We start from the raw sequence: 57,671 nt of genomic DNA, 5'->3' as shown, positions 1-57,671 counted from the left end.
GGCAATGAACGCCCTCAACCGCGAGACCAAGGAGGCGCTGCGGGACGCGCTGGAGGCAGCCGCCGCCGACACCTCCGTGCGCGCCGTGCTGCTCACCGGCACCGGGCGCGCCTTCTGCGTCGGCCAGGACCTCAAGGAGCACATCGAGGCGCTGCGGGAGCACGGGGGCGAGGCGCTCACCACGGTCGACGACCACTACAACCCGATCACCCGGGCGATCGCCACCATGCCCAAGCCGGTGCTGGCCGCGGTCAACGGCGTCGCCGCCGGAGCCGGGTTCGGATTCGCCCTCGCCGCCGACTACCGGATCGCCGCCGACACCGCTGCCTTCAACACCTCCTTCGCCGGGATCGCGCTCACCGCGGACTCGGGCATGTCGTGGACGCTCCCCCGGCTGGTCGGGCCCGCCCGGGCCGCGGATCTGCTGCTCTTCCCCCGCTCGGTGAAGGCGGACGAGGCGCTGGAGCTGGGCCTGGTGCAGCGCGTGGTGACCGCCGAGGAGCTGCCGGACGCGGCCCTGGAGCTGGCACGCCGACTGGCGCAGGGGCCGACGGCCTCGTACGCGGCGCTGAAGGAGTCGCTCGCGTTCGGCGCCGAGCACACGCTCGCGGAGACCCTGGCCAAGGAGGCGGAGCTGCAGGTGCGCGCCGGCTCCTCCGAGGATCACCGCATCGCGGTGGAGGCGTTCGTGAAGAAGGAGAAGCCGCGCTTCCTGGGGCGCTGAACGCGGTTCGCACCCCGCGCCGGCGGCACCCCGCGCTGCAGCGCCACGCGGGGCGCGAACGGCGCGGGCCCCGGCTCTACGGCCGGGGGTTGCGGAAGGCGCAGTCGGCCAGGTGGTCGTTGACCAGGCCGCACGCCTGCATCGCCGCGTACGCCGTCGTCGGCCCGACGAACCGCAGCCCGCGGCGTTTGAGCTCCTTGGCCAGTGCGCCGGAGGCGGCCGTGCTGGCCGGAACGTCGCCGAGTGCGGCCGGCGGGGAGCCGGCCGTGGGCGCGAACGACCAGATGAGCGCGTCGAGTTCGCCCTGCTGCCAGCCGGCGAGCACGCGTGCGTTGGAGAGCGTGGCGTCGATCTTGGCGCGGTTGCGGATGATGCCCGCGTCCTGGAGCAGCCGCTCCCGGTCGGTGTCGGTGAACCCGGCGACCACCGCGATGTCGAACCCCGCGAAGGCCGTACGGAACCCCTCTCTGCGCCGCAGGATCGTCAGCCAGGAGAGTCCGGACTGGAACGCCTCCAGCGACAGCCGCTCGAAGAGCGCGTTGTCGCCGTGGACGGGTCGGCCCCACTCCTGGTCGTGGTACGCGCTGTAGTCCTCGGGGCCCGCGCCCCAGGGGCAGCGCGGCAGCCCGTCGGCGCCCTGCACGGTGTCGCCCTGCCCGCTCACCGGTTCTCCCGACCGCCGCCACTGCCGCGGGGAGTCGCACCGGGCGCGTCCCCGACGTCATCCGCGGCGCCGGCGTCCCGTGCGTCGCGAATCGTGCACGGACCGCTCGGCGGCTCGGCGTCGTGAACGTCGTGCTCGTCCGCCTCGGCGTCGAGGCCCGTACGGGAACGGTGCAGGCTCGCGGTGGCGCGCGGGAAGCCGTCCTGCGGCTCCGGCTCCGCCCCGGACGGCGGCACTTCACCGGTGCGGCGCGGTTCGTCCAGAAGCTCGCCGGCCACCGCGTCCGCCTGGGCACCGGCGAGCGCCGCCTCCAGTTCGGCGATCCGCGCGTCCCGCTCGGAGAGCTCCGCGCCGAGCCGGTCCAGGGCGTCGTCGACCTCCTCCATGCGGTATCCGCGCAGGGCCAGCGGCAGTCGCAGCGAGTCGATGTCCGTGCGCGCCACCGGACGGTCGGGCGGCAGATCGCCGGCGAGCCGCTCCGGTACGGGGTCGGCGAGTCCGCCGACCACACGATCGCCACCCCTGCCGACACCGCTGCCGCTCACCGCGAGCGTGACCGCGCCGATCACCAGGAGCAGCCCCAAGAGCAGAAACCAGAACACGACCGTCGCTCCCCGCCGTACCGTCCGCCGCACAGCCGCGGCTCCCCCGATCCTGCCATGCGCACGGCGGCCGGCGACGCCCCCGGGGCTGCCGGCGCGCAAGCGGCGCCACCGGCCCGGTCCCCGGCCGGCGCACCCGAACGCGGTTGTCAGCGGCCGGGGTTAGGGTCACGACGAACGCTTCACTCCGCTCCCCCACTCAGGAAGGACGCCTCATGCTGCGGCTGGGACAGCGGGAGTTCGGTGCACACGAGCCCGTGATCATGGCGATCGTGAACCGCACCCCCGACTCCTTCTACGACCGGGGCGCCACCTTTCGCGACGAGCCGGCTTTGGACCGCGTCGAGCAGGCGGTCGCCGAGGGTGCCGCGATCGTCGACATCGGCGGGGTGAAGGCGGGCCCGGGCGACGAGGTCACCGCCGAGGAGGAGATCCGCCGTACGGTCGGCTTCGTCGCCGAGGTACGCAGACGCTACCCCGACGTGGTGATCAGCGTGGACACCTGGCGGCACGAAGTGGGCGAGGCCGTCTGCGAGGTGGGCGCGGACGTGCTCAACGACGCCTGGGGCGGCGTCGATCCCCGGCTCGCGGAGGTGGCGGCCAGACACGGCGCCGGACTGGTGTGCACCCACGCGGGCGGCGCCGAGCCCCGCACCCGACCCCATCGGGTGACGTACCCGGACGTGATGGCGGACATCCTGAGCGTGACGACCGGGCTCGCGGACCGCGCCGCGGAGCTCGGCGTGAGACGGGACGCGATCATGATCGACCCCGGCCACGACTTCGGGAAGAACACCCGCCACTCGCTGGAGGCGACCCGCAGGCTGGAGGAGATGACCGCCACCGGCTGGCCGGTGCTGGTCTCGCTCTCCAACAAGGACTTCGTCGGCGAGACCCTCGACCGGCCCGTCAAGGAGCGGCTGATCGGCACGCTGGCGACGACGGCGGTCTCCGCCTGGCTGGGCGCCCAGGTCTACCGGGTCCACGAAGTCGCCGAGACACGGCAGGTGTTGGAGATGGTGGCCTCGATCGCCGGCCACCGCCCACCGGCCGTCGCCCGACGCGGACTCGCCTAGCCGAGGGGCGGCTGCGGTGCGCGGCCGCGTACGCCGGTCGGTCGGACGGGCCGGTGTCCGGCCGACGGCGCGGGCCGACGGCCGGGGCCGGTCTACTTCGTGAGCAGGGAGACTGCCTCGTCGACGTCGTCGGTCAGCTCCAGCAGGTCCAGATCACCCGGAGCGATCTTGCCCTCCTTGGCCACGGTGTTCCGGAGCCAGCCGAGCAGGCCCTCCCAGTACTCCGTTCCGTAGAGGACGATCGGGAAGCGGGTGACCTTGCGGGTCTGCACCAGCGTCAGCGCCTCGAACAGCTCGTCCAGGGTGCCGAGCCCGCCCGGCAGGACGACGAAGCCCTGCGAGTACTTGACGAAGCAGGTCTTCCGCACGAAGAAGTAGCGGAAGTTCACCCCGAGATCGACGTAGCTGTTCAGACCCTGCTCGAAGGGCAGCTCGATGCCCAGGCCCACCGAGACACCGCCGGCCTCGGAGGCACCGCGGTTCGCCGCCTCCATCGCGCCCGGCCCGCCGCCGGTGAGGACCGCGTAGCCGGCCTCGGCCAGGGCCCGGCCGAGCTCCACGCCGGCCGCGTACTCCGGGGTGCCCTCGCGGGTCCGCGCCGAGCCGAACACGCTGATGGCGGGCCCGACTTCGGCCAGCGCGCCGAAGCCCTCGACGAACTCGGACTGGATGCGCATGACCCGCCAGGGGTCCTGGTGGACAAAGTCGGACGGCCCGCTCGAATCCAGCAGTCGCTGGTCGGCGGTGCCCGGCTGCATCTGTCCCCTGCGGCGTACGACCGGACCCAACCGCTGTTCCTTGAGCTCCCGCTCGTCTGCGCTGCTCATCTCGCGCTCCCTCCGCCTCGATCTTCGGCCAAGGGTACGCAGCGCCGGCCGACCCGAGGGACAACTCCCCGGGTACGGAACCTGTACGGGGCATCCCGGCACCGCGTACGCCTCAGTCGGTGAGCCAGCTCCGCAGCCGCTCCTCGCAGTGCAGGATCTTCGCGGTGTCGACACGCTCGTCGACGCGGTGCGCCAGACTCGGCTCTCCCGGGCCGTAGTTGACGGCCGGGACCCCGAGAGCGCTGAAGCGCGAGACGTCCGTCCAGCCGAACTTGGGCTGCGGGGTGCCGCCGACGGCCGCCATGAACGCCGCCGCGGCGGGGTGACCGAGGCCCGGCAGCGCCGCCCCGCTGTGGTCGTCGACCACCATCTCCTTCACGCCGCAGTCCGCGAACACCTCCCGCACATGGGCGAGCGCCTGCTCCTCGCCGAGGTCGGGCGCGTACCGGTAGTTGACGGTGACGACACACTCGTCCGGGATGACGTTCCCGGCGACACCGCCGCCGATGCGGACCGCGTTCAGGCCCTCTCGGTACTCCAGGCCGTCGATCACCACCCGGCGCGGCTGGTAGGCGGCGAGGCGGTTGAGGATGGGGGCGGCGGCGTGCACGGCGTTCTCCCCCATCCAGCTGCGGGCGGAGTGGGCCCGCTGACCGGCGGTGCGCAGAAGCACGCGCAGGGTGCCCTGGCAGCCGCCCTCCACCTCGCCGCCGGAGGGCTCCAGCAGAACCGCGAAGTCGCCCGCCATCCACTCGGGCAGGTCGCGGGCGATGTGGCCGAGCCCGTTGCGGTCGGCCTCGACCTCCTCGTTGTCGTAGAAGACGAAGGTCAGGTCGCGGTTGGGCTCGGTGACGGTGGCGGCGATCCGCAGCTGCACGGCGACACCGGACTTCATGTCGGAGGTCCCGCAGCCCCAGAGCGTCCCGTCCTCGTCGAGGCGGGAGGGCACGTTGTCGGCGATCGGCACGGTGTCGATGTGGCCGGCCAGTACCACCCGCTCCGGATGTCCCAGCCGCGTCCTGGCCAGGACGTTGTTGCCGTGCCTGAGGATCTCCAGGTGGTCCAGCTGCCGCAGTGCGGTCTCGATGGCGTCGGCGAGTGCCTTCTCGTCGCCGCTGACCGAGGGGAAATCGACGAGCTGCGCGGTGAGGCGGGCCGCGTCCTGGTGCAGATCAAGCGTCTTCGGGGCCATGGGCAGGACCCTACCGGTGCACCTATAGGCTGGTGGGATGGCCGAGCAGCGGGGACGTTTGGGCAGGTGGGCGCGGATCGTCGGCGCCTGTGCGGTGCTGTTCGCGCTCGGCGGGTACCTCCTGGTGCTGCAGAAGAGCAGCGAGGAGGGGCCCTTCCGCTGCGTCGTCGAGGGCGGCGAGAAGCAGGAGCCCTGGGAGATGGAGCCCCAGATGATCCGCAACGCCGCGACCATCGAGGCGGTGGCCGCCGCCCGCGGTCTGCCCGACCGGGCGGTGACGATAGCCCTGGCGACCGCCATGCAGGAGTCGATGCTGCGGAACATCGACTACGGCGACAAGGACTCCGTCGGCCTCTTCCAGCAGCGCCCGTCGCAGGGTTGGGGCACCGTCGAGCAGATCATGGACCCGGTGTACTCCGCGGAGATCTTCTACGCACGGCTGGTCGAGATCCCCGACTACGCCGAGTTGGAGCTCACCGACGCAGCCCAGCGGGTGCAGCGCAGCGCGTTCCCACAGGCGTACGCCAAGCACGAGTCGCGCGCCGCCCTGCTGACGACGGCGCTCAGCGGACGCGCGCAGGCCGGGATCAACTGCTCGGGAAAGCGCGAGGGCGAGCCGGTCGTCGGTGACGCGGCGAAGGTCCGCGCCAAGCTGGAGCGGGAGCACGGCAAGGGCCTGGTCGCCCCCTCCCCCGGCGCCGGCGAGAGCGGGAAGGGCGGCGCGGACCAGAGCGACGGCGGCCGGGACGGCGGCGGCTCCGGCGGCAACGACGAGCGCGAATCGACGCTGCGCATCCAGGTGCCGCGCGACGACGCCAAGGGCGGCTCCGACGGCACGGCCGAGGCCGAAGCCACCCGTCGGGGCTGGCAGTTGGCGCACTGGTCGCTGGCGAACGCCTCGCACCTGGGGGTCGGGCGCATCGCCTACGACGGTTACGTCTGGGACGCCGCCACCGCGGGCAGCGGCTGGCAGCGGGACAAGCGCGCCGACGGCGACGTACGGCTGACGCTGACTCGGTAGGCGGCGGCCGCCGCTGGACGGCAGCAGCGGCCACGCGTCGTGCGGCTGCGCCGAGTTGGACGGGCGGGCTGGCGGGCTGGCGGGCTGGCGGGCTGGCGGGCTGCGCTGGGACGACGTGCGGGCCGCGGAGAGTGCCCGGGGTCGCAGAGGCGCCGGGGCGCCGCGGGTGCGCGCAGCGAGAGTTCGCGGACGGTGCGCGCCGACTGCGGTTCGCGCGCTGCGAGTTCGGTCGGCACACGGCACCTCGTCCGGGCCGGCACCCGCCACCCAGCACCCGGAGACCAACCCTCAACACGGAACCCTGAGCGTCAACTTCGCTCCGGAACTCTCACTCCATCGAGCAACGCTCGATCCGTTCGCTCCGACTTTCACCCGACGGTGCCGTCGGCGTCGGAGACGCCTTGACGGGCGTCGCGCACGGACGCGTCCGACCCAGTCGCCGCAGGCTCCGGCCGTGTGGCGACGGCGAGTTGACCGGTCGCGATACGCCTCCCGACCCCTCTCTCCCTGCCCATATGATGCGACGCATTACCAATCCTTTACCGAGTCGGGCCGCAACTTCCGGGGCCGCGCAGGCGATAGGCACTGCGTCTGACCGGGCGCTGCCCGGAAGCCCGAACGCCACTCCGTCAAAGGAGCAACATGTCCTTCACCCGCCGGATCGCCAAGAGCGCACTGCTGACGGCTGCGGGCGCCGCGTCCGTCGTCGGTGCCGCCGCAGGCTCCGCCCAGGCCGTCGACCTGCCGAAGACGCCGGACCTCGGTGGCGTCAGCAACCTGGACGGCGCGACCCAGGGCGTCACGGATCTGGCCGGCGAGACCGGTGCCGACCTGGTCAACACCACGCTGCCCGCCGAGGCCGGTGCCCCCGTCGACAGCCTCACCAGGTCCGGCGCGCCCGCGGTCGAGGCGACCGACGTGCTCGACACCACGGTCAGCACCGTCACCGAAGGCATCGGCACCCGCGGCCTGGACAGCGCCCCGGCCGCCGCGCTCGACAGCCTCCCGCTGAGCAACGCCTCCATCGGCGGGCTGCCGGTCCAGGGCCTGCCCCTCGGCTGACGCGGAGTGCGCCGACACCGCCCGGCCGGCCCGAACGCGGTGTGCGACCCCGCCGAACGACAGCGCGGGCCCGGAGACTTCCGGGCCCGCGCTGTTTGTCGTCTCAGCCCTTCAGCCGACGCACGGCCTCCTCGACGCGCTCGTCGGTCGCGGTGAAGGCGATCCGTACGAAACGCTCGCCCGCCGGGCCGTAGAAGTCGCCCGGCGCGACCAGGATGCCCCGCTCGGCGAGTGCGCCCACCGTCTCCCAGCAGGGCTCGTCGCGGGTGGCCCACAGATAGAGCGACGCCTCGCTGTGCTCGGTCACCAGCCCGCACCCGGACAGCGCCCCGCGCAGCGCCTCGCGCCTGGCCGCGTAGCGGGCGCGCTGCTGCGCGACATGGTCATCGTCGCCGAGCGCCGCGATCATCGCGGCCTGCACCGGCGCGGGTGTCATCATCCCGCCGTGCTTGCGCACCAGGAGGAGCTCCTCGAGCACCTGCGCGTCACCGGCGGCGAAGGCCGCACGGTAGCCGGCCAGGTTGGAGCGCTTGGAGAGCGAGTGCACGGCCACCAGGCCCTCGAAGCTGCCGCCGCACACCTCGGGGTGGAGCACCGAGACCGGTTCGGCCTCCCAGCCGAGCTCCAGATAGCACTCGTCGCTGAAGACCAGCACCCCGTGCTCACGGGCCCAGTCGACGATCTCCCGCAGCTCCCCGAGCGAGAGCACCCTGCCGGTCGGGTTGGACGGGGAGTTCAGCCACAGCAGCTTCAGCCCGGTCGGATCGAGCTCCGTCGGCGAGTCGTAGACGACCGGTTCGGCGCCCGCGAGCCGCGCGCCCACCTCGTACGTCGGGTACGCCAGGCGCGGGTACGCGACCCGGTCGCCCGGGCCGAGCCCGAGCTGCACCGGCAGCCAGGCGACCAGTTCCTTGGAGCCGACCACCGGCAGCACGTTGCGATGGCCCACCCCCACGGCGCCCAGCCGTCGTTCGCACCAGCCGGCGACGGCGTCGCGCAGCTCGGGCGTCCCCCACACCGTGGGGTAGCCGGGCCGGTCGGTGGCGTCCGCCATCGCCCGCTGGACCAGCTGCGGCACCGGATCGACGGGCGTGCCGACCGAGAGGTCCACTATGCCGCCGGGATGCGCCGCGGCCGTCGCCTTGTAGGGCTCCAGGCGGTCCCAGGGGAAGACCGGCAGACGGGACGAGACTGATGGCACGCGCTGACTCACTTTCTCCACGCTCAACTTTTCACGGCACAACTCCGGACAGCCGGCACAGCGGGCACGGCGGGCACAGCGGGCACGGCGGCCACCGGCGACCCGGTCGGCGGCCCGCAGCCGAAAACACCGCGGTCCCGTACGAGGGGCGTTCGTACGGGACCGCGGTCGGCTTGCGGACCGCTCGGGTCGCGGCTGGCCGTACGGCTGGCAGCCGTGCCACGCCGTGGGCTTCTACTCGTCGTGCTCCTGCGGCGGAAGCGCAGCGATGACGGGGTGATCACGGTCGATCAGCCCAAGCTTGCTGGCCCCGCCGGGGGAACCGAGCTCGTCGAAGAACTCGACGTTCGCCTTGTAGAAGTCCTGCCACTCCTCGGGGGTGTCGTCCTCGTAGAAGATGGCTTCAACCGGGCAGACCGGCTCACAGGCCCCGCAGTCGACGCATTCGTCCGGGTGGATGTACAAGGACCTCTTGCCCTCGTAGATGCAGTCGACGGGGCACTCCTCGATGCACGCCTTGTCCTTCAGGTCGACACAAGGCTGCGCGATGACGTAGGTCACGCTGTCGTTCCTCCTCGATAGGGCTCATCTCGCGCGGGAGCGCGGCGTCGTCGATGCCCACACCTAGTATCGCCGCTCCTGGTAGAGAGACGAACAAGAGGGTCGAGGAGAAGAGCGGAGTTCACCGTGAGCGGACGGCTGGAAGTGCGGATCGAAGCCGATGACGTGGGAAAACGCGTGTCGGTACGGAGTTTGACCCGCGCGGGATCCGCTTCGGAAACCTTCACCGACACCGTCGGGGTGCTCACATCGTGGACAGACGGCGTGTTGTGGATCACGCGCAAGGACGGCCGCCAGGTGTCGCTGCCCGAGAGCGACCTGGTCGCCGGCAAGGTCGTACCGCGCACGCCGCCCCGGCGTCGAGGGCTCCCGGCGGCGGGCACGGTCGAGCTCGCCGCGGTCGCGGCCCGCGGCTGGCCGCCGGTGGAACAGGAGGACCTCGGCGGGTGGCGGCTGCGCGCGGCCGACGGATTCACCCGCCGCGCCAACTCGGTTCTGCCGCTCGGCGATCCGGGAGTGCCGACAGCCCGGGCGCTGGCGTACGTCCGGGACTGGTACGACGCCCGCGGGCTGCGTCCGTGCGTGCAGACCAGTACCGGGGGCGACGGTGACGGCGAGCGGCTCGGCGCCGAGCTGGCCGCACACGGCTGGAGCATCGACGTCAGCGCCGAGCTGTGGATCGCCGGCCTGGCCCGGGTCGCCGACACCGCTGCCGAACCGTCCGGGGCGGCCTCCGGGGACGGACTCGCAGACCCCGACGAGGTGCGACTGAGCCGGACCCTTCCGCCGGGCTGGCTCGACCGGTACCAGCGGGTGACCACCCGGAGCCCGGCGATGGCCGCGGTGCTGGAGGGCGGCCCCTCGGTCTGGCTGGCGAGCCTGCCGGTCTCCGGTGGCGAACCGCCCGCCGCGATCGGCCGGCTGGTGGTGGACGGACGCTGGGCCGGGTTCACCGCGGTGGAGACCGACCCCGCTCGCCGCCGTCGCGGGCTGGCGACCGCGATCATGTCGGCGCTCTCCCGGCAGGCGTTGGAGGAAGGCGCTTCGGCTGCCTATCTTCAGGTGGAGACGGACAATGAGGGTGCACGGCAGATGTACGAGCGGCTGGGGTTCGCCCGGCACCACAGCTACCACCACTGGCGTCCCGACCCCGGGTGACCGGCGGGCGCCGCCGACCGGGAGACGGACGGCGGCGCACGGCAGCCGGGCGCATCCGGAGCGCTGGGCGGTGGTGGGTACGGCGGGCGCGGACTCGGCGGTGGGCCACCGTCGGGCAGCACACGGTCGGGACGGCGGCAGTCGGGGCAGCAGCAGTCGGGGATTCGAGGAGGGCAGCATGAGCGAGCCGGACGGCGACGGGCCGCGCGAACCGCGCGAATGGTTCGCCGAAGCAGCACGCGCCGAGAAACCCGATCTGGCCCTGCTCTGTCTGCTGTTGGGCGCGGTGATCGGCGCCTGCCCGGACCCGGCCGACCCCGCGAGGGCCGAACGGACCGTCGACGAGGGGCAGATGGAGCTCGACCGGCTGAGCGGTCTGCTCCCATACTCCCGCGGACGCGCCCCCGAGCAGTGGGCGCGCACCCTGGCCGAAGTCCTCGGCGAGGGCTGCGGTTTCGGCGGTGCGGCCGGGGACTACCAGCGCCTGGAGTCCTCACTGCTGGGCGCGGTGCTGCGCCGCGGGCGCGGACTGCCCATTCTGCTTTCCGTCGTCTGGCTCGAAGTCGCCCGCAGAGCCGGAGCGCCGGTGCGCGGTGTGGCGCTGCCCGGGCACTACGTCGTCGGGTTCGGCGGCCGACCCGGCGAGTTGGTGCTCGCCGACCCGTTCGCGGGCGGACGGCTGCTCCCGGAGGCGGAGGCCCGTCTGCTGGTCAGCGGCACGACGGGTCGCCCACTGTCGCGGGCCATGCTGGAGGCCGCCGGACCGCTGGAGACGGTGCTACGGGTGCTGAGCAACATCCGGGAATGGGCGGTCCGCCGACCCGAGCGCACCGATGTCCGACTCGCCGCACTGGACCTGTCCCTGCTGCTCCCCCACCATCCGCTGCAGTTGCGCCACGAGCGGGCGAAGGTGCTCGTCGACCGCGGCGAGTTCGCCGCCGCCGCCAAGGAGCTTGAGGAGTACGCGGAGCTGATCTCCGCCGCCGAGCCGCAGGCGGCGGACGCCGTGCACCGCGAGGCCCGGATCGCCCGCGCCCGACTCAACTGACCGCCGCCGCAGGGGGCTCGGAGCCGAAGGACGGCGCGCCGCGCGAGCCGGTCGGACCCTGCCGCGCGTACGGACCGGCCCCACCCGTACGGACGGAAACACTCGGCCGGTGCGTACGGGAGGGCCCAGCACGTACGGGAAGGGGGCCCGGCCACCGAAGTGTCCGGGCCCCCTTCTCTCCCTCGTCAGCTCCCGCTGCGGGCGCCCTCCACCTCGGCGACCCGCTTGCCGGGCTCGGCCGGGGCCTTCTCCATCAGGGCCTTGGTGACGGCGGCCGCGGCGTGCTCGGCCGTCATCGGCACCGGGCCGGTGCCGGCGTCCACCACGACCCCCTCGAAGGCGCCGCCGTACTTCTGGGCCAACGCCTTGGCGTCCACGTGCGGTTGGAGACTCGTGCCGCCGGCTCGCAGCGTGAAGAAGTCGCTGATCGACTTCTCGCTGAAGGGCACCTCGACGCCGCCGGCCTTCAGCCACACCCAGCCGGACATCGCGGGCTCGCCGTACTGCTTGACGGCGCGCTGCATCTCCTGCTCGGTGATCTTCGGCTGCTGCTTGCTGACGGGCAGCGTGACGGGCGTGTCCTTCCCGCCCGCCGCACGCTCCTTGTACGCGGCTTCGAGCGCGTCGGCGGCCTTTGCCGAGTCGATCGCCATCGCTGCCCGGCCGGGCACCGGTACCGCCTCGCCGTTCTCGAACCTCACCATGCCCTCGGCGGACTTGCCCGAGCCGCCGAGTCCTTCGATGGCGGCGTTCAGCTTGTCCTCGTCGACGGTGTAGGTCGGCTCGACGTCCTGGCTGGTCCCGAGCAGCGAGCCGATGACCGAGATCGGGTTGTAGTCCCGGCCGGTGACGCCCCGCACCGTGGCGTCGGTGTCGATGCCGAGCCCGGCGACGCTCGGCTTGAGGGTCTGCTCCTCGCCCTCGACGTTGATCCTGAGGTCGGCGGTGTCACGGCCCCCGAGCGCGGAGTTGAGCTTGTCGACCGCTTCCTCGCGGGTGGAGCCACCGATGTCCACGCCCAGCACCGTGGTGCCGTTGGGCACGTCGGAGTGGTTGAGGAGCAGCCCGGCGCCGTAGGCGACGGCGAAGACCGCGGCGCCGGCGACGCCGAGCAGCACCAGCACGGAGCGGCCCTTGCGCTTGGGCGGCTTCGGGTCGCTGAAGGCGAACGGCTCGGCCTCGCCCTCCGAGCCGGCGGGCTCGCTCCTCGGGGCGGACTCCGACTCGGGACCGTTGGGCCCCGAGGTGGCTCCGGAGGAGGAGAACCCCGCGAACGGGTCGCCCACCTGCGGCTGTTCACCGGTCCGGTCGTCGTGGGTGGCCACCGGCGGCTTCATCATCTCGGTGATGCGCGGCGGCGGGGTGGGCCCGGGCCTCGCCGGCGGCTCCGCGCCCTGCGCCTGCTGGAACTGCGGCGGCAGCAGCGGCATTTCGCCATCGGCCGGGCCGCTGGTGGGGCCGGCGGGCGGTGACGGCCGGGAGCCTCCCGCGGGGTGCGGCGGGCCGCCGTCGAACGCGGACATGCCGTCGAACGCGGAGGGCTCGTCGCCCTGGCCCGCACGGCCGTAGGCAGGCGTGCCCGCGTGCGGGGTGTCCGTACGGAGCGGAGCGACCGGCGTGCCGTCGGGAGGAGTCCCGTGGGGACCCTGGTCGTCGGCGGGCGCGCCCGTCGGCTGCTTGCGCGGGGCGAACCAGTCGCTGCCGCTTCTGGAGCCCTCAGCGGGGTTCGGCGGCTGCGGGGCGGGCTGCTGCCCGGTTCTGGACTGCGCCTGGTCGTCCACGTCCGCGGAGTCGGATGCCTCCGCGGGGTCCACCGTCTTGCGTACCACGACCGGCGGAATCGGCCTGGAGCCCGGGATGTTGATGCGAATCCGGGTCGTCAGCGTCGTCTCGGTCTTGGGTTCGTCCGGCTCGTTTCCCTTCGGAAACGAACTGTCAGTTTCACGGCTCAAGGCAGGTTCTCCCGGTTGGATCTGCCGCACTCGTCGTCTCGCTGGAATTGCCAGTACGGCGCGCCGGCGGGGCCCACCTTACTGGGGGCGTCCGGCAGGGTCTCCAGGAAGGCCGAATCGTGACCGGGTGGAGGGCAGCAGGGTGGCGCAGATCACGACCGCGATGACGCCTCCGTAGAGGAAGAGAGCAGCCGTCAGATCCGTGGCGAGGAAGTCCCCTTCGGCTGTCGTCCAGAACGTCATCGGCAGGACGACCAGCGCCCAGCCGAGTCCGGGTGCGAGCGCGCCCGGGCGCCCGCCGGCCAGGTCGGCCCCCGCGACACAGGCGCCCACCAGAGCGGCGAGCGCGAGGAGCAGGCCGCCGGGGAACCAGCCCGCGTGCACCAGCAGACCCGTCGCGCCGACCAGCACTCCCAGCAGCACCAGCAGGGCGAGGCCGGCCGCGCGCAGGAAGCGGGCCCTGGCGGTGGGCGCGGTCGCGCCCGGCTCGGAACTCACAGCTCGACTCCCGCGAACAGATCGGTCAGCGGCTCGTGCGGCGGCAGGTCGCCGTCGGGGGACCGGTAGCACTCGGTCGTCTGGATCGGCTGCCCGAGCCAGTTGGAGAGCGTGAACCACTCGCCCCGCACCAGGACCTGGGTGACGTGCGCGGCCATCGCCGCCGTCTTGGCGCTCCGCTCGCGTGCGTCGCCCTCGATCCGGACGGCGACCGACTCCTCGTCGACCACCCCCGGCACGTCCTGCTCGGTCACGGCGGCCTCGAACGGGTTGTCCGCGAACACCGCGGACGTCAGCGCGCTGCGTGGTACACAGTTCCACCAGATCCGGGCGACCCGGTGCGGCTGCCCGAGCTCGGGCCCGAACGCCTCGTCCGCAGCCAACTCGACAGCCCGGGTGGCGACCCGGTGCGCCTGGATGTGGTCCGGGTGGCCGTAGCCGCCCCGGGGGTCGTAGGTGACCAGGACCTGCGGACGGGTCTCGCGGATCGTCTCGGCCAGCAGCGCCGCGGCCTCGTCCAGCGGCGCCTGCCAGAAGGCGTCGGGCCGGTCGTTCTGCGGGGCGCCGCTCATTCCGGAGTCGCGGTAGCGCCCCGGGCCGCCGAGGAAGCGGTGGTCGGTGACCCCCAGCTCCCGCATCGCGGCGGCCAACTCGCCCACGCGGTAGGGGCCGAGCGTGTCCTCGCGGTCGGGTGCGAGCCGGGCGAGGTCGGAGGGGATCACCTCGCCCTCCTCCCCGCGCGTACAGGTGACGAGGGTGACGGCGGCGCCCTCGGCGGCGTACCGGGCCATCGTCACACCGTTGCAGATCGACTCGTCGTCCGGATGTGCGTGGACGAGCAGCAGACGACGGCGGGGGTGCTCACTCATGGGGCCGAGCCTACGCGGCCCGGCCCTGGGTGTTTCGCTCACCACCGACCGTCCTGACGGCGATCGGTGGCGGTGACGAGCGTCAGAACTTCAGGTTGCTCACCATATTGGCCACACTCGTGGTCAGATCGCTGATGGTCGGGGCGATGGACGAGCTGGCGAGGTAGAAGCCGAAGAGCACACAGACCACGGCATGCATGGCCTTCAGTCCTGACTTCTTGATCAACAGGAAGACGATGATCGCCAGCAGCACCACCGCCGAAATCGAGAGTGCCACGGCGGCTCACCTCCAGGGACGTACGGTCGCTAAGGGCAGGGCGTATGCCATCGGGATACCAGGGACTACATACCCACGGTCCGACGGTGCGCAACTGATCATAACTTTCGGTGAGTCAGCACGCGCTGGAGCATTGGAGCAGACGGGGCGCATGTCTCTGTCTTCCGTCGAGCCGGTTCCGGTCAACCGCGCGATACCCCGGGCACGGGTCTGACGAAACCTCAGCCGAAGTCCGGAGGACGCCTGCCGGCCGCGAGCGCAGGCCCCGTACGCTCGGCACATGTCGACCGAGCCCGAGAGCTTCCCCCGCCAGCACGCCCGTACGCAGCGCTTCACGCTGGGCGCGCCTCGTTCCTTCACCGTGGCGCCCGACGGCGGGCGCGTGGTCTTTCTGCGCTCCGCCGCCCCGGAGCGACCGGCAGGCGCACTGTGGGTGCACGACCTCGCGGCGGACGCGGGTGATGCAGAACGTCTCGCAGCGGACCCCGCCGAGCTGCTCGGCGGCGCCGACGAGGAGCTGTCCCCCGAGGAGCGCGCCCGCAGGGAGCGCAGCCGCGAGGGCGGCGCGGGCATCGTCGGCTACGCGACGGACGCGGCCGTGGAGCTCGCGGCCTTCGCGCTCTCCGGCCGGCTCTTCGTGACCGGGCTCCTCGACGGCACCACCCGCGAGCTCCCGGTGCCCGCGCCGGTCGTCGATCCGCGCCCCTCCCCCGACGGCCGGTGGATCGCCTACGTCGCCGACCGGACGCTGCGGGTCGCCCGGACCGACGGCGGCACCGACACGGCCGTGGCCGTGCCGGAGAACGCCGAAGTGAGCCTGGGGCTCGCCGAGTTCATCGCCGCCGAGGAGATGCAGCGCCACCGCGGCTACTGGTGGTCCCCCGACAGCGACCGGCTGCTCGTCGCCAGGGTCGACAACTCGCCCGTCCGGCGCTGGTGGATCTCCGACCCCGCGAACCCGCAGTCCCCGCCTGCCGAGATCGCCTACCCGGCCGCCGGCACTCCCAACGCGGACGTGGGCCTGGAGGTGCGCAGCGTCGACGGCAGCAGCTGTGTGCAGGTGCGGTGGGACCGCGATACCCACCCGTACCTCGTCGCGGTGCACTGGTCGGCGGGCGGGCCGCCGCTGCTGCTGGTGCAGCAGCGCGACCAGCGCGAACAGCGGTATCTCACCGTCGACGTGGAGTCCGGCGAGACCACCACCGTGCACATCGAGCGGGACAATACTTGGCTGGAAATCACCGCCGGCGGCCTGGCCTGGAGCCCGGACGGCCGGCTGGTGCGCGTCTCGGACGCGAGCGGCGCCCGGGCCCTGGTGGTCGGCGAACGGACCCTGACCGGGCCCGAGTTGCACCTGCGCGCGGTGCTCGACGTGGGCCCCGAGGACGTACTGGTCAGCGCCGCCCCCGGGCGCGCCGCCACCACCGCGGCCGACGGCGCCGACGCGATCGGCGATGTGGCCGTCCACCGGATCCCGTACGCCGAGGGAGCCGCCACCGAGCGGATCTGCGGCCCGGCTCCGCTGGTCGCCTCCGCGGTGCGGGGCGGGGAGACGACCGTGCTGGTCACCGCCGCGCTGGACCGCTTCGGCGCACGGGCGCAGATCCTGCGCGCGGGCACCTCCCGCGAGATCCGGTCGCAGGCGGCGACACCTGTCCTCACCCCCGCGCCGCGGCTGCTGCGCGCCGGGGCGACGGACGGCGTCGGCATCCCCACCGCCGTACTGCTGCCCACCGGTCACTCCCCCGGCGACGGGCCGCTGCCGGTGCTGATGGACCCCTACGGCGGGCCGCACGGTCAGCGCGTGGTCGCGGCGCGCAACGCTTACCTCACCTCGCAGTGGTTCGCGGACCAGGGCTTCGCGGTGATCGTCGCGGACGGTCGCGGCGCACCCGGCGACTGCCCGTCCTGGGAGAAGGCGATCGCGGGGAACCTGGCCGCGCTCAACCTGGAGGACCAGATCACGGCGCTGCACGCGGTCGCCGCCGAAGTGCCGCTGGATCTGGAGAAGGTGGCGATCCGAGGCTGGTCGTACGGGGGCTACCTCTCCGCACTGGCCGTGCTCCGCCGCCCGGACGTCTTCCACGCGGGCGTGGTCGGCGCCCCCGTCACCGACCAGCGGCTCTACGACACCCACTACACCGAGCGCTACCTCGGCGATCCGAACACCTCTCCGCAGACCTACGCGGAGAACTCGGTGGTCACCGACGAGGGGCTGCGGAACGCGGCGGACCAGCACCGGCCGATGCTCATCGTGCACGGTCTCGCGGACGACAATGTGGTGGTCGCGCACAGCCTGCGGCTCTCCTCCGCGCTGCTGGCCGCGGGCCGGCCGCACGAGGTGCTGCCGCTGTCGGGGGTCACCCACATGACGCCGCAGGAGCAGGTCGCCGAGAACCTGCTTCTGCTCCAGGTCGACTTCCTGCGCCGCTCGTTGGGCCTGACCGCCACGCCCTGACGCTATGCACGGGCCCGGCTCTGTTGCCGGGCCCGTGCAGTACGCATCCGGTTCAGCTGAGCCGGATGCGCGGGTCGATCAGGGCGTACACGGCGTCGACCAGAACGTTGAACAGGATGATCGCCGCCGCGGCGAAGAGCATCACGCCCATCAGCATCGGCAGATCGGTCTGGATCACCGAGTTGACCGCGAGCCTGCCGAGCCCCGGCAGCGCGAAGGTGAACTCGGTGACCATCGCGCCGCCGAAGAGCGAGCCCATGTCGACGCCGAGGATCGTCACGATCGGGATCAGCGAACCGCGCCACGCGTGCCGGAAGAGCACCGTGCGCTCCGACATGCCCTTGGCCCGGGCGGTGCGCACATGGTCCTCCTGCATCTGCTCGATCAGCGTCGAGCGGGACATCCTGGTGTACGCGGCGGTGAAGATGATCGACATCACCAGCCACGGCACCAGCAGCCCCTGGAACCAGCCGAGCGGATCCTCCGTCAGCTCCACGTAGCGGGGCGAGGGCAGGATGTCGAGGTGGTAGACGAAGAGCGCCAGCACGAGCGGACCGACCAGGTAGATCTGCATCGAGCTCATCACCAGGGACAGCGAGCTGAGCCCCTTGTCGATCAGATTGCCCTGGTTGCGGGCGGCGATGACGCCCAGCGTGAGGCCGACCACCAGGAAGATGACGGTGCCGCCCACGGCGAGCGAGGCCGTGGTGGGCATTCGGTCCAGGATCGTCTGGAGCACCGGCGACTCGTCGCGGAAGGAGTATCCGAGGCAGGGCGCCGGACAGTGCCCGGTGGCGAAGTCGCGTCCGGTCACGATGCCGGACAGGTACTCCCAGAACTGCGCGGGAACGGGCTTGTCGATACCCAGGCTCGCCCGGATCATCGCCAGGGACTCGGGGTCGCAGGTCTTGCCGCAGGCGAGCCGCGCCGGGTCCCTGGGGATGCTGTAGAAGAGGAAGAACGTCACGGCGCTGATGATCAGCAGGATGACCACGGCGCCCGCCGCGCGGCGGAGCAGAAATCTGATCATGGTGAGTACGGCTTCCCTGGCGTGATGGCGGTGCCGGCCGAGTGCCGGTCGGCTGCGGCGTTGCGGGGGCGTGGTGGCCGCGGCACACGAACGAGTGGTGTTCCGCGGCAGGCGGTCCTCGGCGGGGCGCCGTTCCGGGTCCGCGGCGCGGTACCGCGGACCCGGCGGCCGGGCGCTACTTCTTCAGGAAGAGCTTGGTCGGATCGACGCCGCTGTGCTCGTTGTTGAAGACGACTCCGCCCACGTTGGACCCTGCGATCTGGAGCTGCTTGTAGGCGTAGAGCGGGACGGCGGGCGTGACGTCCTCGAGGATGTACTTGCTCAGCTCGAACCACTCGTCGGCGGCCTTCTCCGGGTCCGCGACCTTGGCGATCCGGTCGATCTCGGAGTTGATCCTCTTGTCGTCGACGTGGGCGTAGTTCGCGGCGCCGTCCTCGATCGCCCGGCCGTCGTACTGCGGCGGGATCACGGTGCTGGCGCTCGCCCAGTCGTGGCCCCAGTTGCTGCGGTAGATGTCCCAGCCGTTGTCGACCTTGCCGATGCGGTCGTAGTAGTTGTCGGTCGGGATCTCCTTGCGCTGGACGTCGAAGCCGGCCTTCTCCAGCGCACCGGCGACCGCCACCGAGCCCTTCTGGTCCTCGTCCGCGGTGCCGTGGGCGTACACCAGTTTGTAGTTCTCGGCGTCGGCCTCCTTGAGCAGCTTGCGTGCCGCCTCGACGTCGCCGTTGGGCTTGCTCACCTTGTTGAACGGGTCGTACCCGCGGTCCGCTCCGGGGAGCATCGGGTTGAAGTAGTTGCCCGTCAACTCCCCGCCGACACCCGGCCCGTAGGGAGCCAGCACACCGCGGTTGGGCATCGCGTAGGCGATGGCCCGGCGCACCCGGTGGTCCTTGACCCGGTCCATGTTGATCGCCATCTGCGCGACGTAGATCTGGTACCCGTCGACGGTGCGCTCCTTGGCGGCGTCGTCCTTGAGCACCCGCTGGGCGGTGTCGATGTCCACCGAACCGTTCCAGGTGACCGCGTTCGGGTCCGAGTCGGCCAGCAGCTCCCGTGCGCTCTTGGCGTACTCGTGGTTGAAGGTGACGTCGAAGGCGTCGACGTACTGGTGCCGGGAGGAGTCGGTCCTGGGGTCCCACTCCTTGTTCCTGACCAGCTTCATGGACCGGCCGCGCTTGAACTCCTCGATCTTGTACGGCCCCGAGGTCGCCGGTTTGCGGTCGTACTTCTCCTTGGTGTCACGCTCGGCGGAGACCGCTCCGTAGCCGGTCATGGAGAGCGCGTACGGGAGATCGTTGCGCGGCTGCTCGAACTTGAAGATCACCGTCTTCTCGTCGGGTGTCTCCAGCACGCTGTCCGGCAGGTGATCGCCCTTGTACGGCCCGTCGGGCAGGATCTCGCGCGCCTTGGCGCCGCTCTCGTTCGCCAGCCACTCCTGGACGAACTTCGGCCCCTCGGTGATGAAGGGCGCGTACAGCCGCTCGAAGGTGTGCCGGATGTCCTTGGAGGTGATCGGCGAACCGTCCTCGAAGCGGATGTCGTCCTTCAGCGTGTACTTCCAGGTCTTGCCGTCGTCCTCGGTGGTTCCGGAGTCGGTGGCCAGATCTCCGACGACGCTGTACTCGCCGTCGTTGTCGAGCTTGACGGTCGTCAGCCGGCGGTGGATCAGCGAGGCCATGGTGGTCTGCGAGGCGACGTACATCTGCGCCGGGTCGAGGTGTTCGTAGCTGTCGCGTTCCAGCACCGGAATGGTTCCGCCCCTGCGTGCGCCCTCGATCTTCTCCGCGGGGCCGGTGGACTCCTCCTTCCCCGCGAACTCGACCGGCGAGGCGGTCTCCGCCTCCTCGCCGTCGCCGCCGGTTCCGCCCCCGCCGCCCGCGCTGCACGCGGTGGCCGTGATCGCCGAGACGGTCAGCGCGACCAGTGCGGCTCGCAGCCTTCCGGGGGAAGCGCCGCCGCGCCGGTCGCCGGCTCTGCTCATCAGGGTCTTCCTCATCGCTGCCACACCTGCCTGTCCTCGCTCGCTCTGCCGCTTCCGGCCGATCACCGCTGGCCCTTGGGGTCGAAGGCGTCCCGCACCGAGTCGCCGAGCAGGTTGAACGCGACGATGAAGAGCACCATCGCCCCCGCGGGAAAGAACATGTAGGTCAGATCGCCCTGGTAGACCTCGGCGCCGCGGGCGAACATCCGTCCCCAGTCGGGGGTCGGTTCCATGATTCCGACGCCGAGGAAGGAGAGGGCGGCAGCGGTCGTCACGAAGTTCGGCAGCATGATCGTGGCCTGCACCAGGATCGGAGTGACGAGGTTGGGCAGAAGTTCCCGGGTGATGATGCGCCAGCGCGAGGCGCCGCTGACCTTCGCGGCCTCGACGAATTCACGTTCGCGCAGCCCCAGAGTCACTCCGCGCAGAATTCTGGCCAGCGTCATCCAACCCAGGAACCAGAGCACCAGCACCACCGAGACCACTCGGATGTAGGTCGGCGTCTCCTCCGAGGGATCGACGAACAACGCCGCGACGATCGGCATGAACGCCACGAAGAAGAGCTGGTTCGGAAAGGCCATCAGCAGGTCGATCAACCGGTTCAGGAAGTAGTCCGCCTTGCCGCCGAGATAACCCGCGGCGATTCCGATGAGAATCGCGGTGACGACGGCGAGCAGGGTGACCGCGACCGCGATTCCCAGGGACGTCCTGATGCCGAAGAGAAGCTGGGTGAAAACGTCCCGACCCTGCCCCGGTTCCAGGCCGAACCAGAACTCGCCGTCGATACCGCCGTTGGGTTTGATCGGATACTCGAACTCGTTGAGCAGACCCTCGCGCTCGTGCCCGTAACGGGTGTACGGATTCTTTCCGTAGAGCCAGGCGATCACCGGCGCGAAGAGCGCGACACCGAAGAAGAACAGCACCACGCAGGCCGATACGACGCCGGAGCGGTCACGTTTGAAGCGCCGCCACATGAGGCTGCCCGGCGAACGCCCCGAGACCTCTTCGGGCTCGGTCGGTTCGGCCGGTTCGACTGGTTTGGCGACGGTCGTGGTCAACGTCCCCCCGGTGCGCACAGAAGTGAGGTTCAGCGCGACCTTGCAACCAGCGGAACGGACGGTCAAGGCTATCCACCGCCACAACGCAATGAATCACCGGAATAGCCTGAAATCGGACCAGAACGATACGTCTTTCATCTTGACGCCGCCACGATCTGTGCAACCCGGGGCGCAACTGCCGGCTCAACTCGCCTGCCCCGCAGGGACGTTGGACGTCATGCGCCGGCAACTCGAGCGATCCGGGCCTGACACACGGCCCGGGCAGAATCGGTCGACTGCGACCGTGCGGGCGTCGCAGGGGCCGGCCCGGGCGGCAGCAGACCGCCCGGCCGGCCCGGCCGGGGCCGTGGACACTCCCCTGCCACCACAACGCAAAGACCGCCGGCCACCGCCCTGTTGGGGTCGGTGGCCGGCGGTCTGCGCGTACGACCGGCAGGCCGGTCAGTCGTGCTGGCTCTCCAGCGACTGCAGCGCCGGGTCCATGACGACGTCCTCGGAGGTCGCCTCGGTGGTGCCGTCCTCGGGGAAGTGGCAGGCCGTCAGGTGGCCGGCGGCGTTGCCCGAGATCTGCACCAGCGGCGGCTCCTCGCTCGCGCAGATGTCCTGCGCCTTCCAGCAGCGGGTGCGGAACCGGCAGCCGGAGGGCGGCGAGATCGGCGAGGGCACGTCGCCGGCGAGGCGGATGCGCTCCTTCTTGCTGTCCTCCGACGGACCTGTCGCCTCGGGCACGGCCGAGAGCAGGGCGTGGGTGTACGGGTGGCGGGGACGCAGGTAGATCGAGTCCCGGTCACCGACCTCCACGATCTTGCCCAGGTACATCACCGCGAGGCGCTGCGAGAAGTGCCGGACGATGGCGAGGTCGTGCGCGATGAAGACGAAGGCGATGCCCAGCTCGCGCTGCACCTTCTGCATCAGGTTGATGACCTGCGCCTGGATGGAGACGTCCAGCGCCGAGACCGGCTCGTCCGCGACGATCAGCTTCGGCTCCAGTGCCAGCGCCCGGGCCACTCCGATGCGCTGCCGCTGTCCGCCCGAGAACTCGTGCGGGAAGCGGTTGTAGTGCTCGGGGTTGAGGCCGACGATCTCCAGCAGCTCCCGCGCCCGCGCCTCTCGGCCGCCGGACGGGTTGATGTCGTTGACTTCCATCGGGCTGGTGATGATCCGGCCGACCGTCTGCCGCGGGTTCAGCGCGGAGTACGGGTCCTGGAAGATCATCTGGATCTCGGACCGGATCGGTGCCAGCTGCTTGCGGGTCGCCTTGGTGATGTCGGTCCCCTGGTACTTCAGGGTGCCGCCCGAGGGCTCCAGCAGACGCGTCAGCAGACGTCCGGTGGTGGACTTGCCACAGCCGGACTCGCCGACGAGACCGAAGCTCTCGCCCGGGTAGACGTCCAGGTCGACCTTGTCGACCGCCTGCACCGCACCGACCTTCCGCTTGAACGGAAAGCCCCCGTAGATGGGGAAGTGCATGGTCAGATCCCGTGCCGTCAGCAGGGGTTCACCGGAAGCCGGGACCGCGTCCGTCGGCTTGGTCAGGGTGAGTTCCTCACTCATGTGCGTTCTCCCTAGCCCAGCCGGGGCTTGATGTGCTCGACGAAAAAGGTCTGCTTCTGGTCGGCCGAGAGGTGGCACGCGGCGGCACGGCCCTCACCGAGATCGGGACGCACCTCCCGGCACTTGTTGCCGGCCACCTGGTCCGCGAAGTCGCAGCGCGGGTTGAAGGCGCAGCCCGGCGGCGGGTTCAGCAGCGAGGGCGGGGTGCCGCGGATGGCCCGCAGCTCCTCGTTGACGTCGCCGCTCAGCCTCGGCATCGAGGACAGCAGGCCCCAGGTGTAGGGGTGGTCGGGCTCGTACAGCACCTGGGAGACGCTGCCACGCTCGACCGCCCGACCGCCGTACATCACCATGATGTCGTCGGCCATGTTGGCGATGACACCGAGGTCGTGGGTGATGAAGATGATCGCCGACCCGAACTCCTGCTGCAGTTCCTTGAGCAGGTCGAGGATCTGGGCCTGGACGGTGACGTCCAGGGCGGTCGTCGGCTCGTCCGCGATGATCAGGTCCGGGTCGCAGACCAGGGCCATGGCGATCATCGCGCGCTGGCGCATACCGCCGGAGAACTGGTGCGGGTAGTCGTCCACGCGCCTGCTCGGCTGCGGGATCCCCACCTTCTCCAGCATCTCGATCGCCCGTGCGCGGGCCTCCTTCTTGCTGGCCCCGGTGTGCTTGCGGTACGGCTCCATGATCTGGCGGCCGATGGTGTAGAAGGGCGACAGCGCGGTCAGCGGATCCTGGAAGATCATCGCCATCTTGTTGCCGCGCAGGCTCTCCAGGCGCTTCTCCTGGACGGTGAGCAGATCCTCGCCCTCCATCAGGATCTCGCCCGTCACCTCGGTGGTCTTCGGGTTGTGCAGACCGAGGATGGACAGGTTGGTCACGGACTTGCCGGAACCGGACTCGCCCACGATGCCCAGGGTCTTGCCGCGCTCGAGGTCGAAGGAGAGACCGTCGACGGCCTTGACGATGCCGTCCTCGGTGGAGAACTGCACGCGCAGGTCGTTCACCGAGAGGAACTTGCCGTCGTACTCGGCCGGGGCGGAGGAGTCCGCAGTCTTGGTCAGTGTCACTGGTGCTCTCCTAGGACAGTCGCACGCGCGGGTCGATGAAGGCGTACGCGGCGTCCACGAGGATGTTGAACAGGAGGATGAACGTCGCGCCCACGAGCATGACACCCATGGTCAGCGGCAGGTCGATGTTGAGCACGGAGTCGACGGCAAGTCGGCCGATGCCCGCGAGACCGAAGGTCATCTCGGTCACCACCGCGCCACCGAGCATGCCGCCGAGGTCCATACCGAGAATGGTGACGATCGGGACCATCGCGCCGCGCCAGGCGTAGCGGAAGAAGACGTACTTGCTGCCCATGCCCTTGGCTCTGGCCGTCCGCACATGGTCTTCCTGCAGCTGCTCGATCATCATGGCGCGCGTCATACGTGTGTACTGCGCGGTGAAGATCAGCGACATGACCACCCAGGGGATCAACAGGCCGGCCGCCCAGGCCAGTGGCCCGTCGAAGAACTCGTTGTACTGGGGGGCGTCGAGCCAGCCGGTGCTGTAGACCACGGCACCGAGAACGACCGGGCCGATGAAGTAGATCTGCAGGGAGCTCAGGACCAGCGAGGTGGAGCTCGCCGCCTTGTCGACCATCGTGCCCTTCTTGGCGGCGGCCAGCAGGCCGGCGCCGATGCCCAGGGTCAGGAAGATGATCAGACCGCCCACGGTGAGCGAAACGGTGACCGGCAGACGGTCGATGATGGTGTCCCACACCATCGTGCGGTCGTTGAACGACACTCCGAGGCAGGGTGCGTCGCAGTGGCCGATCGCGAAGTCCCTGCCGGTGAAGATGCCCGAGAGGAACAGCCAGTACTGGTGGGGTATCGACTTGTCGAGACCGAGGTTCTCGCGAATGATCGCCAGCGCGTCGGGGGTGCAGTTCTTTCCACACGCCAGCATCGCGGGGTCACCGGGTGCGGCAAAGAAGAGGAAGAACGTGACAGCACTGATCAACAGGAGGATCACCGAGGCGCCTAGCACCCGGCGAACAAGAAAACGAAGCATGGCAGTCCGCTGCTCTCAAGGGCGGCGAGGGGTGGAGGGTGGAGTCGGGGCGAGCCCCGGGAATGTGCGCTTCGCCGCGCGCGCACTCCCGGGGACTCACTTGCGTCGTGCTGTTAGCTCTTGAGGTAGAGGCGGGTCAGGTCGATGTAGCTCTTGACCTGGCCGTACCGGGCGCCACCGACGTTGGAGCCGTACACCTGGAGCTGCTTGGTGTAGTACATCGGGGCGGCGGGGTTGATCTCCTCCACGACGTACTCGTGGATCTTCGTCCACGCCTTCTGGGCTTCCTCCGGGTCGGTGATCTCCAGGGCCTTGTCGATGTCCTCGTTGACCTTCTTGTCATTGATGTGCGAGTAGTTCGACTTGCCGTCGGCGATGTTGTCGCCGTGGTAGAGCACCGGCAGGACGGTGGTGGCGGACGGCCAGTCCTGGCCCCAGCCCGTCATGTAGATGTCGAGCTTGTTGTCGACCTTGCCGACCGTCTCGTAGTAGGCCGAGCCCTGGATGTCCTTCTTCTCGACCTTGAAGCCGACCTTCTCCAGCGCCTTCTCGACGATGACCGCCTGCGAGGTGCGGTGCGGCTCGTTGGCGTGGCCGTAGACGAGGGTCATGCCCTCCTTGCCGGCCTCCTTGAGCAGCTCCTTGGCCTTCTCGAGGTCGCCGTTCGGCTTCTTGAGCTTGTCGTAGGGGTCGAAGCTCTTGTCGTAGCCGGGCAGGGTCGGGGCGAGGAGGCCACCGGCCGGCTCACCGCCGTAGGCACCGCCGTCGGGGCGCAGGATGGCCTTCTGCGGAAGGGCGTAGGTGATCGCGTCACGGACCCGCTTGTCCTTGATGCGGTCCATGTTCATGTTCAGCTGCCAGACGTAGGGCTGGTAGCCCTGGATCGTCCGCTTGCTGATCTCCGGGTCCTCGACGACCTTCTTGACCTGCGGGGTGTCGACCGATCCGGACATCTGGATCGAGTCCTTGGCCTCGCCGCGGTCGGACATGATCCGCTTGGTCTGGTCGGCCCGGTTGTGGTTGTAGGTGATGTTCCACCCGTCCACGAACTGGTGCCGCATCGGGTCGGTCTTCTCGTCCCAGTGCTCGTTCTTCTCGAGCTGCATGCCCTTGCCGCGCTTGAACTCCTTGATCTTGTACGGGCCGAGCGCGACCGGTCCGTTGGTGTACTTCTCCTTGGTGTCCTTGGCCTCGGGCACCACGGCGTAACCCGGCATCGTCAGGGCCTGCGGCAGGTCCGGACGCGCGATCTTGAACTTGAAGATGATGGTCTTGTCGTCCGGCGTCTCCAGGACGCTGTCCGGCAGGTGCTTGCCCTCGTACGGACCGTCGGGCAGCGCCTTGCGGTAGCTGGTGCCCGAGCCGGAGAGCCATTCCTGGATGAAGGTCGGGCCCTCGGTCTGGAACTTGGCGTAGCGGCGCTCGATGGTGTGGCGCAGGTCCTTCGAGGTGATCTCGTCACCGTCGGAGTCCTTGATGCCGTCCTTGAGCGTGTACTTCCAGGTCTTGCCGTCGTCCTCGGTGGTGCCCGAGTCGGTGGCGAGGTCGCCGACGACGGTCAGGCCGCCCTCGTCGTCCTGCTTGTAGGTGGTCAGACCGCGGTGGATCAGCGAGGAGAGCTGACCGGCGTCCGAGACGTAGATCTGGCCCGGGTCGAGGTGGGTGAAGTCCGACTCCTGGTAGACCCGGATGGTGCCGCCCTTCTTGGCACCCTTGATCGGCTCGGCCGGGCCCTTGGAGGCCTCGGCGTCGCCGAACTCAACCGGCTTGGACTGCGCCGCGGCGTCGTCCTGAGTGCTCGACTTGTCCTCGCCGTCACCGCCGCCGTTGTTGCTGCCGCATGCGGTCAGTACGAGCGACCCGGCCGCGAGGGCGACCACGATGGCGCGAGCTTTGCGCGTAGATGAGAGCCTCATCTTGATGATGCACCTGCCTGTCGTTGTAGTTCGAAACGCTGCCTGACGGCTCCGGAAACCCGGTGCAGGGTGGCAGCCCTGGGGGTCAAGGGAGACGCGTCAGCGTCCGGCCTTGGGGTCAATGGCATCTCGGACGGAATCGCCGAAGAGGTTGAACGCCAGGATGAAGATCACCATCGCCACGCCCGGGAAGAGCATGTACATCGGGTTGTCTTCGTAGATGCGACCCGCGGTCGCGAACATTCGTCCCCAGTCGGGAGTCGGCTCCTGGAAGCCCACACCGACGAAGGAGGCGAACGCGATCGTGAGAATCGCGGAGGGGAGCATGTAGCTCGCCTGGATCAGGATCGTGGACTGCAGGTTCGGCAGCAGCTCCTTGCGCAGGATGCGCGCGCTGGAGGCACCCGAGACCCTCGCTGCGTCCACGTACTCGCGTTCTCGGAGGGAGAGGGTCTGGCTGCGCACCAGCCTCGCCATACCCATCCAACCGAGGAACCACAGGATGCCGACGATCGCGAAGAACCGGATGTGAACCGGCGTCTCCTTCTGCGGGTCGACGAAGATGGCGGTGATGACCGGGGTCATCGCGATGAGGAAGAGCTGGCTCGGGAAGGCCATCACGAAGTCGGTGAACCGGCTGAGCCAGTAGTCGACCTTGCCGCCCATGTAGCCGGCGGTGACTCCGATGATGACGCCGGTCAGCGCCGCGAGCACGGCCACGACCAGCGCGGTGTAGAGGGACGTCCGCATGCCGTACAGCAGCTGAGTGAAGATGTCCCGGCCCATGTCCGGCTCGATGCCGAACCAGAAGTCCCCGGAGATTCCGCCGGCGTTGCCGGTCGGGTACCCGTACTCGTCCAGGAGGGTGTAGTCCTCCTGGCTGTAGAGCGTGTACGGGTTCTTGCCGTACAGCTTGGCGATGACGGGCGCCAGCGCAGCGATCAGGAAGAAGAAAATCACTACGCAGCCGGCGATCACACCGGTACGGTCGCGCTTGAAGCGCGTCCACATCAGCTGGCCGGGTGAACGACCCACAAGATCGTCCGAGGAAGTCGGCTTCCTCTTCTTGGGAGGATCTGACTCCCCGTCAGTGGTGTCGTTCCCGGCTATGAGGTCAGCCTGGGATGGACTGGTCATCGCGTTGTGCCCCCGCGCTCTGTCTTTGGCGGAACCCGGTCATTCGGTGGCACAGGATGTGCCATGGGATGAGCGGACTCTTGCAACGAACACAGCAGGCCGTCAAGAGATTCCGGGTGGCCAGAATCCCAGGTGAAGCTTCTTGCGCAAAGATTATGCAGATCGGTGTTCGCACGTGCTTGACACGGATTGAACCAGATCGGCAATTCGGACATTGAGCGATAATTCACCTTGACCAGTCCGCAATAAAACTGACACTGCGCCGATATGCGGACGGTACATCCTGAAGTGCGTACGAACCCTCGGGAGTCCCTCCCGGCCCCGGGGCGCGTGCGACGGCGTCTGCGACGCGGCCCGGAGGCATCCGCGGAGCGGGGGTCGACGCGGCCTGCCGACCCCATCTTCCGCTGTCCGCCCGCCGGTTCACAAGCCGGTTCACAAGCCGGTTCGCCCGAGCGGGCCGCACGCCGTTGTGTGCCGCCTCCGCGAACCCCCGGGACAGGCCCCCGACGCGCCCCGTCTGGCCGTGCACGGGGAACGGCGCGGCACCCGGAAGCCGGGTACCGCGCCGTCACACCTCGGAGGGTGCCCGCGTCAGCGCTTGGAGCGGGAGAGCGTACGGGCGCGCTCGCGCTGGTCGAGGACGACCTTGCGGATGCGCACGGTCTCCGGGGTCACCTCGATGCACTCGTCCTCGCGGCAGAACTCCAGGGACTGCTCCAGCGAGAGCTTCCGCGGCGGCACCAGGTTCTCCGTGGTGTCGGCGCTGGCGGCGCGCATGTTGGTGAGCTTCTTCTCCTTGGTGATGTTGACGTCCATGTCGTCGGAGCGGGAGTTCTCGCCGACGAGCATGCCCTCGTACACCTCGGTGCCCGGCTCGATGAAGATCGTGCCGCGCTCCTGGAGGTTCATCATCGCGAACGGCGTCGCCACACCCGCGCGGTCGGCGACCAGCGAGCCGCTGTGCCTGGTGCGCAGCTCGCCGAACCACGGCTCGTGGCCCTCGGAGATCGAGTGCGCGATGCCGGTGCCCCGGGTCTCGGTCAGGAACTCGGTGCGGAAACCGATCAGTCCGCGCGAGGGCACGATGAACTCCATGCGCACCCAGCCCGAACCGTGGTTCGTCATGGTCTCCATACGGCCCTTGCGGCCGGCCATCAGCTGGGTGATGGCGCCCAGGTGCTCCTCGGGGGCGTCGATGGTCATCCGCTCGACCGGCTCGTGCAGCTTGCCGTCGATCTCCTGGGTGACGACCTGCGGCTTGCCGACCGTGAGCTCGAAGCCCTCGCGGCGCATCGTCTCGACCAGGATCGCCAGCGCCAGCTCGCCGCGGCCCTGAACCTCCCAGGTGTCCGGACGCTCGGTGGACAGCACGCGCAGCGAGACGTTGCCGATGAGCTCCTTGTCCAAGCGGTCCTTCACCAGGCGCGCGGTGACCTTGTGGCCCTTGCCGCCCTTACCGACCAGCGGCGAGTTGTTGGTGCCGATGGTCATGGAGATCGCCGGCTCGTCCACCTTGATGAGCGGCAGCGCGACCGGGTTCTCGGCGTCGGCGAGGGTCTCGCCGATCATGATGTCGGCCATGCCCGCGACGGCGCAGATGTCACCGGGCCCGGCCTCCTCGGCGGGCTTGCGGGTGAGCGCGTCGGTCATCAGCAGCTCGGTGACGCGCACGTTCTGGACGCTGCCGTCGCGCTTCATCCAGGCGACGGTCTGACCCTTCTTGAGGGTGCCGTTCTTGACGCGGCAGAGCGCGATCCGGCCGAGGAAGTTGTCCGCGTCCAGGTTGGTGACGTGCGCCTGAAGCGGAGCGCCCTCCTCGTAGGAGGGCGCGGGGACGGTCTGCAGCAGCGTGGTGAAGAACGGCTCCAGGCTGTCGCTGTCGGCCGGCACGGTGCCGTCCTCGGGCTTGGTCAGCGAGGCGACGCCGTCCCGGGCGCAGGCGTAGACGATCGGGAACTCGATCTGCTCCTCGTCGGCGTCCAAGTCCAGGAAGAGGTCGTAGGTGTCGTCCACGACCTCGGCGATGCGGGAGTCGGAACGGTCCGTCTTGTTGATGCACAGGATGACCGGCAGCTTCGCGTGGAGCGCCTTGCGCAGCACGAAACGGGTCTGCGGCAGCGGGCCCTCGGACGCGTCGACCAGCAGCACCACCGCGTCGACCATCGACAGTCCGCGCTCGACCTCGCCGCCGAAGTCGGCGTGGCCGGGGGTGTCGATGATGTTGATCGTGACGGGCGGGGTGCCGTCCTTGGGGTGGTACTTGACCGCGGTGTTCTTCGCGAGAATGGTGATGCCCTTCTCGCGCTCGAGGTCGTTGGAGTCCATCACCCGGTCGTCGACCTGCTGGTGCGCGGCGAAAGCGCCGGCCTGCTTGAGCATTGCGTCGACGAGGGTGGTCTTGCCGTGGTCGACGTGAGCGACGATGGCGACGTTTCGGATGTCGTTGCGCGTGGGCATGCTGGCGGACGCTTCTTCCGGTGTCGTGGTCGGCGTCGCGACCTTGACCGGCCGCGCGCCCGCCGCGCTGATCGTGTCGCCGCGGCCTGGATACCCACCCATGGTACGGCCCGGGACCTCACCTCTCGTCCCGGGCCGTGTCCGGCGGTCATCCGCCGTGCGGTGGCGGCTACTTCCGGTAGCCGATGTCCTGGTAGCGGGGGGTTTCGAAACCGAACGCGCCGGCGTTGACCAGCTTGCGGTCGACCGCGACCAGTTCGGGTCGCTGGTGCAGCGGGATCGACCCGGCCACGGCCCACACCCGGGCGTCGATCTGCTTGAGCACGTCCGCCCGTGCCGAGTCGTCGAGTTCGGTGACGGCCTGCTCGAAGAGGGAGTCGATCTGGTCCGTGCCGACCCGGGTGTAGTTCTGCTCGACCAGCAGCGAACCGTCCGGAGCCGGCACCGGCTTGGCGAACAGCGGACGTGCGTCGGTCACCGGATAGGCGCTCACCGGCCAGGAGTAGAGCGCGAGGTCGAAGTCTCCCGAGGCGATGTGGTCCTCGAAGTACGCCTCGTCCTGCACCTCGTGGAGTTCGGCGCGGATGCCGACCTCCTCCAGCATGTAGGCGATCCGCTTGGCGGTGGCACGCAGCTGCCCGGCGCCGGGACCGGCCGGCACCACCATCCGCAGCTGAAGCTTCTTGCCCTGTTTGGCCCGTACGAGCCCGCCCTCTGCGCTGAGCAGACCGCCCACCCAGCGGCCGAGCGCCCGGTCGGCCTGTTCGGCACGCTTCCCGGACGCCTTGGCACGCTCCGCCAGCCGCTCGGCAGCCTCGTCCTCGTCCTTCTCCGCCCGCTCGGCGAGGCGTGCGTCCAGCTGTGCGTTCTGGCGCAGCAGCCCGGCGTGCGTGGTCGCCGAGCCGTGCCGCAGCGCGGCGAGCAGCCCGCGGGGGGCCGGCTCGGCGTCGCGCGAGGTGGCGTCCTGCGGTTTGGCGTCCTCCTCGGCGGTCTCGTGGCTGCCGAGCGCCGGGCCGCCCTGCCAACCCGCGGCGGCGAGCTGGGCCGCGGCGGCCTCCCTGCCGCCGTCCCCCATCGCCGCGCTGTTGTCGCTGTATCCGTCCTGGTCGTAGCCGCGCAGATGGCTGCCGAGCGGCTCGGCGGGCAGGCCGACCGGCTTCAGTACGGATTCGGCGAGCTTCTCCCGGTCGAGCGCCCGACCGATGGCACGGCGCACCCGCTCGTCCTGGAGCGGACCGGAGGTGCCGTTGAGGGCGAGTTGGGTGTAGCCGGGCCCGAGTGCGCGGCGGACGGTGAGTGCGGCGAGGTTGCGCCGCTCCTCGGCGGCCTTCCGACGGGCGGCGGCAGCCTTCTCGGCCTCCTTGCGCGCCTTCTCGGCCGCCTTCCGCTCCTTCTTGGTCAGCTTCTCGTCCTTCTCGTCGGTGTCCTTGTCGTCCTTCTCGTCCTTGTCGTCCTTCTCGTCTTTGGCGCTCTTCTCGTCCTTGTCCTCGGCGTCCGCGCTGCCGCTCGGTTCGGCGCTCGCGCTCGGCTTCCGGGACGCCGCGGAGGCGTCGGACTTCGGGGACGGACTGGCGCTCGGGTCCGTCGAGGCGTCCGGTTTGTCGCTCTTTCCGGTCGCGCTCGACGACGGCGAGGAGGAAGAGGACCCGTCCGACCCGGTCCCGTTCGAGGCTGACGCCTCTTCGGAGGCGGCCGAGGCGGCGGACTCCTCCTCGGGCCGGGCCGCCGGGGGCTTGTTCGAGCTGTCCGGCCGTTCGAAGAGCCGCAGGTCCGTACGGTCGATCTCCGCGAGGTCGAGCCGGCCGGCGGCGAGCGCCTCGGCGCGCTGGGCGCGCGGTACCGGGGTGAGGACGATGGTGTCGAGCCTGGCGCGCTCGCCCCACCAGCGGGGGTTGCGCTCCAGGGTGACGGTCTTGTCCTTGCGCCCGACCTTGCCGCCCTTGAGCCTGAACGGCCCGCCGGAGACCGCGAGTCGGGTGCGCGCGCCGTCGTTGAAGGAGGAGGGGTCGCCCATCACCGAACGCGGGTAGAGCGGGCTGAAGAGCGACTTCCAGTCGCTGTACGGGCGGGCGAACGTGACCTTCACCTGCCGCGCGTCCTTGCCCCGAGTGACCTTGTGCACCCGTTCGTACCCCGAGTTGCGGGCGCTCCAGAACGCGCTCTCCCGGCCGCTGAGCGCCTTCCACTGGGCCTGGAAGTCGGCCGCGGTGACCGGCTTTCCGTCGCTCCAGCGCGCCTTGCGGCTCAGCGTGTAGACGACCGTCTGCTGCGGTTCGCGGCTGGTGACCTCGGCGGACTCCAGATAGTCCTCGTTGAGCCGCGGCCGGGCCCGGCTGTCGAGCGGGAAGAGCGTGGGCAGCACGGCTTCGGCGATCCGGTCGGTGCTCTCGTCGGCCTCCGCCTGGAAGGCGTTGAGCGTACGGGGCATCGCGTCCACCGCCCAGCGCAGACTGCCGCCCGCGGCCGTACGGTCGCGCTCGCCGGGAGCGATGTCCCGTGCGGCGCCGCTCTTCCCCTCGGCGGGCTCCTCGCCTCCGGTGCAGCCGGCCAGTACCGGAGGCAGGAGTGCGCCCGCGGCGAGTACGGCCACGCAGCGGCGCCGAACGGCGGAGTCGTTGAACGGCGAGGCTGGCATGGCTGTCTACCTCCGAGAAGCCGGCGCCGCCCGTGCCACCTCGGCGGGATCAGGCGGCTCATCACATGAATGGGCCTCCATGGAAGAGCGGGGTCCGTTGCGCTGCGGGCAGACACGGCGTTCGACGCCGCAGGCCCACCCGGTTGGCGGGGAGCCGCCGGGTGGGCCTGGGGAGGTGGACGGGCGGGGCTCGCCCGCCGGGCCGTCAGGACACGATGTCCTTGCGGCGGAAGCCTCGGAAGGCGAGGGCGAAGAGCACCGTCGCGTAGGAGACCGAGACCGCGGAGCCCTTGAGCATGCCGCCCCACTCCAGCTCCGGCTGGAGCGCGTCGATCCAGGCGAAGTGCCAGTGCGCGGGCAGGAATTCGCGCCAGTGCTCCAGCGCGGTGACCGCGTCCAGCACATTGCCGAGGATGACCAGCCCCACCGCACCGCCGACCGCGCCCAGCGGCGCGTCGGTGACGGTGGAGAGCCAGAACGCGAAGCCCGCGGTGACCAGTTGGGAGACGTAGACGAAGCAGACCGCGATGAGCATCCGCAGCAGCGCCTCCCCTGCCGGCAGCGAGCCGCCCGTGGGCAGCATCAGCGGACCCCAGCCGTACGCGGCCGTGCCGACGCCGAGCGCCACCAGGGGCAGGAGCAGCAGCGCCGCGGCGCTGAAGGCCAGCGCGACGACCAGCTTGCTCAGCAGCAGCCGGGTCCTGGGCACGGGGGCCGCCAGGAGGTAGCGCAGCGAGGACCAGCTCGCCTCCGAGGCGACCGTGTCGCCGCAGAACAGCGCGACCGGCACGACCAGCAGAAATCCCGCGGAGACGAAGAGCGAGACGGCGGCGAAGTTCAGCCCCGAGGCGGTCGCGGTGTCCATCAGGCTCACCCTGCGCCCCGGTTCGTCGTCCCCGACGGCGAACGCGACGACCAGCACGAGCGGGAGGACTGCCAGCATCCCGGCCATCACCAGGGTGCGACGGCGGCGCAGTTGCCGCATCGCCTCCACCCTCAGCGGCAGGGTGCGGCTCGCCCGGTAACCCGGTGCCTGTTCCAGGAGCTCGGTCATGCCGGCTGTCCTCCGATCATGGTGAGGAAGGCGTCCTCCAGCCGACGGTGCGGCCCGAAGCGCTCCACCGGGATGTCCAGGCGCAGCAGCTCGGGCAGCAGGTCCTGCGGACCGGCGCCCGAAAGCCGCACCAGCAGTCCGTCCTCGGTGCGCACCGCGCTGCCGACACCGGGCAGCGCGGCCACCTTGTCGGCCCAGGCGTCGAGTTGGGCGGCGGAGTGGTCGCCGTGGACTCCCACGATCAGGCTGTCCCCCTCGCCGGTGATCTCCGCGACCGGGCCCGAACGCACGAGCCTGCCGCGGTCCATCACGACCAGGTGGGTGCAGGACTGCTCCACCTCGGCCAGCAGATGGCTGGAGACGATGACCGTACGGCCGCCCTCCGCGTAGCGGATCATGACCTCGCGCATCTCCCGGATCTGGGGCGGGTCGAGGCCGTTGGTCGGCTCGTCGAGGATGAGCAGCTCCGGCAGGCCCAGCATCGCCTCGGCGATGGCCAGACGCTGCCGCATGCCCTGGGAGTACGTGCGCACGGCGCGGTCCAGGGCTTCGCCGAGATCGGCGATCTCCAGCGCCTCTTCGAGATGCGCGTCCTCCGCGGGACGGCCGGTGGCCTGCCAGTACAGCTCCAGATTGGCGCGACCGGTCAGGTGCGGGAGGAAGCCCGCGCCCTCGACGAAAGCTCCGACCCGCGAGAGGACCGGCGCTCCGGGCCGGACGGCCTGGCCGAAGAGGCGGATCTCGCCCTCGTCCGGCTTGATCAGTCCCATCAGCATGCGCAGCGTGGTGGTCTTGCCCGCGCCGTTGGGCCCCAGCAGCCCGAGCACCTGCCCGCGTTCGACCCGGAAGTCGAGGTCCCGCACGGCGTACCGGTCGACGGCGCCCGCGTAGCGCTTGGAGAGCCCGGTGATCCGGAGCGGCACCTGCGCCAGCTCGGGGTCGGGGGCGACGGGCCTGGTGCGGCGCCGTCCGGTGAGCAGCAGACCCACCGCCACCGCGAGACCGATCAGCGGAAGCCCCCAGACCCACCAGGGCAGGCCCATGCCCTCCGAGGCGACCCGGGGCGCGGTGGGCACTCGGAGCGCGGTGTCGTCCAGCGAGACGGTGTAGTCGGCGGCGCGCTCGGGCGAGGCGTAGCCGAGGTCGGTGGCGGCGAGCACCAGTTCCAGACGGTGGCCGGACTTGATCTCGCGGTCGATGGCCGGGAGCCGCAGGGTGACGTCACGGCCCTCGGCGGCGTCCTCGACCCGTACGGGGCTGACGAGTTGGGAGGGCAGCACCCGGCGGCCGTCGGGCCCGACGTCGTAGAGCTTGCCGAAGAGCACCGCGTCGCGGACCGGCCGCTCGTCGTCGTCGTTCTCCGCGCGCACCCGCAGTTCGACGGTGGGTGAGCCGGTCACCTGCATGCTCTCGTTCAGCGGGGCGGAGGTGAACCTGGCGTGCTGACCGGGGAAGTCGACGCTGATGCCCGAACCGACCGCCCCGAGCTGGCTGAGCCCGCTGCCGACTCCGGGCACCGCCGAGATGGAGGGCGGGCCGCCGCCGGGCGGGTTGCGGAAGGTCTGCTCCTGGCCGGTCAGCCGTACGGTGCGTTCACCGCTGGACAGGCCCGGGTAGGCGGGGCCGGTGGCGCCGCGCTGGGTGACGCCGCCGGAGGTGGAGTCCAGGCCGCCGCTGCGCGAGACGCGGAAGGCGGGGCCGGTGTCGGCGTCGTCCTGCTCGGCGAGGTGCTTGTCGAACCAGTCGGTGATCCGCTGCTGCACACGGTCGGTCTCCATGGCTCCGCCGTCGTGACCTCCTGCGATCCAGTCGACGGAGACGGGTGCGCCGTTGCCCTTGATGGTCCTGGCCATCGTGTCCGCGTGCTCCAGTGGGAAGAGCGAGTCCGTCTTCCCCTGGACGACGAGGGTGGGCACCTTGATGCGGTCGCCGACGGCGGAGGGGCTGCGCTCGCTCAGCAACTCGCGTGCTTCCGCGTCGGGTTGACCCGACTCGGCGACCCGCTCGTACATCCGGCACAGTTGCTCGACGAACCGTCCGCAGCCCTCCTGGCCCTGGCCGGGCGGCGGGGTGACGGCCGGGCCGTCGCCGGGCTCCTGTCCGCCGCCTTCGGGGACCTCCCCGCCGGGCTCCTCCTCGGGGCCCTGGCCGCCACTGTTCTCTTCGGCCCCTTCGGCCCCCTCGTCCTCGTTGCCCTGCGCCATCACCGAGCCGGTGGTGAAGAAGATGCCGGACCACAGCTTCTTGTAGACGCCGCCGGGGAACAGTGCGTCGGCGAGGTCCCAGTAGGTGATCACCGGGGCGATCGCGTCGACGCGCTTGTCGTGCCCGGCGGCGAGCAGCGCGGCGGCACCGCCGTAGGAGGCTCCGGCTACGCCGACCCGGGGGTCGCCGTCGGCGTCCTGTCGCACCTCGGGGCGTTCGGCGAGCCAGTCGATCAGCGCCGAGACGTCCTTGCCCTCGCGTGCCGGGTCGTTCAGCCCGATCCTGCCGGTGGATTCACCGAACCCCCGCGCGGACCAGGTGAGCACCGCGTACCCGGAACGGGCGAGCTTCTCGGCCTGTTCACGGGTGTCGTCCTTGCTGCCGCCGAAGCCGTGGCCGAGGAGCACGGCGGGCTTCGGGTCGTCGGCGGTGGTCGCGTCGGTGGTGAAGAACGAGGTGTCGATCTTCGCTCCCGGCATCGACATGGTGCGGTCGGCGCGGTTCACCGGGGTGTCGGAGTCGGCGGCGACGGCGGTCACCGCACCGCCGCCCGCCAGCAGCGCCAGCGCGGCACCGCCGGCGATCAGGCGGCCCCGCCGGCCCGTGAGTCGAAGTCCCATGCCAGGAAGCGTAAGCGGACGGCCGATCAGACCGCGTACGGGTCCCCCTCCGGCGGAATCCGGCCCTCCGCCGCGTCCGGGCCGGCGCACTCCTGCCGGCTGTGCGGCGGGAGCCGCGCGCTACAGCGAGGGGAAAGCGTCCAACAGCGCGTCCACGGAGGCCGAGGACGGGCCGGAGCTGCCCGAGGGCATCCCGAGCTCGAACCAGACCGCCTTGCCGTCCGGGGTGCGCCGGCTGCCCCAGCGCTGCGAGAGCAACTCGACCAGCTGGAGCCCGCGCCCGCCCTCGTCGGTGTCCATCGCACGACGGCGGCGCGGCTGCACCTGGCCGGTGTCCCACACCTCGCAGACCAGGGTGTGGTCCAGCAGCAGCCGGAGCCGGATGGTGCCCGAGCCGTGCCGCAGCGCGTTGGTGACGAGCTCGCTGACCAGCAGCTCGGTGGTGTCCGCCAGCGCGAGCAGATCCCACTCGGCCAGCTCCCGGCGGGCCAACTCCCGTGCGCGGGCGACCGACTGGGGCTCGGCGGACAGACGCCAGTCGCCGACGCTGGAGCCGGGCAGACCGTGCACCCGGGCCAGCAGCAGCGCCATGTCGTCCTCGCCGTCCAGCATGTCTATCCGGGCGAACACCCGGTCGCAGACGTCCTCCAGCGGTCGGTCGCAGTCGGCGACCGCGGTGCGGAAGGCGTTCAACCCGGCGTCGAGCGACTGATGCCGGGACTCCACCAGCCCGTCGGTGTACAGCGCCAGCAGCGCGCCGTCGGGCAGTTGCATGTCGATCTGCTCGAACGGCTCGCCGCCCACCCCGAGCGGAACGCCCTTGGGCACGTCCAGCAGCTCGGCGCGCTCCTGCGCCGAAGCGGGCAGCGCCGACCCGTCCGGGTCCGCCTCCACCAGCACCGGCGGCAGATGGCCCGCGTTGGCGATGGTGCAGCGGCGGGAGACCGGGTCGTAGACGGCGTACACACAGGTGGCGAGGTAGACCTCGGCGAGGGTGTCCTCGGAGGGCGGGCCGCCGCGCCGGTTGTAGCGGGAGTCGCCGAGGCCGCGGGCGATCTCGTCCAACCGCTCCAGCACCTCGGCCGGTTCGAGGTCCAGGAGCGCCAGGGTCCGTACGGCGGTGCGCAGTTCGCCCATGGCGACGGCGGCGCGCAGACCCCGGCCCATCACGTCACCGATGACCAGGGCCGTCCGGTGCCCGGGCAGCTCGATCACGTCGAACCAGTCTCCGCCGACCTCGGTGGCGGCGGTGCCGGGGTGGTAGCGGCAGGCGATGTCCAGGCCGGCCGCGGCGGGGTTGCCCGGTGGCAGCAGGCTGCGCTGGAGGATGAGAGCGCGCTCGTGCTCGCGGCGGTAGAGGCGCGCGTTGTCTATGCAGACGGCGGCTCTGGCGGCCAGCTCGGCGGCGAGCGCCGCGTCCCGCTCGCCGAAGCGCTCGCTGCCCTTGACCCGGGAGAACTGCACCAGGCCGAGCATCCGCTCACCGGCGATCATGGGCACGGCGAGGCTGGAGTGGACCAGCACGCCGAAGGCGGAGACCGCCTCGCCCTCGCTGTTGACCGGCTGGATGGCGCGGACTCTGGCGGTGCGCAGCGCCAGCGCGTGCGGCGACTCGAAGGCGTACCTGTGGGTCGAGCCCAGCGGCACGGTGTCCGGGTCGGAGCCGTCGCCGACGGCGCTGGCGAAGGCGACCCGGCGCAGCGGCGCGCTGCCCTCGCCGCTGCCGGGCTGCGGATCGTCGCCCGCGAGGACTTCCTCGTACAGGTCGACGGCTGCGAGATCGCAGAACTGCGGTACGGCGACGTCCAACAGCTCGCGCGCGGTCTTCTCGAGGTCGAGGGAGTTGCCCATGCGCGCTCCGGCGGCGTTCAGCAACGCGAGAGCCCGCCGTACGTCGTCCGGCTTGCCCGCCTCTGCTGGAATGTCGCTCAACGCAGCCCCTTCCCCGTCGTCCCGGCTCACGAGCCTTTTGCGCGCAGTCTCGCAGGAGTCCTGACGCGGCAACACCCGTATCCGCCAATGCCGTACGACAGTTGCTCAGTTGTACTACGGACAGCATCCGGTCACTCGCGCCCGGTCACGAACGCGTGCGATCGGTCACCGCCCTCCTCTTCTCTCATAACCAACCACACCGGGCCCGAACCCCCGCCCGCCGCTTTGTCGACCGAAGCCGGTGCGCCGGCCGCCGTGTGCGCGCGTCGCTGGTCACGCGCTCGAAGTCGCTCCGAGCCGCCGCCGCGCACGGTTGCGCACAGCGGGCGGGCGCGTCCCAACGGCGGGCGGGACACGCCGAGTTGATCATGCAGGTACGGGTTGCGCGGCGCAAGGTGCGCGGCGCTCGACGGACAGTTCCGGTCACGCTCGGGGGCACAACGGGCAGCCGGCACAGACCGATCCGGCCGTCGACGGGCCGCCGGAGCGCTCGCCGCCGTCCGACGTCCGGCCTTCGCCGTCCGGCCCGACGGGTCCGCGGATGCGGTCACGGCACGGGGTCGGCGGTACGGGGTCGGCGGGCCTGCCTCAGACGGGGCAGTGGGGCAGGGAGAGTTCGAACCAGACCGTCTTGCCCGCCGGGCCGCGCCGGGTACCCCAGCGGCGGGCGGACTGCGCCACGAGCTGAATCCCCCGGCCGCCCTCGTCGTCGGGGTCCGGGGTGCGTTCGCGCGGCGGGTCGGGCAGCGGGTCGGAGACCTCGACGAGCAGCGAACCGGCCCGCACCATCCGTACGCCGATGGGGCCGTGCGCATACCGCAGCGCGTTCGTGAACAACTCGCTGACCAGCAGCACCGCTTCGTCCGTCAGCTCCTCCAGACCCCAGCGCTGGAGGGTCGTACGGACCTCGTGCCGGGCCCGGCGCACCGCGAGCGTCTCGGCGGGGAAGGTCCAGCTGGCGGAGGAGTTGTCCGGCAGCCCGCCGAGCTGGGCCATGAGGAGCGCCGCATCGTCCGCGTGCGCGGGCACGGCGTCGTTGTGGGGGGTGATCATCTCGATGGCGTCGTCGCAGGCGTCCTCGATGTCGAACGGCCGGCCGCCCGCGGTCTGCCGGGTGAGCCGGCCGCTCAGCCGTGCCAGTCCGTCGGTGATGTCCTCGCCGCGCGTCTCGACGAGGCCGTCGGTGTAGAGCACCAGCACCGCACCCTCCTCGATCCGGACGTCCACCGACTCGAAGTGGACTCCCTCCACGCCCAGCGGCGCACCGGACGGCAGTTCCAGCAGCTCGGCCGCGCGCTCACCGCCCGCGGCGGGGGCGCCGACGAGCAGCGGCGGCACATGGCCGGCCTTGGCCAGGCTGACGGTACGGGTGGACGGGTCGTAGACGGCGTACACACAGGTCGCCATCAGGGGTTCCTCCGGCCCCTGCGCGAGGTCGTCGGCCAAATCGTTGATCCGGCGCAGCAGTTCGTGCGGCGGCAGATCGAGCGGGGCGAGGGTGCGCACGGCGGTGCGCAGCCGGCCCATGGTGGCCGCGGCCCTGAGCCCGTGGCCCATCACATCGCCCACCACCAGCGCCACCCGGCCGCCGGCCAGCGGGATGACGTCGAACCAGTCGCCGCCCACCTCGGTGCCGCTGCTGCCCGGAACGTAGCGGACCGCGACCCGTACCCCGGGCGGCGAGGGCACCCGCTGGGGCAGCAGGCTGCGTTGCAGCATCAGGGCGCCCTCGCGTTCACGCGCGTAGAGCCGGGCGTTGTCGAGCGAGACGCCTGCGCGGCCGGCCAACTCCATGGTGAGCGCGACGTCGTCCTCGTCGAAGCCCTCCCGCTCGCCGGCTCTGCTGATCACCAGCAGGCCGAGCACGATGCCGCGGGCGCTGAGCGGAACGCAGAGCAGCGAGTGGATGTCCAGGTCCAGCGCGGCCTGCACCTTGGGGTCGCCGCGGTAGGTGGCGGCCAGCAACTCCCGCTGCGAGCCCGCGAGATGGGGCCTGCCGCTGCGCAGGACGGTCGCGAAGAAGGAGTCGGGCGCCAGCGCCACGTCCTGGCCCGCGCGCAGCATCCGCCCCACCGCCGGACCGGTGCTGCCCGCGGCCACGCCGAGTTGGAGCAGCGGGACACCGGACTGGGGCGGGGTGACGGGGAGTTCGTCGCCCTGGAAGACCTCGCTGCGCAGCATCACCCCCGCGTAGTCGGCGAAGCCCGGCACCAGTGCGCGGGCCAGCGCCCTGGAGAGCTTGCGAACGTCCAGCAGATCGCCCAGCGCGACGTTGACGTCGTCGAGCAGCATCAGCCGCTGACGGGCGCGCTCCACCTTCTGGACCGCGTCTCGGCGCTCGGTGATGTCCATGATGGTGCAGCTGACCCCGACGACCTTGCCGGAACGGTCGGTCAGCCGGCCGTAGGAGACCGACCGGGCCCCTCTGCCGTCCGGGGAGGGCATCACCATGTCGATGACGGTGCGCCCGGTCTCCAGCACCACGGACTGGACGTCGGAGATCTCCCGCGACATGAAGGCCGGGAGCACTTCCTCCACCGTGCGCCCGATCAGCTCGTCGTTGCTGGCGTTGTGCAGCGCCAGCAGCGCCTTGTTGACCCGCACGAAGCGCCGCTGCTCGTCGAAGAGGGCGATGGCGAGCGGCGAGGAGTCGAAGAGCGCGTCGAGGGCGGCGAGGTCGTGCTCGATCGCCCGCAGCCGGTTGATCTCGACCACGTTGGCCAGGATGAACGGCTCCCCGTCGGCGTCCTCCAGCAGCGCCGCCTGGGACTGGGTGTCCACGAGGCGGCCGTCCCGGTGGACGGCGGTGAGGAAGCCGCGCCACACCCGGCCCCGCCGCAGCTCGCCGTAGATGCCGAGAGCGGGGTCCGCCTCCCGGTCGGCGGAGGCGAGGAACTCGACGAACCGGTGGCCGGTGGCCTCTTCCGCGCTCCAGCCGAGCATGTCCTCGGCGGTGGGGCTCCACAGCAGCACCCGGCCGCCGGTGTCGAGGATGATCACGCCGATGGGGAGCGTGTCGAGCAGCGAATCGGCTGCGCTCGGTCCCTCGCTCACTCCGCCCACGTCCCTGCTCGGGTGGCGCTGCCGGGGCACTGTCGAGCTCGGCCCACAACAGCAAGACAAACTGTACTAACAGCACACATACCCGATTGTGCACGCGGTCAGGCTCGGTCACCGCCTGGATAGTCCAAACGCTCGACCACATAGCGACGCACCCGGGTGGCGCCCACCGTACGAGCCTCGCCCCGCTCGCGACCAGCCTCCGTACCGGAGTCCGCAGCGACCGGCTCGACCTCCCCGGCGGACAGCGCCCGGCCCTGCTCGCCGCGCTCGCTCTGTGCGGTCAGCCGCTCGGCGAGAGCCTGGGCCTCCAGCAGCGTCGCGAACCGGCCGATCCGGTAGCGACCGCCCTCGTCCTGCCGGATCACCATCCACGGCAACGGGTCCACGCGCTCGTTCACCGGAAACCACCGCCCACAACCCGGCCGACCACGACCACCACTGCACTCGACGTCAGAATCCGCATATGCCAGAGCGTACGCGTGCGACTCACCGAACGCAGTCGACTTGGCACAAGGAGAGACCGTCGCCACTCACCCACGGGACCGGGTCAACCGGTCGGGGCGGGTGGGGAGTTGGCGCATCGCCGCGAGGGCCGGGGCCGGTGGGCGGAGTGTGGTGAGCGGGAGTTGTGGGGTACGGCGGCGCGCACTGCCGGCCGGGCTGTCCCGGATCAGCGCACCGGCAGGTGGTAGAGCACTCTGGTCCGGTCAGCGGGCAGCACCACATCGGCCGTCTCCACCGGGCGGCCCCCGACGTGGAACGTACGGGTGATCACCAGTACGTGGTGGCCGGGCACCCCGCCGAGCGCCGTCAACTCGTCCGCGCTGCCGGGGCGGGTGCTCAGCTCCTCGACCACGTTGTCCACGACCTGCCCGATCGCGGCCATCCGCTCCACCACGCCCTGACCGCCGAGCGGACCCTCCTCGGGCAGCAGCACGGGCGTACGGGCGGTGATCGCCAACGGCTCCCAGGACGTGGAGACCATCACCGGCTCGCCCTCGTCGCGGAAGAGGTACTCGGTGCGCATGACGCGGTCGCCTGCGGTCAGCAGCAGTCGCTCGGCGACCTTGGGCGGGGCGTCCTGCTGCGAGCTGCGCGCCTCCCAGGTGCCCTTGACCCGGTCGTCGGCCTGCTCCTGGCGGAAGGAACTGGCGAGCCCGGGAGCGCGGTAGCCGCTGCGGATCACCCGGCGCTGCACCGGCTGCTCGCGCACATAGGTGCCCGAGCCGGAACGGCCCTCCACCAGCCCCTCGGCCATCAGCACCTTGCGGGCTTCCAGCGCGACGGTGTCCGAGACTCCGTACTCGCTCCTGATGCGCGCCTGCGAGGGCAGACGCGCATGCGGCCCGAGGGTGCCGTCGATGATCTTCTGGCGCAGATCGCCGGCGACACGCAGATACGCGGGCTGGTCACCGAAGGACATGGTTCCTCCCTGAGGGCCGAGAGGTTGACAGTGGGCAACAGCTTGACAAGCGGCTGCCGTCGGTCGGCGGGAAAGGCCATGCGTTCACTCGATGTGATGAGTCGCCACTGGTCACGGCGGTGCGAGCGGCGGCAGCCCTCCCGGTCGGACCGGGAGGGCTGCCGCGATGCGCGGTGAGGTGCGGCGGGGTTCAGCCGACGTGTGCGCCGCACCTCAACGGCCGGTGTCGAGCGGGCCGTTCACCGCCGGCACGGATCGGCCGGTTCAGAACTCCAGCGCCCAGGAGTCGAGGTAGCCGGTGTCGAGGTAGGCGTTGTCGGTGATCCGCAGCTTCCACTGGCCGTTGGCGACGACCGTCGAGGCGTCCACCGTGTAGCTCTGCTTCAGGTCACGGGTGCTGCCGCCCTGCCCGTAGTCCTTCACGCGGTACGCGGTGCCGTTCGGCGCGACCAGGTCGATCCGCAGATCGCCGATCCAGCTGTGCTTGATGTCGACGTCCACGCTCAGCCCCGAGGGCGCGTTGCCCGCGACGCCCGTGACGTTCAGCGGGGACTCGACCGTGCGCAGATCGCGGATCTGGAGGTCGTCGGTGTTCTCGAAGCGGGTTCCGGGCTCACCGGGCTCGCTGCCGCCGCCCCCGCCGACCTGGAGGAGCTTGTTGGGCGAACCGCTGCCGGGGTTGCCGACCCTGCCGTCGACCGCCGCCGAGTCCAGCGCGGAGGCGACCGCCGCCGGGCTCGCGGAGCCGTCCTCGCCGAGCACGAGAGCGGCGGCTCCCGCGACGTGCGGAGCGGCCATCGAGGTTCCGGAGATGGTGTTGGTCGCGCTGTCACCGGTGTGCCAGGCCGAGGTGATCTCCGACCCCGGCGCGAAGATGTCCACGATCGCGCCGTAGTTGGAGAAGGTGGACCTGGCGTCGGTACGGGTGGTGGAGCCGACGGTCAGCGCCTCGCCGACCCTGGCCGGCGAGTAGTTCGACGCGTTCTGGTTGTCGTTGCCCGCGGCGACGGCGTAGGTGACGCCCGAGGCGATGGAGTTGCGCACGGCGTCGTCCAGGGCGGCGTTGGCGCCGCCGCCCAGGCTCATGTTGGCGACCGCGGGCTTCTGGGCGTTGCCGGTGACCCAGTCGACGCCGGCGACGACTCCGGCGATGGTGCCGGATCCGGAGTCGTTGAGCACCTTCACCGAGACCAGGTCCACCTTCTTGGCCACGCCGTGCGCGGCGCCGCCGACCGTGCCCGCGACATGGGTGCCGTGGCCGTTGCCGTCGTTGCCGGACCCGCCGAAGGCGTCGAAGCCGAAGTCGGCACGACCGCCGAAGTCTGAGTGGGAGTGGCGTATTCCGGTGTCGACGATGTAGGCGGTGACGCCCTCGCCCGCGGAGTCCGGATAGGTGTAGCTGTTGTCCAGCGGGAGGTCCGGCTGGTCGATGCGGTCCAGGCCCCAGGACGGCGGGTTGCTCTGGGTGGCGTCGATGGAGACCCGCTGGTCCTGCACGACCGACTCCACCGCCCGGTCGGCGGCGAGCTTCCTGGCCTGCTTCTCGGTGAGTTGGACCGCGTAGCCGTTGAGGGCGGCACGGTAGGTGAGCTTGATCTTCGCACCGTACTTCTCGGCCAGCTCGCGCCCCTTGGCCGATGCGGCCGCGGGACCGGACTCGTCGAGGGTGACGAGGTAGCTGTCCTTGATCGTCCCGGGCGCTCCCGCGCCGAGGATGGTGCCCTGCGGGCCGTCCGCCGCGACCGCGGGCAGTGCGCCGGCGCCGAGGGCGAGAGTGGCCGCCGCGGCCACCACCGCGACCGACAACCGACGTCTGGAAGAACGCAACACTGTCATCAGAGATTCCTTCTCGTGATGGTGCGCCAATGTGAGGGTCGCCAGACGCGAACATGACATTCGCATCGGCTGCACGAAAGGTTTACCGAGGTACAGGAATCCCACAAGAGATGTGCACGGACTTCATACAGCTGTCACGTGGATGTCACACCAATCAGCCCCAACTCCCTTGATGTCACGGCAAATTGGCAAAACAGGCCGGATAGGCCCGCGAGTTCGGGCGACACCCGGCTGCCGGTTGTCGTGCCTCAACTGCGGGCGCTTCACGGGCGGTTGGACAGCCCTCCGCGGGCCACGCTCTCGGCGACCCGGTTCGGCCGGTGGGCGACCACCCGCAGCCGCACCGTCGCGCGCAGGTCCGCGCAACCCGACGACGTACGGGCACGCACCACCACCTGCTCCTCCAACTCCCGCAGGACCACGGAGGGTTGGGCTCCGGGATCGAGAGTGACGCGCAGTCGCAGCCAGGGCCGGCCCGGACGGCCGTGCACGGTGACCCGGGCGCGGCGCACCCCCGACACCTCGCGGATGTCCGCGGACACGGCGGAGGCGAGCGCTGCGCCGCGCAGCCGCGCGTCCCCACCGGTCGCGCCGGGCACCGCGAGGACACGACGCACCCGCGGGCCGGCCAGCCGGTACAGCCACACCGAGGCGACCACGAGCACCAGCGCGGGCACGGCTGCCGCGAGCACCTGCCAGAGCGGTTCTCCGGTGGAGGGATCGGCGCGCTGTCGCAGCGTGTGCCACCAGCCGGAGCCGGGCAGCGCACCGCTGCCGGAGACCCCCGGCCACCAGCTCGGGAGACTGCCCGGCGGGCCGCCCGCCGAGTGGGCGGCGGTGAGCGCACACCAGGCCAGCGCGGTCAGCAGCAGCGCTCCCAGCACCAGCGTGAGCCGGTTGGTGAGGCGCAGAACGCGTTCGGGCCTGCGGGTCGGCGGGCGGCCCGCGGCGGACGCCGGCTCGCGGGCGTCGGAGCGCGGAACGGGAGCAGTTGCCGACGTCACGTCAGTTCCCCTCGGAGAGCAGGTCGTTGCCGTCCGGGCCGGCCCCGCGGCGTCGGCGCGCAGGAGCCGTCGGACGACCGGAAGGATCGGACGGCCCGGTGGCGGACGCGTCGGACGCGTCGGACGGCTCGGTGGCGTCGGACGGCCCGGACGCGTCGGACGGCCCGGTGGTGTCGGTGGACGATGCGGGCGACGGCGCTCGGGAGGCGGGCGACCGGTGCGGCGGGACCCAGTGGTCGGCGGGTGTCAGGACGACCTTCAGCCGGGGCCGGCGCACCAGGCCGAGCACCTCGACGGTGGCCGTGAGCGCCTCGTTCAACTGCCGTTCCACGCGCTCGAGTTCACCGAAGGCAGCGGTGGCCCGCACCCGGTGGCCCCGGCGTCGCACCCGTACGGTCGCGGTGCGCACTCCCGGTACGGCGAGCGCGGAGTCGCGCAGCAGCAGCGCCGTGCCGCGCCGGTCCAGCTCCGCGTACACACCCGACCGGCCCGTCTCCATCACCCACCAGCGACGGGTCGGGGTGACGCTCAGCACCAGCAGCCAGACCGCCGCCAGAGCCGCGCAGACCGCGCCCGCCACCAGCAGTGCCGCGGTGTCGCCGAGCACCGGCACCCGGTCGGTGACCGACTGCCACAACTCCCGCCCGCGGTCGGCGAGTCGGTCGCCGACGCCGTGCCCTCCGGTGTCCAGCACCGCGAGCACGACGAACGACAGCGCCGCGGCGGCGGCGAGCAGCAGGCCGAAGGAGAGCAGGGCGACCGGACGCCGCCGGGTGGTCCAGGCACGTCCCACCGGGCTCACCGCTCCCCCGCCGACGTCGCGTCCCGGGGTGAACCCGCTTTGCCCGCCGCCGAGTCGACGCGGGCCTCGGCGGGACCGCCGCCGCCCGGTGCCCCGCGCAGCCCGGACTCGTCACCGCCCGTCGGCGCGGCTGCGCTCCCCTCGACGCGGTCCGGGAGCAGGCCGGGCGAAGAGCCCGGCCCGGGCCGGTCCCCCTCCCGCTCCAGCCGGTCGACCAGCACACTCACCCGACGGACCGGGGTCCCGGTCAGCTCCGCGCAGCGCTCCGCCACCGTCTCCCGCACGCCGGCGCAGAGCGCGGGGATGTCCGAGGGGTACGGCAGCGCGATCGCCAGCCGTACGTGCGCGGTGCCGCGCCGCAGCCGTACGACCGCACGGGGGCGGGCGGCGACCGGGGCGACGACGCGCTGCTCGATGGCGTCCGCCGCCGCCTGGACCGCAATCCGGTTCCGGGTGCGGTCGCTGATCACCAGCGCACCGCGTTCCCCGGCCGGCGGGAGCGCGAACGCCTGCCGTGCCGAGTCCCGGCCGGAACTCACTGATCCCTCCGGCCGGGTCCGCGCAGCACATCGAGGGGCGAGGCGCCGTCGTCCAACGCCCGGCCGACGAGCCAGCCGAGCGCACCCAGCGCGCCGACCAGCAGAAAGGCAACGAAGCCGCCGAACCAGCCGGCGAAACCCAGCGCCATTCCCGTCATCAGCCCTGTGGAGGCCTTGTTCACGCGTCTCTCCTCGGTCCCGTCGCCCGGTCGGCCCGCTCGGCCCCGCCGGACTGGTCTGCCTGCTCCGACTGCTCAGTCACCGCGGCTGCTCACTCGACGCGGGACTCGACGGTGTCGTCCTCGTCGTCGGGCAGGTGGACGTCGCCGACGCTGATGTTGACCTCGACGACCTCCAGGCCGGTCATCCGCTCGACGGCGACGATGACGTTCTCCCGCACGTCGTGGGCGACGTCGGGGATCGGTACGCCGTACTCGACGACGATCTCCAGGTCCAGCGCGGTCTGGCGCTCACCGACCTCGACCTTCACACCGCGCGCCACGTTCGGACGGCCGCCGGGAACGCGGTCGCGCACGGCGCCGAGCGTACGGGCGAAGCCGCCGCCGAGCGCGTACACCCCGGGCACCTCGCGGGCGGCCATGCCCGCGATCTTCTCCACGACGCCGTCGGCGATCGTGGTCTTGCCGCGCTCGCCGACCTGGCCGTCGGGGTTGCCGGCGCTCAGCGTGGTGTGCTTCTGCAGCGAACGGCTCTCGTTGCGGACAGCGGGCTGCGCCTTCTCGCTCGCGGTCTCGGAAACGGTGGTCGAAGTGTTGGCGGCCATGGGCTCTCTCCTCGTCGTGGTCCATGCGGGTGTTGCGTGCTGTCAGATCGTTGGACCCGGCCCAACACCGTTCCTCACGCGGCGAGTCGAAGTTTTTTCAGGAGTTCTCGCCGGGCGCCCGCGAGGGCGTTTTCGGCGGCGTCTCGCGCGGCCGTCCGCCGGATCGGGTTCGGGCGCGTGACGATGTGTTCTGTGCCGTGTCCAAAAGGACGTGGGCGAGGAGAGGTACCGACGGACGAGGAGCCCCCGTGCACCAGAGGGAGCTGAGAGCTCGGTGACACCGAGTGAGAACCCGTGGGCAGCAGCCACGGAGGAGGACGCCGGGGTCGAGGGCTCCGGCGGGGAGACGACGCCGGGCAGGCTCGACAGCGCCCGCAGCGACACGCTGCTGGCCGTGCGCGCCGGCGAGGGCGACGAGAAGGCGTTCGAAACGCTGGTGAGGCGTCACACGCCGGTGCTGCTCACGCTCGGGATGCGCATGCTCGGCAACCGGGCCGACGCCGAGGACGCCGTGCAGGACGCGTTCGTCAGCGCATGGCGGCGGCTTCCGGACTTCCGCGGTGACGCGTCGTTCCTCACCTGGATGTACCGGATCATGACCAACCGCTGTCTGAACGTGCTGCGTTCCAGACGCCCCACCGAGCCCATCGAGCCGGGCGAGGAACCGAGCGCACCCGAGCACCAGTCCTCGCCCGTCAAGGCGGCCGAGGGCGCGGCGGCGGTGCAGGACCTCTCCGGCGCACTGGCGACACTCAGCCCGGGGCAGCGCGCCTGCTGGGTCCTGCGCGAGCTGCACGGGCTGAGCTACCGCGAGATCAGCGAGGTGTTGGACATCAGTGAACAGGCCGTCCGAGGACGGATCTTCCGCGTACGGCGTTTTCTGACGGAGGCGATGAGCGCATGGCGATGAGCGCGACCCCCGACCCGCACGAGAGCGAACCGCCTCCGGTCGGCACCGCCGGCGCGACGAACGCGGACGACACCTCCGAGGGCAACGACTTCCCGTCCCGCAACGGCAGCACCGGTACCGGCAGCACAAGCGGCACCGGTACGGCCCCGCACGAGGCGACGACGCACGGTCGCGGCGCGAGCCCGCACGGCAGCTCGACGGCCGACCGGGCGAGCACCGCCTCCACGCAGCCCGCCGGAGGGCCACCCGCCCCGGACACATCCCGTGCACACCCGGAGGACAGAACCGGCAGCGCGGACCCGCGCCACCGGGACGACCCCTCCGAGAACGAGCCGCGCGAGGAAGACCCGTCCGAGCAAGACCCGTCCGAGGACGAGGACGAGGACGGGCCGGACGACGGGGCGGACCAACTCCCCTGCGGACGCCACCTGGACGCGCTGTGGGAGACGTGGGCCGACGACCCGGCCGCCCTCGACGACGATCCACACGTCGCCGACTGCCCGCACTGCTCGGCCGCGCTCGCCGAACTCCGGCTGCTCGACGGCTTCGTGCGCGAGGAGATCGAACGCGACGAGCAGGAGGCCGCGCAGACCTCGAGCGCCCACGCGGGCACCATCGCCGACCGGGTGATGGACATCGTGCGCACCGAACTGCGACCCGGCGCCTCGGTGCCTCTCGGCGCGCCCGACGAGGACCAGTGGATCACCGAGACCGCCGCCGCCCGTACCTTCCGCGAGGCCGCCGAGCGCGAACCGGGCGTGGAGGCGGGCAGTTGCCGCATCGCGCCGGCCGCGGGCGGCGACCGCCGCTTCGTACGGCCCGGCGCCCGGTTGCCCAGGGGCCCGGTCCGGGTGCGCATCGGCATCATCGCACCGCTGCGGACCGCCGTGCCGGTGCCGGCCATCGCCGACTCCGTGCGGACACGGGTGGCCACCGCGGCCGACCGCGAACTGGGCATGGAGGTCGCGGCGGTGGACGTGGTCGTCGTCGACCTCGCGGTGGAGCCGGACGCACCGGACATGTACGCGGACTCGGAGGAAGGCAGCCAGTGACGAACCCGAACCAGCGAAACCGTGAACTGCGCCAGGCTCTCGCCGAGGCGGCGGCCGACGCGGCCGGGGAGGTGGCCGGCGTCGCCCGACTGCGCCCCGACCTCGCCGCGACCCTGCGCGGCGCGGGAGGCTTCCGCGAGCTCGCGCGCACCCAGCGCGCCCTGCCCGCCGTACGGCTGACCGCGGTCTCCGGCGGGCGCGACCGCTGGGAGGCGGGCATCGAGCTGCGGATCGCGCTGCACCGCGGCCACCGGGCGGTGGACGTCTGCCGCGCGGTGCGCACGGCGGTGAGCGAGGCGGCGGGAAAGGTGCTGCCGGACGGCTCTCGCAGCACTGTGACGGTGATCGTCACCGGCATCGTGTGAACCGTCTCCGCCCTGGCGCCGCACTTCCTCGCAAGGGCGCCGGGCTTCCTCGCGAGGGCGCCGGGCGGCGCACGGGGCGGGGCGCGTTCACTCCCGGGTGACCCGAACCGGCCCTCCGGTGTCGCGGACGTCCGATACTGCGGGCGTCCGCTGTGCTGTACGGGTGTGCAGGGCGCCCCGCCGTCGGAAGGTGAGCAGATGAACGAGTCCCGCCAGTCCCCCGAACCCGCACCGCTGGGAGTCCTCTCGCAGCTGTGGCGCTACCCGGTGAAGTCGATGGCCGCCGAGGCGGTGGAGCGTTCCGAGGTGTCCTGGCACGGCGTCGCGGGCGACCGCCGCTGGGCGTTTCTGCGCAGGGACAGCGAGACCAACGGCTTCCCGTACCTGACCATCCGCGACGAACCCCGGATGTGCCTCTACCGCGCCGAGTTGACCGAGCCCGCCCGTCCCGACGCCTCCTCGGTGCAGGTCAGCACGCCGGAGGGCACGCGGTACGCCGTCGACGACCCCGAGCTGGCCCACCGCCTCGGCGACGGCGTGCGGCTCACCCGGCTGCGGCGCGGGATGCACGACGCGATGCCGCTCTCCCTCATCTCCACCGCCACTGTCGCCGAACTCTGCCGCCGAGCGGGCGTCCCGTACGAGCCGCAGCGCTTCCGTCCCAATCTGCTGGTGGAGACCACCGAGGACCGCCCGTTCACGGAGGACGAGTGGGTCGGCCGCACGCTCGCGCTCGGCAGCACCGTGCTCCGGGTGGATCTGCACGATCCGCGCTGCGTCATGATCAACACCGATCCGCGGACCAGCGAGACCACCCCGGCGGTGCTGCGTGCCCTGGCCGACCGCAAGGCGCGGGCCGGCGTGTACGCCTCGGTGGTCACCCCCGGCTCGGTGGCCACCGGCGACAAGCTCGTCCTCAACTGACCCCGGGCGCCCGCCCGTTGGGCGCGGGCGGGCGCCTCGGGACGCGGCGTCGCTCGGGGCCCGGCGTCCCTCTTGGCGCGACGCCGTCGGGGCGCCGGCCGGCCCGCGGTCTCAGGCCTCGGCTGCGGCCTTCAGCCCGGCGGCCTCCAGCCGTACGAGCCGTACCGCCCGGGAGCGGATCAACGGGCCCAGCACCGCGTTCAGCGGTCCGCTCTGCTCCAGCACCAGGGTCAGCCGGGTGCCGCCCGCTTCGGTGGCCGTGAGCCGGTGGGAGGCGACCGACCGGGCTCCGGGGCCGCGGCTCTCCCAGGTGAACGACTTCCCCGGAAGCCACTCGGTGATCGTCCAGCGCGTCCGCGGCAGACCGGGCTGGCGCAGCGTGTAGACGCAACCCGGACCGGGCGGCCCCTCCTGGTGCGCCCGCACCTCGTTCACCGACTCCAGCACGGACGGCCATCGCGTCACGTCGGCCACCACCTCCCACACCCGGTCCCGGCCCGCAGCGATCTCGATCTCCTCGGTCACCATGACCGGATCGTAGGTGTCCGCGGCCCCGCGCGGCAGTGCCCGGGAGCGCGCGACCGCACGGTGGAGGAGGGAGCCCCGCGGAGCAGGTCCTAGACTCTGTGCGGGGCCGAACGACCGCTTCGGACCGCTGGGAGTGGACCGGTTTGGGTGCGTACCGCCACGCAGTGGAGCGTGCCGACAGCTCCGACCTCGCCTGCGGCGTCGTGCTCCACTCGGCGCCGGGATACCCGGCCTTCCCCGTACGGCTGGCGACCGAGATCTTTCTGCGCGCCCGCGCCCGGCTCCCGCAGCAGCGCCCGCTGACGCTGTGGGACCCGTGCTGCGGCAGCGGCTATCTGCTGACGGTCCTGGGGCTGCTGCACCGGGACGCGCTGCGGCAGCTGGTCGCCACCGACGCGGACCCCGACCCGTTGGAGCTGGCGGCGAAGAACCTCGCCCTGCTGACGCCCGAGGGGCTGAGCGCACGCGAGGACGAACGGCGCGAGCAGAGCGTGCGCTTCGACAAGCCCGCTTATCTGGAGGCCGCCGATGCCGCGGGCCGGCTGCGCGAAAGGCTGGACCGCGGCGGCGCACTTCCGTACGCGCTGCGCACCGCCGACGTCTTCGCCCCGGCCTCGCTGGCCGCGGCGCTCGCCGTGCCGGACGGCGCCGAAGGCGGGTCGGCGCTCGTCCCCGACCTGGTGGTGACCGACCTGCCGTACGGCGAGCGGACGCGCTGGGAGGGCGAAGTGCCGGACGGTGCGCCGGTGTTGGCGATGCTGCGTTCGCTCGCCTCGGTGCTGCCGGAGCACGCGGTGATCGCGGTCACGGACCGGAGCCGCAGGATCCCGGTCGCGCCGGTGCCCGCGCTGGAGCGGCTGAAGATCGGCACCCGCTCCGCCGTGCTGGTCCGCGCCGGCGACGTCCAGGACGCCCACCGCTGAAGCGCCCGCCTCTCGGGCACCCACCGTCCGGACGCGCGCCTGCGGACGTGCGCCTCCGGGCGTCCGCCGCTGCCCGAGCGCCCCACAACTGCCGTTCCCGCGCCGACTGTTGACGTCGCATCAGCGCGTACGCCTCCACGCCCGCCTGCCCGCACGGGCCTGCCGGACGAGCGGCCCGGCTCGGGCCGTCGGGTCAGCGCCCGGCGGTTCTCCGCTGCCGCACGGCCTCGCAGAGGATCGCGGTCGCGGCGTTCGCGGCGTTCAGGGAGCTGGCCGCGCCCGCCATCGGGATGCTGACGGTGCGGTCGCACAGCTCGCGCCAGGTGCTGCTGAGCCCCGCGGTCTCGTTGCCGACGAGGAGCAGCACCGGCTGGGTGAGGTCGAAGTCGAAGACCTCGCAGTCGCCGACCTCGTCCGTTCCCACCAGCACGATCGGGACGCCGTCGGCCCGCCGGGCCTCCACCCACTCCATCACCTCGGCCGGCGAGGGGACCCGCACCGCGGGCAGCGAGAAGAGCGAACCGGTGCTGGAACGCACAGACTTGGGGTCGTACACATCGGCCGCGTGACCGGTCACGATCAGACCGTGGGCGCCCAGCGCGTCCGCCGAACGCAGCATGCTCCCGATGTTGCCCGGGCTCGTCGGCCGGTCGAAGAGCACGCCCAGGAAGTCCTCCGGCGCTTCGATCCGCCCGAGGTCGTCCGCGGGCATCGCGACCACCGCGACGATCTCGGGCGCCGACTCGTTCTTCTCGCCCAGCTCCCTCAGCAGCTCGGGCGCCATCGCGATCTGCTCCGAGCGCACCGTGCGCAGCAGCTCCCGGGCCCACTTCGACAACTCCCGCTCACCGTCGTAGAGCAGAGCACGCACGTCCCACCCGCGTTCGACCGCGATCGAGATCGGACGGACACCCAGCGCCAGGAACTCACCGGCACGGGTGCGCTTCTTGCGGTTGCCGAGCAGCGCCTGCCACTGCTGGAACCGCGCGTTGCGCGAACTGATCCTCTGCACCCCGGCCACTTGCTCTCCCCGCACTCGCCGACTCACCGAAACCCTAGCCGCCCGCCGGCGGGCCGCCGCCGCTGCCGGCCCCGGGCCCCCGGCCGATGCCCAGGGCGGGCCACGCGCGCGGCCGGACGGTCTCGGCCGCGCTCCGCTCGTGGGCGTCGATCAGGGCGGCGAACCCGTCGAGATGACGAGCCAGGCCGTACTCGAACAGGACGTCGAGATCGGGCGCGGTGTCCTCCGAGAAGGTGGCGAGCAGCGGAAACCTCCCGGTCGCCAACAGCTCCCTGCGGCGTGAACGCTGGCTCTCCGACCAGCGGTTGAGCGTCAACCCGGTGCTCCGCTCGGCCTGCACCTCGTCGGCCTTGGACAGCCCGATGGTGACGACGAGCGCGTGCAGGGTCAGCGTCTCCTGCAGCCGTACGTCCATGGGCAGATCGAGCCCGTCCAGCGCGCGGAGGGTCCATTCGGTGTGGGCCATCATGTTCGGGGCCAGCACGGGACGTGTGAACGAGACCACCTGCGCCAGCCACAGATGCCTACGGCAGAGCCGCCACTGCTCGCGAGCGGCGAGTTCGAGCTTGGCACGCCAGCCGGGCGGTCCGCCCTCGGGCAGCACCAGATCGCCGAAGACCAGGTCCGCCATCTGTATCAGCAGCTCGTCCTTGCCGGTGAAGTACCGGTAGAGGGACATCGGCCCGAGGTCGAGGCGGGAGGCGAGCCGGCGCATCGTCAGCGCCTGGAGGCCGTCGGCGTCGGCCACTTCGACGGCGGCCCGCAGCATCCGCACCCGCAGCGCATCCTGGTCGGGCGCCTCCGCGGGCCGCCCCGCCGAGGCGGAACGCTGCGCCGCGGGCGTACGCGGACGCCCCGACTGCGGGCTCACCACCGTGCCGGACCCGACGTGCGCCTCGACGAGCCCCTCCTCGCGCAGCGCGGCCGTCACCTTGGTCGCCGTCGCGATCGCCACCCCCCACCGCTGCGCGATGGCGCGGATCGACGGCACCCGGTCGCCGGGCCGCAGCTCCCCGCTGACGATTCGGGAGCGGATCTCCCCGAGGATCACGCGGTACGGCGGCTCGGTGTTCTGCGCTGACGGCAAGGCGTCCTCCGCTTTCGGGTCGGTTCAGCTCCCGGGCGGCCCGGGCGGCGCGGCGCCCGGCGGCACCCGTCCGACTGTCGCCCTGACCCTAGTGCACTAGTTCACTGATGTCGAAGCACTAGTACACCCAGGCGCTTCAACCGTACTTCTGGGCCACTCAGAGGCAATACGTTGTACGCATGCCGCAGCACGGAACGGCGTATCGATGAACAGAAGGACAGGCAAATGGAGAATCGGGACATCCTCATATCGGGGGGCGGTATCGCCGGCGCGACCCTGGCTCACTGGCTGCGCAGGTACGGATTCCGCCCGACCGTGGTGGAACGCGCCGCGGCCCCCCGCAGCGGCGGCTACGCGGTCGACATCCGGGGCACCGCTCGCGAGGTCGTCGAACGGATGAACCTCGTCCAGGAGGTGCGCCGCGCTCGTATCCCCGGCCGGGGCATGGCGTTCATCAACGAGGCCGGCAAGTCGGTCGCGAACATGAGCGCCGAGACGTTCGGGCCCTCCGGCGGGCCGGTCGCCGAATGGGCGCTCCTGCGCACCGACCTCGCCCGGATCCTCCACGAGTCCGTCCCCGACGACGTCGAGCACATCTACGACGACACCGTCACCGAGGTGCGGCAGCACCGGGACGGGGTCGTGGTCGAGTTCGAACGGGGCGAGTCCAGGCGGTTCGACCTGCTGGTCGGCGCCGACGGCGTGCACTCGACCGTACGCCGCCTGGCCTTCGGCCCCGAGGAGCGCTACGTGCGCGACCTGGGCTCCTACATCGCGCTCCACTCCGTCGTCACAGACGCACCGCTCGACGGCTGGCAGCTGATGTACACCGTCCCCGGAGGCGCCGGACGCTCCGGCCGGACCGCCGCCCTGCGCCCGCTGGTGCAGCCCGGCAGAGCGGTGGCCGGCTACTTCTTCCGCGCTCCCGGCCTGCTCTACGACCGGCGCGACATCACCACCCAGAAGAACATCCTCGCCCGCCACTTCGCAGACGTGGGCTGGGAGGTGCCGGACATGCTGGCGCAGCTCCACGACGCGGACGACTTCTACTTCGACCGGGTCGAGCAGGTGCGCGCGAAGAGCTGGTCGAACGAACGGGCCGTACTGGTCGGCGACTCCGGGTTCTGCGCCTCCCCGATGTCCGGCATCGGCACCAGCCTCGCCCTGGTCGGGGCGTATCTGCTGGCCGGGGAACTCTTCCGGGCCGGCGGCAACCACCGCGCGGCCTACCCCGCCTACGAGCAGGGGATGCGCCAATTCGCCGACCGCGCCCAGGAGTTCGCCCGCACCTCGGGCGACGGCGGCCTGCTGCCCGACACCCCCAAGCAGATGTGGCTGCGCAACCAGTCGGTGCGCGTACTGCCGTTTCTGCCCAGACGCCTCGTCGGCCGGGGCCTGGAGAAAGTGGCCGACACCGTCGTGCTCGACGACTACACCGACGCGACACCCCGCTGAAACACCCACGGACACACCCACCGAAACACAGCAGCTGAACCACAGCCGCTGCACCACCTCGACAGTCAGGACAGCGCCTTGAACATCTCCACCTTCCTGTGGCTCGACGGCCGGGCCGAGACCCTCGCGCAGTACTACACCGGGCTCTTCACCGACGCCGGCATCTCCGACTCCGGCATCCGCGACATCCAGCGCGACGCCCAAGGAGGCGTCACCACGGTCGACTTCACCCTGGGCGGGCAGCAGTACACCGCCTACAACGGCGGTTCGCAGTTTCCCTTCACCCCCGCGTTCTCCCTCTACGTCGAATGCGACGACCAGCAGCAGCTCGACCTTCTCTGGGCCGGCCTGACCGACGGCGGCGAGGAGGGCCCCGGCGGTTCGCTGCTCGACCGCTACGGCGTGACCTGGCAGTTGATGCCCGTCAAGCTGCGGGAGCTGCTGAGCGGCGCCGAACCGGACGCCACGGACCGCGTCCTGAACGCACTGCACGCCATGACGAAGATCGACATCCAGGGTCTGGTCGACGCACATGACAAGCGCTGACCTCTCGCCGGGCACCCACGGCATGCGCACCCCGCCCGCGACTCCCCCACCCGCAACGGCCCGGCACGGCCGTCCCGCAGCGGTCCACCGCACCCGCGGTCGACGCGCCGCAGCGACCCTCGCACTGCTGACGACCCTCTGCACGGCACTGACGTTCACCGCCGTCGCCGTACCGGCCGTCTGGCTCCTGCTGCCCCTGCTCCTGATGGCGTACGGGGCCGGCACGCTGCTCGTCCGCGAGGCGGCGGTACGTGTCGGCGCCGGCTGGCCCAGCCTCGTACTGCTCGCCGTGGCCTACCAGTTGGCGGTGGACGGACTCGGGCTCCAGGCGCTCACCAGCCCGGAGCTGTACGACGCCGCCGACTGGGGGCTGCGCTCCCTCGGCGTCAACTGGACCTACTGGGAAGCCCAGATCGGCGTCCATGTCGTGCTCAGTGTCCTGCTGCCCGTCATGATCGCCGACCTGCTCTTCCCCGACCTGCGGAATCGGCCGTATCTGCGCGGCGGGGGCGTCGTCACCGCCGGCGCCCTGACGGTCCTCGGCGTCATCGGCCTGCGGGTCTTCGTATCGGCCGC

General features: G+C 71.4%; 49 protein-coding genes and 1 pseudogene (2 of these 50 running past the window's edge). 15 read left to right on the top strand and 35 right to left on the bottom strand.

Features of this window, described 5'->3' with window-relative positions; all coding sequences use genetic code 11:
• Positions 1-724, top strand: partial view of an enoyl-CoA hydratase/isomerase family protein gene (locus MTQ01_RS08505; RefSeq protein ID WP_247488230.1) — the 3' portion only. The gene continues 65 nt to the left of window position 1, outside the view; 724 of the gene's 789 nt are visible here — the last part of the coding sequence; its start codon lies beyond the left edge, outside the window; the stop codon is at positions 722-724.
• Positions 725-800: 76 nt separating this feature from the next.
• On the opposite strand, the gene MTQ01_RS08500 is transcribed toward MTQ01_RS08505, so the two are convergent.
• A complete protein-coding gene (locus MTQ01_RS08500) occupies positions 801-1,388 on the bottom strand; it encodes a DNA-3-methyladenine glycosylase I (RefSeq protein WP_308294372.1) in 588 nt (195 codons plus the stop codon).
• Positions 1,385-1,990, bottom strand: coding sequence for a DivIVA domain-containing protein (locus MTQ01_RS25275; RefSeq protein ID WP_374207653.1), 606 nt, complete (start codon positions 1,988-1,990; stop codon positions 1,385-1,387). Before MTQ01_RS25275 ends, MTQ01_RS08500 begins: the two co-directional genes overlap by 4 nt.
• Before the next feature lie 215 nt (positions 1,991-2,205).
• Between MTQ01_RS25275 and folP the strand changes: the two genes are divergently transcribed.
• On the top strand, positions 2,206-3,066 hold the full coding sequence (folP, locus tag MTQ01_RS08490) for a dihydropteroate synthase (RefSeq protein WP_247488228.1): 861 nt from the start codon (positions 2,206-2,208) through the stop codon (positions 3,064-3,066).
• A 92-nt stretch (positions 3,067-3,158) separates the two neighbouring features.
• Here the strand turns inward: folP and MTQ01_RS08485 are convergent, their stop codons facing one another.
• Positions 3,159-3,893: a TIGR00730 family Rossman fold protein gene (locus MTQ01_RS08485; protein ID WP_247488226.1), complete on the bottom strand. Its 735-nt coding sequence runs from the start codon at positions 3,891-3,893 to the stop codon at positions 3,159-3,161.
• Positions 3,894-4,005: 112 nt separating this feature from the next.
• On the bottom strand, positions 4,006-5,085 hold the full coding sequence (gene dapE, locus MTQ01_RS08480) for a succinyl-diaminopimelate desuccinylase (RefSeq protein WP_247488224.1): 1,080 nt from the start codon (positions 5,083-5,085) through the stop codon (positions 4,006-4,008).
• A 37-nt stretch (positions 5,086-5,122) separates the two neighbouring features.
• Between dapE and MTQ01_RS08475 the strand changes: the two genes are divergently transcribed.
• Positions 5,123-6,106 carry a hypothetical protein gene (locus MTQ01_RS08475; RefSeq protein ID WP_247488222.1) on the top strand — a complete coding sequence of 328 codons (984 nt, stop codon included), beginning with the start codon at positions 5,123-5,125 and terminating at the stop codon, positions 6,104-6,106.
• Positions 6,107-6,748: 642 nt separating this feature from the next.
• Positions 6,749-7,168 (top strand): ATP-binding protein, encoded by a 420-nt coding sequence (locus MTQ01_RS08470; protein ID WP_247488220.1) that lies wholly within the window; start codon positions 6,749-6,751, stop codon positions 7,166-7,168.
• 103 nt (positions 7,169-7,271) lie between these two features.
• Here MTQ01_RS08470 and dapC read toward each other — a convergent pair whose 3' ends face one another.
• Both dapC and fdxA read right to left on the bottom strand, forming a co-directional pair.
• A complete protein-coding gene (gene dapC / locus MTQ01_RS08465; protein WP_247488218.1) occupies positions 7,272-8,369 on the bottom strand; it encodes a succinyldiaminopimelate transaminase in 1,098 nt (365 codons plus the stop codon).
• A 234-nt stretch (positions 8,370-8,603) separates the two neighbouring features.
• Entirely contained in the window at positions 8,604-8,930 is a 327-nt protein-coding gene (gene fdxA / locus MTQ01_RS08460; RefSeq protein WP_211042065.1) for a ferredoxin, read from the bottom strand.
• Between the two features lie 78 nt (positions 8,931-9,008).
• Between fdxA and MTQ01_RS08455 the strand changes: the two genes are divergently transcribed.
• Positions 9,009-10,088: a GNAT family N-acetyltransferase gene (locus MTQ01_RS08455; RefSeq protein ID WP_247489135.1), complete on the top strand. Its 1,080-nt coding sequence runs from the start codon at positions 9,009-9,011 to the stop codon at positions 10,086-10,088.
• 178 nt (positions 10,089-10,266) lie between these two features.
• Entirely contained in the window at positions 10,267-11,136 is an 870-nt protein-coding gene (locus MTQ01_RS08450; protein WP_247488217.1) for a transglutaminase-like domain-containing protein, read from the top strand.
• Positions 11,137-11,321: 185 nt separating this feature from the next.
• Here the strand turns inward: MTQ01_RS08450 and MTQ01_RS08445 are convergent, their stop codons facing one another.
• The 4 genes from MTQ01_RS08445 to MTQ01_RS08430 all read right to left on the bottom strand — a co-directional run bounded on the left by MTQ01_RS08445 (position 11,322) and on the right by MTQ01_RS08430 (position 14,732).
• Positions 11,322-13,088: a hypothetical protein gene (locus MTQ01_RS08445; protein ID WP_247488215.1), complete on the bottom strand. Its 1,767-nt coding sequence runs from the start codon at positions 13,086-13,088 to the stop codon at positions 11,322-11,324.
• Between the two features lie 78 nt (positions 13,089-13,166).
• On the bottom strand, positions 13,167-13,586 hold the full coding sequence (locus MTQ01_RS08440) for a DUF6113 family protein (RefSeq protein ID WP_247488212.1): 420 nt from the start codon (positions 13,584-13,586) through the stop codon (positions 13,167-13,169).
• A complete protein-coding gene (mshB, locus tag MTQ01_RS08435; protein WP_247488211.1) occupies positions 13,583-14,455 on the bottom strand; it encodes an N-acetyl-1-D-myo-inositol-2-amino-2-deoxy-alpha-D-glucopyranoside deacetylase in 873 nt (290 codons plus the stop codon). Before mshB ends, MTQ01_RS08440 begins: the two co-directional genes overlap by 4 nt.
• An 82-nt stretch (positions 14,456-14,537) precedes the next feature.
• Positions 14,538-14,732, bottom strand: coding sequence for a hypothetical protein (locus MTQ01_RS08430; protein ID WP_211042060.1), 195 nt, complete (start codon positions 14,730-14,732; stop codon positions 14,538-14,540).
• Between the two features lie 280 nt (positions 14,733-15,012).
• Between MTQ01_RS08430 and MTQ01_RS08425 the strand changes: the two genes are divergently transcribed.
• Positions 15,013-17,190 carry a prolyl oligopeptidase family serine peptidase gene (locus MTQ01_RS08425; protein WP_247488209.1) on the top strand — a complete coding sequence of 726 codons (2,178 nt, stop codon included), beginning with the start codon at positions 15,013-15,015 and terminating at the stop codon, positions 17,188-17,190.
• 52 nt (positions 17,191-17,242) lie between these two features.
• Here the strand turns inward: MTQ01_RS08425 and MTQ01_RS08420 are convergent, their stop codons facing one another.
• The 22 genes and pseudogenes from MTQ01_RS08420 to MTQ01_RS08315 all read right to left on the bottom strand — a co-directional run bounded on the left by MTQ01_RS08420 (position 17,243) and on the right by MTQ01_RS08315 (position 48,284).
• Positions 17,243-18,220: an ABC transporter permease gene (locus MTQ01_RS08420; RefSeq protein WP_247488207.1), complete on the bottom strand. Its 978-nt coding sequence runs from the start codon at positions 18,218-18,220 to the stop codon at positions 17,243-17,245.
• A gap of 175 nt (positions 18,221-18,395) precedes the next feature.
• Entirely contained in the window at positions 18,396-20,216 is a 1,821-nt protein-coding gene (locus tag MTQ01_RS08415; RefSeq protein WP_247488205.1) for an ABC transporter substrate-binding protein, read from the bottom strand.
• Between the two features lie 47 nt (positions 20,217-20,263).
• Positions 20,264-21,259, bottom strand: a complete 996-nt coding sequence (locus MTQ01_RS08410) for an ABC transporter permease (protein ID WP_247488203.1) — start codon at positions 21,257-21,259, stop codon at positions 20,264-20,266.
• A 441-nt stretch (positions 21,260-21,700) separates the two neighbouring features.
• Positions 21,701-22,813, bottom strand: a complete 1,113-nt coding sequence (locus tag MTQ01_RS08405) for an ABC transporter ATP-binding protein (RefSeq protein ID WP_247488201.1) — start codon at positions 22,811-22,813, stop codon at positions 21,701-21,703.
• An 11-nt stretch (positions 22,814-22,824) separates the two neighbouring features.
• Positions 22,825-23,886: an ABC transporter ATP-binding protein gene (locus MTQ01_RS08400; RefSeq protein WP_247488199.1), complete on the bottom strand. Its 1,062-nt coding sequence runs from the start codon at positions 23,884-23,886 to the stop codon at positions 22,825-22,827.
• Between the two features lie 10 nt (positions 23,887-23,896).
• Positions 23,897-24,874, bottom strand: a complete 978-nt coding sequence (locus MTQ01_RS08395; RefSeq protein WP_247488198.1) for an ABC transporter permease — start codon at positions 24,872-24,874, stop codon at positions 23,897-23,899.
• 113 nt (positions 24,875-24,987) lie between these two features.
• Positions 24,988-26,790 (bottom strand): ABC transporter substrate-binding protein, encoded by a 1,803-nt coding sequence (locus MTQ01_RS08390; RefSeq protein ID WP_247488196.1) that lies wholly within the window; start codon positions 26,788-26,790, stop codon positions 24,988-24,990.
• A 99-nt stretch (positions 26,791-26,889) separates the two neighbouring features.
• Positions 26,890-27,927: an ABC transporter permease gene (locus MTQ01_RS08385; protein WP_247488194.1), complete on the bottom strand. Its 1,038-nt coding sequence runs from the start codon at positions 27,925-27,927 to the stop codon at positions 26,890-26,892.
• A gap of 594 nt (positions 27,928-28,521) precedes the next feature.
• Complete coding sequence (gene typA / locus MTQ01_RS08380) at positions 28,522-30,387, bottom strand: translational GTPase TypA (RefSeq protein WP_247488191.1); 1,866 nt, start codon at positions 30,385-30,387, stop codon at positions 28,522-28,524.
• 169 nt (positions 30,388-30,556) lie between these two features.
• On the bottom strand, positions 30,557-33,022 hold the full coding sequence (locus MTQ01_RS08375) for an ABC transporter substrate-binding protein (protein WP_247488189.1): 2,466 nt from the start codon (positions 33,020-33,022) through the stop codon (positions 30,557-30,559).
• Between the two features lie 205 nt (positions 33,023-33,227).
• Positions 33,228-34,076 (bottom strand): ABC transporter permease, encoded by an 849-nt coding sequence (locus MTQ01_RS08370; RefSeq protein ID WP_247488187.1) that lies wholly within the window; start codon positions 34,074-34,076, stop codon positions 33,228-33,230.
• Positions 34,073-36,901 (bottom strand): alpha/beta fold hydrolase, encoded by a 2,829-nt coding sequence (locus MTQ01_RS08365; protein WP_247488185.1) that lies wholly within the window; start codon positions 36,899-36,901, stop codon positions 34,073-34,075. The genes MTQ01_RS08370 and MTQ01_RS08365 overlap by 4 nt, the downstream gene beginning before the upstream one ends.
• A 120-nt stretch (positions 36,902-37,021) precedes the next feature.
• Positions 37,022-38,926, bottom strand: a pseudogene (locus MTQ01_RS08360) (SpoIIE family protein phosphatase); the annotation flags it as partial.
• Positions 38,927-39,421: 495 nt separating this feature from the next.
• Positions 39,422-41,887, bottom strand: a complete 2,466-nt coding sequence (locus MTQ01_RS08355; protein ID WP_247488183.1) for a SpoIIE family protein phosphatase — start codon at positions 41,885-41,887, stop codon at positions 39,422-39,424.
• A 107-nt stretch (positions 41,888-41,994) separates the two neighbouring features.
• Positions 41,995-42,294, bottom strand: a complete 300-nt coding sequence (locus tag MTQ01_RS25270; RefSeq protein WP_374207652.1) for a hypothetical protein — start codon at positions 42,292-42,294, stop codon at positions 41,995-41,997.
• Positions 42,295-42,566: 272 nt separating this feature from the next.
• A complete protein-coding gene (locus tag MTQ01_RS08345; RefSeq protein WP_247488182.1) occupies positions 42,567-43,319 on the bottom strand; it encodes a GntR family transcriptional regulator in 753 nt (250 codons plus the stop codon).
• Between the two features lie 264 nt (positions 43,320-43,583).
• The gene (locus MTQ01_RS08340) at positions 43,584-45,155 is read right to left on the bottom strand and encodes a S8 family peptidase (RefSeq protein ID WP_247488180.1); all 1,572 of its coding nucleotides are present in this window, start codon (positions 45,153-45,155) and stop codon (positions 43,584-43,586) included.
• Between the two features lie 263 nt (positions 45,156-45,418).
• Positions 45,419-46,159 (bottom strand): alkaline shock response membrane anchor protein AmaP, encoded by a 741-nt coding sequence (locus tag MTQ01_RS08335; RefSeq protein WP_247488178.1) that lies wholly within the window; start codon positions 46,157-46,159, stop codon positions 45,419-45,421.
• 1 nt (position 46,160) lies between these two features.
• Positions 46,161-46,952, bottom strand: coding sequence for a DUF6286 domain-containing protein (locus MTQ01_RS08330; RefSeq protein ID WP_247488176.1), 792 nt, complete (start codon positions 46,950-46,952; stop codon positions 46,161-46,163).
• A gap of 5 nt (positions 46,953-46,957) precedes the next feature.
• Positions 46,958-47,500, bottom strand: coding sequence for an alkaline shock response membrane anchor protein AmaP (locus MTQ01_RS08325; RefSeq protein WP_247488174.1), 543 nt, complete (start codon positions 47,498-47,500; stop codon positions 46,958-46,960).
• Complete coding sequence (locus MTQ01_RS08320; protein WP_247488172.1) at positions 47,497-47,682, bottom strand: hypothetical protein; 186 nt, start codon at positions 47,680-47,682, stop codon at positions 47,497-47,499. Before MTQ01_RS08320 ends, MTQ01_RS08325 begins: the two co-directional genes overlap by 4 nt.
• An 89-nt stretch (positions 47,683-47,771) precedes the next feature.
• Positions 47,772-48,284, bottom strand: coding sequence for an Asp23/Gls24 family envelope stress response protein (locus MTQ01_RS08315; protein ID WP_247488170.1), 513 nt, complete (start codon positions 48,282-48,284; stop codon positions 47,772-47,774).
• Between the two features lie 385 nt (positions 48,285-48,669).
• Here MTQ01_RS08315 and MTQ01_RS08310 point away from each other — a divergent pair, with 385 nt between their 5' ends.
• The 4 genes from MTQ01_RS08310 (at position 48,670) to MTQ01_RS08295 (ending at position 51,535) form a co-directional block, all read left to right on the top strand.
• The gene (locus tag MTQ01_RS08310; protein ID WP_247489133.1) at positions 48,670-49,194 is read left to right on the top strand and encodes an RNA polymerase sigma factor; all 525 of its coding nucleotides are present in this window, start codon (positions 48,670-48,672) and stop codon (positions 49,192-49,194) included.
• Entirely contained in the window at positions 49,191-50,246 is a 1,056-nt protein-coding gene (locus MTQ01_RS08305; protein WP_247488168.1) for a hypothetical protein, read from the top strand. Before MTQ01_RS08310 ends, MTQ01_RS08305 begins: the two co-directional genes overlap by 4 nt.
• Entirely contained in the window at positions 50,243-50,611 is a 369-nt protein-coding gene (locus MTQ01_RS08300) for an Asp23/Gls24 family envelope stress response protein (RefSeq protein ID WP_247488166.1), read from the top strand. Before MTQ01_RS08305 ends, MTQ01_RS08300 begins: the two co-directional genes overlap by 4 nt.
• Positions 50,612-50,809: 198 nt before the next feature.
• Positions 50,810-51,535, top strand: coding sequence for an MOSC domain-containing protein (locus MTQ01_RS08295; protein WP_247488165.1), 726 nt, complete (start codon positions 50,810-50,812; stop codon positions 51,533-51,535).
• Positions 51,536-51,646: 111 nt separating this feature from the next.
• Here the strand turns inward: MTQ01_RS08295 and MTQ01_RS08290 are convergent, their stop codons facing one another.
• Positions 51,647-52,063 (bottom strand): SRPBCC family protein, encoded by a 417-nt coding sequence (locus tag MTQ01_RS08290; protein WP_247488163.1) that lies wholly within the window; start codon positions 52,061-52,063, stop codon positions 51,647-51,649.
• A gap of 164 nt (positions 52,064-52,227) precedes the next feature.
• Here MTQ01_RS08290 and MTQ01_RS08285 point away from each other — a divergent pair, with 164 nt between their 5' ends.
• Positions 52,228-52,986: an rRNA methyltransferase gene (locus MTQ01_RS08285; RefSeq protein WP_247488161.1), complete on the top strand. Its 759-nt coding sequence runs from the start codon at positions 52,228-52,230 to the stop codon at positions 52,984-52,986.
• Between the two features lie 193 nt (positions 52,987-53,179).
• Here the strand turns inward: MTQ01_RS08285 and MTQ01_RS08280 are convergent, their stop codons facing one another.
• Both MTQ01_RS08280 and MTQ01_RS08275 read right to left on the bottom strand, forming a co-directional pair.
• Positions 53,180-54,007, bottom strand: coding sequence for a TrmH family RNA methyltransferase (locus tag MTQ01_RS08280; protein WP_247488159.1), 828 nt, complete (start codon positions 54,005-54,007; stop codon positions 53,180-53,182).
• Between the two features lie 34 nt (positions 54,008-54,041).
• The gene (locus MTQ01_RS08275; RefSeq protein ID WP_247488158.1) at positions 54,042-55,094 is read right to left on the bottom strand and encodes a TetR/AcrR family transcriptional regulator C-terminal domain-containing protein; all 1,053 of its coding nucleotides are present in this window, start codon (positions 55,092-55,094) and stop codon (positions 54,042-54,044) included.
• A 225-nt stretch (positions 55,095-55,319) separates the two neighbouring features.
• Between MTQ01_RS08275 and MTQ01_RS08270 the strand changes: the two genes are divergently transcribed.
• The 3 genes from MTQ01_RS08270 to MTQ01_RS08260 all read left to right on the top strand — a co-directional run.
• Positions 55,320-56,549, top strand: a complete 1,230-nt coding sequence (locus MTQ01_RS08270) for an FAD-dependent monooxygenase (RefSeq protein ID WP_247488156.1) — start codon at positions 55,320-55,322, stop codon at positions 56,547-56,549.
• Between the two features lie 78 nt (positions 56,550-56,627).
• Complete coding sequence (locus MTQ01_RS08265; protein WP_247488154.1) at positions 56,628-57,095, top strand: VOC family protein; 468 nt, start codon at positions 56,628-56,630, stop codon at positions 57,093-57,095.
• Positions 57,082-57,671: the 5' portion of a hypothetical protein gene (locus MTQ01_RS08260; protein WP_247488152.1), read on the top strand. The gene runs 508 nt beyond the window's last position; only the first 590 of its 1,098 coding nucleotides appear in the window; the start codon lies at positions 57,082-57,084; the stop codon falls past the right edge of the window. The genes MTQ01_RS08265 and MTQ01_RS08260 overlap by 14 nt, the downstream gene beginning before the upstream one ends.

This window comes from Streptomyces sp. XM4193 (assembly GCF_023072595.1).
Lineage (GTDB): Bacteria > Actinomycetota > Actinomycetes > Streptomycetales > Streptomycetaceae > Streptomyces.
The sequence above is the reverse complement of the archived record's forward strand: the minus strand, read 5'-3'. Positions and strand labels throughout refer to the sequence as shown.

What these genes read in the sequence shown, in the direction of transcription:
- folP (WP_247488228.1), top strand. Translation starts at nt 2,206, where the DNA reads ATGCTGCGGCTGGGACAGCGGGAGTTCGGTGCACACGAGCCCGTGATC.
- MTQ01_RS08485 (WP_247488226.1), bottom strand. Translation starts at nt 3,893, where the DNA reads ATGAGCAGCGCAGACGAGCGGGAGCTCAAGGAACAGCGGTTGGGTCCG.
- dapE (WP_247488224.1), bottom strand. Translation starts at nt 5,085, where the DNA reads ATGGCCCCGAAGACGCTTGATCTGCACCAGGACGCGGCCCGCCTCACC.
- MTQ01_RS08475 (WP_247488222.1), top strand. Translation starts at nt 5,123, where the DNA reads ATGGCCGAGCAGCGGGGACGTTTGGGCAGGTGGGCGCGGATCGTCGGC.
- MTQ01_RS08470 (WP_247488220.1), top strand. Translation starts at nt 6,749, where the DNA reads ATGTCCTTCACCCGCCGGATCGCCAAGAGCGCACTGCTGACGGCTGCG.
- MTQ01_RS08450 (WP_247488217.1), top strand. Translation starts at nt 10,267, where the DNA reads ATGAGCGAGCCGGACGGCGACGGGCCGCGCGAACCGCGCGAATGGTTC.
- mshB (WP_247488211.1), bottom strand. Translation starts at nt 14,455, where the DNA reads ATGAGTGAGCACCCCCGCCGTCGTCTGCTGCTCGTCCACGCACATCCG.
- MTQ01_RS08425 (WP_247488209.1), top strand. Translation starts at nt 15,013, where the DNA reads ATGTCGACCGAGCCCGAGAGCTTCCCCCGCCAGCACGCCCGTACGCAG.
- MTQ01_RS08420 (WP_247488207.1), bottom strand. Translation starts at nt 18,220, where the DNA reads ATGATCAGATTTCTGCTCCGCCGCGCGGCGGGCGCCGTGGTCATCCTG.
- MTQ01_RS08415 (WP_247488205.1), bottom strand. Translation starts at nt 20,216, where the DNA reads ATGAGGAAGACCCTGATGAGCAGAGCCGGCGACCGGCGCGGCGGCGCT.
- MTQ01_RS08405 (WP_247488201.1), bottom strand. Translation starts at nt 22,813, where the DNA reads ATGAGTGAGGAACTCACCCTGACCAAGCCGACGGACGCGGTCCCGGCT.
- MTQ01_RS08395 (WP_247488198.1), bottom strand. Translation starts at nt 24,874, where the DNA reads ATGCTTCGTTTTCTTGTTCGCCGGGTGCTAGGCGCCTCGGTGATCCTC.
- MTQ01_RS08390 (WP_247488196.1), bottom strand. Translation starts at nt 26,790, where the DNA reads ATGAGGCTCTCATCTACGCGCAAAGCTCGCGCCATCGTGGTCGCCCTC.
- MTQ01_RS08385 (WP_247488194.1), bottom strand. Translation starts at nt 27,927, where the DNA reads ATGACCAGTCCATCCCAGGCTGACCTCATAGCCGGGAACGACACCACT.
- typA (WP_247488191.1), bottom strand. Translation starts at nt 30,387, where the DNA reads ATGCCCACGCGCAACGACATCCGAAACGTCGCCATCGTCGCTCACGTC.
- MTQ01_RS08375 (WP_247488189.1), bottom strand. Translation starts at nt 33,022, where the DNA reads ATGCCAGCCTCGCCGTTCAACGACTCCGCCGTTCGGCGCCGCTGCGTG.
- MTQ01_RS08370 (WP_247488187.1), bottom strand. Translation starts at nt 34,076, where the DNA reads ATGACCGAGCTCCTGGAACAGGCACCGGGTTACCGGGCGAGCCGCACC.
- MTQ01_RS08365 (WP_247488185.1), bottom strand. Translation starts at nt 36,901, where the DNA reads ATGGGACTTCGACTCACGGGCCGGCGGGGCCGCCTGATCGCCGGCGGT.
- MTQ01_RS08345 (WP_247488182.1), bottom strand. Translation starts at nt 43,319, where the DNA reads ATGTCCTTCGGTGACCAGCCCGCGTATCTGCGTGTCGCCGGCGATCTG.
- MTQ01_RS08340 (WP_247488180.1), bottom strand. Translation starts at nt 45,155, where the DNA reads ATGACAGTGTTGCGTTCTTCCAGACGTCGGTTGTCGGTCGCGGTGGTG.
- MTQ01_RS08315 (WP_247488170.1), bottom strand. Translation starts at nt 48,284, where the DNA reads ATGGCCGCCAACACTTCGACCACCGTTTCCGAGACCGCGAGCGAGAAG.
- MTQ01_RS08305 (WP_247488168.1), top strand. Translation starts at nt 49,191, where the DNA reads ATGAGCGCGACCCCCGACCCGCACGAGAGCGAACCGCCTCCGGTCGGC.
- MTQ01_RS08295 (WP_247488165.1), top strand. Translation starts at nt 50,810, where the DNA reads ATGAACGAGTCCCGCCAGTCCCCCGAACCCGCACCGCTGGGAGTCCTC.
- MTQ01_RS08290 (WP_247488163.1), bottom strand. Translation starts at nt 52,063, where the DNA reads ATGGTGACCGAGGAGATCGAGATCGCTGCGGGCCGGGACCGGGTGTGG.
- MTQ01_RS08270 (WP_247488156.1), top strand. Translation starts at nt 55,320, where the DNA reads ATGGAGAATCGGGACATCCTCATATCGGGGGGCGGTATCGCCGGCGCG.